Source organism: Pseudomonas sp. JV414, assembly GCF_032424305.1.
Classification (GTDB): Bacteria; Pseudomonadota; Gammaproteobacteria; order Pseudomonadales; family Pseudomonadaceae; genus Aquipseudomonas; species Aquipseudomonas lini.
Genome location: NZ_VYKC01000017.1, coordinates 1 through 55,831, shown reverse-complemented (window position 1 = coordinate 55,831; position 55,831 = coordinate 1). Strand labels below are relative to the sequence as shown.

General features: G+C 55.9%; 63 protein-coding genes, 4 tRNA genes and 2 rRNA genes (1 of these 69 cut by a window edge). 12 read left to right on the top strand and 57 right to left on the bottom strand.

Annotation, left to right across the window (positions count from 1 at the left end; all coding sequences use genetic code 11):
* Positions 1-48, top strand: partial view of a lysylphosphatidylglycerol synthase domain-containing protein gene (locus tag F6R97_RS18040; RefSeq protein WP_038981331.1) — the 3' portion only. Its footprint begins 939 nt before the window's first position; only the last 48 of its 987 coding nucleotides appear in the window; the start codon falls outside the window, past its left edge; the stop codon is at positions 46-48.
* Between the two features lie 126 nt (positions 49-174).
* Here F6R97_RS18040 and F6R97_RS18035 read toward each other — a convergent pair whose 3' ends face one another.
* The 3 genes from F6R97_RS18035 to F6R97_RS18025 form a co-directional block, all read right to left on the bottom strand.
* Positions 175-933 carry an alpha/beta hydrolase family protein gene (locus F6R97_RS18035; protein WP_038981330.1) on the bottom strand — a complete coding sequence of 253 codons (759 nt, stop codon included), beginning with the start codon at positions 931-933 and terminating at the stop codon, positions 175-177.
* A complete protein-coding gene (locus F6R97_RS18030) occupies positions 923-2,032 on the bottom strand; it encodes a DUF3182 family protein (protein ID WP_315866890.1) in 1,110 nt (369 codons plus the stop codon). The genes F6R97_RS18035 and F6R97_RS18030 overlap by 11 nt, the downstream gene beginning before the upstream one ends.
* Positions 2,033-2,338: 306 nt before the next feature.
* Complete coding sequence (locus tag F6R97_RS18025) at positions 2,339-3,334, bottom strand: GlxA family transcriptional regulator (RefSeq protein WP_038981328.1); 996 nt, start codon at positions 3,332-3,334, stop codon at positions 2,339-2,341.
* Positions 3,335-3,436: 102 nt separating this feature from the next.
* On the opposite strand from F6R97_RS18025, the gene F6R97_RS18020 reads away from it, so the two are divergent.
* From F6R97_RS18020 to F6R97_RS17975, 10 genes are all read left to right on the top strand, one after another.
* Complete coding sequence (locus F6R97_RS18020) at positions 3,437-3,985, top strand: cysteine hydrolase family protein (RefSeq protein ID WP_038981327.1); 549 nt, start codon at positions 3,437-3,439, stop codon at positions 3,983-3,985.
* A gap of 363 nt (positions 3,986-4,348) precedes the next feature.
* Complete coding sequence (locus F6R97_RS18015; RefSeq protein ID WP_088500343.1) at positions 4,349-4,930, top strand: YjfI family protein; 582 nt, start codon at positions 4,349-4,351, stop codon at positions 4,928-4,930.
* A gap of 24 nt (positions 4,931-4,954) precedes the next feature.
* Positions 4,955-5,653: a PspA/IM30 family protein gene (locus tag F6R97_RS18010; protein ID WP_007896817.1), complete on the top strand. Its 699-nt coding sequence runs from the start codon at positions 4,955-4,957 to the stop codon at positions 5,651-5,653.
* A gap of 261 nt (positions 5,654-5,914) precedes the next feature.
* Entirely contained in the window at positions 5,915-6,478 is a 564-nt protein-coding gene (locus tag F6R97_RS18005) for a rhomboid family intramembrane serine protease (RefSeq protein WP_315866889.1), read from the top strand.
* Positions 6,479-6,550: 72 nt separating this feature from the next.
* Positions 6,551-7,585: an ion channel gene (locus F6R97_RS18000; protein WP_315866888.1), complete on the top strand. Its 1,035-nt coding sequence runs from the start codon at positions 6,551-6,553 to the stop codon at positions 7,583-7,585.
* Complete coding sequence (locus F6R97_RS17995) at positions 7,572-8,246, top strand: DUF2491 family protein (RefSeq protein ID WP_048396422.1); 675 nt, start codon at positions 7,572-7,574, stop codon at positions 8,244-8,246. The genes F6R97_RS18000 and F6R97_RS17995 overlap by 14 nt, the downstream gene beginning before the upstream one ends.
* 14 nt (positions 8,247-8,260) lie before the next feature.
* The gene (locus tag F6R97_RS17990; protein ID WP_315866887.1) at positions 8,261-8,689 is read left to right on the top strand and encodes a DUF350 domain-containing protein; all 429 of its coding nucleotides are present in this window, start codon (positions 8,261-8,263) and stop codon (positions 8,687-8,689) included.
* Positions 8,690-8,708: 19 nt separating this feature from the next.
* Positions 8,709-9,434, top strand: a complete 726-nt coding sequence (locus tag F6R97_RS17985) for a DUF1190 domain-containing protein (RefSeq protein ID WP_315866886.1) — start codon at positions 8,709-8,711, stop codon at positions 9,432-9,434.
* A 12-nt stretch (positions 9,435-9,446) separates the two neighbouring features.
* Positions 9,447-10,604, top strand: coding sequence for a glutathionylspermidine synthase family protein (locus F6R97_RS17980; RefSeq protein ID WP_217858215.1), 1,158 nt, complete (start codon positions 9,447-9,449; stop codon positions 10,602-10,604).
* Between the two features lie 107 nt (positions 10,605-10,711).
* Positions 10,712-12,916 (top strand): OsmC domain/YcaO domain-containing protein, encoded by a 2,205-nt coding sequence (locus F6R97_RS17975; RefSeq protein WP_315866885.1) that lies wholly within the window; start codon positions 10,712-10,714, stop codon positions 12,914-12,916.
* A gap of 72 nt (positions 12,917-12,988) precedes the next feature.
* Here the strand turns inward: F6R97_RS17975 and F6R97_RS17970 are convergent, their stop codons facing one another.
* Entirely contained in the window at positions 12,989-13,516 is a 528-nt protein-coding gene (locus F6R97_RS17970; protein ID WP_016969466.1) for a single-stranded DNA-binding protein, read from the bottom strand.
* Between the two features lie 9 nt (positions 13,517-13,525).
* Complete coding sequence (locus F6R97_RS17965; protein ID WP_038981318.1) at positions 13,526-14,923, bottom strand: MFS transporter; 1,398 nt, start codon at positions 14,921-14,923, stop codon at positions 13,526-13,528.
* Between the two features lie 191 nt (positions 14,924-15,114).
* Here F6R97_RS17965 and uvrA point away from each other — a divergent pair, with 191 nt between their 5' ends.
* Positions 15,115-17,949 (top strand): excinuclease ABC subunit UvrA, encoded by a 2,835-nt coding sequence (gene uvrA / locus F6R97_RS17960; protein WP_315866884.1) that lies wholly within the window; start codon positions 15,115-15,117, stop codon positions 17,947-17,949.
* A 71-nt stretch (positions 17,950-18,020) separates the two neighbouring features.
* Here uvrA and bfr read toward each other — a convergent pair whose 3' ends face one another.
* From bfr to F6R97_RS17700, 52 genes are all read right to left on the bottom strand, one after another.
* Positions 18,021-18,485: a bacterioferritin gene (gene bfr, locus F6R97_RS17955; protein ID WP_123359019.1), complete on the bottom strand. Its 465-nt coding sequence runs from the start codon at positions 18,483-18,485 to the stop codon at positions 18,021-18,023.
* Positions 18,486-18,640: 155 nt separating this feature from the next.
* Positions 18,641-20,089 carry a catalase gene (locus F6R97_RS17950; protein ID WP_038981315.1) on the bottom strand — a complete coding sequence of 483 codons (1,449 nt, stop codon included), beginning with the start codon at positions 20,087-20,089 and terminating at the stop codon, positions 18,641-18,643.
* A 239-nt stretch (positions 20,090-20,328) separates the two neighbouring features.
* On the bottom strand, positions 20,329-20,715 hold the full coding sequence (rplQ, locus tag F6R97_RS17945; RefSeq protein ID WP_007896790.1) for a 50S ribosomal protein L17: 387 nt from the start codon (positions 20,713-20,715) through the stop codon (positions 20,329-20,331).
* A 42-nt stretch (positions 20,716-20,757) separates the two neighbouring features.
* Positions 20,758-21,759: a DNA-directed RNA polymerase subunit alpha gene (locus tag F6R97_RS17940; protein WP_003186012.1), complete on the bottom strand. Its 1,002-nt coding sequence runs from the start codon at positions 21,757-21,759 to the stop codon at positions 20,758-20,760.
* 22 nt (positions 21,760-21,781) lie between these two features.
* On the bottom strand, positions 21,782-22,402 hold the full coding sequence (rpsD, locus tag F6R97_RS17935) for a 30S ribosomal protein S4 (protein WP_003176404.1): 621 nt from the start codon (positions 22,400-22,402) through the stop codon (positions 21,782-21,784).
* Positions 22,403-22,420: 18 nt separating this feature from the next.
* A complete protein-coding gene (gene rpsK / locus F6R97_RS17930) occupies positions 22,421-22,810 on the bottom strand; it encodes a 30S ribosomal protein S11 (RefSeq protein WP_002555466.1) in 390 nt (129 codons plus the stop codon).
* Between the two features lie 30 nt (positions 22,811-22,840).
* Positions 22,841-23,197, bottom strand: a complete 357-nt coding sequence (rpsM, locus tag F6R97_RS17925) for a 30S ribosomal protein S13 (protein ID WP_003186020.1) — start codon at positions 23,195-23,197, stop codon at positions 22,841-22,843.
* Positions 23,198-23,327: 130 nt separating this feature from the next.
* The gene (gene rpmJ / locus F6R97_RS17920; RefSeq protein ID WP_002555468.1) at positions 23,328-23,444 is read right to left on the bottom strand and encodes a 50S ribosomal protein L36; all 117 of its coding nucleotides are present in this window, start codon (positions 23,442-23,444) and stop codon (positions 23,328-23,330) included.
* Between the two features lie 27 nt (positions 23,445-23,471).
* Positions 23,472-24,800: a preprotein translocase subunit SecY gene (secY, locus tag F6R97_RS17915; protein WP_007896784.1), complete on the bottom strand. Its 1,329-nt coding sequence runs from the start codon at positions 24,798-24,800 to the stop codon at positions 23,472-23,474.
* Positions 24,801-25,238 (bottom strand): 50S ribosomal protein L15, encoded by a 438-nt coding sequence (gene rplO, locus F6R97_RS17910; RefSeq protein ID WP_007896782.1) that lies wholly within the window; start codon positions 25,236-25,238, stop codon positions 24,801-24,803. It lies immediately after the preceding gene.
* A gap of 3 nt (positions 25,239-25,241) precedes the next feature.
* Positions 25,242-25,418, bottom strand: coding sequence for a 50S ribosomal protein L30 (gene rpmD, locus F6R97_RS17905; protein WP_003186033.1), 177 nt, complete (start codon positions 25,416-25,418; stop codon positions 25,242-25,244).
* Positions 25,419-25,420: 2 nt separating this feature from the next.
* A complete protein-coding gene (gene rpsE, locus F6R97_RS17900; protein WP_007943782.1) occupies positions 25,421-25,921 on the bottom strand; it encodes a 30S ribosomal protein S5 in 501 nt (166 codons plus the stop codon).
* A 3-nt stretch (positions 25,922-25,924) separates the two neighbouring features.
* On the bottom strand, positions 25,925-26,275 hold the full coding sequence (rplR, locus tag F6R97_RS17895; RefSeq protein WP_003186037.1) for a 50S ribosomal protein L18: 351 nt from the start codon (positions 26,273-26,275) through the stop codon (positions 25,925-25,927).
* A 10-nt stretch (positions 26,276-26,285) separates the two neighbouring features.
* Positions 26,286-26,819 carry a 50S ribosomal protein L6 gene (rplF, locus tag F6R97_RS17890; RefSeq protein WP_003176412.1) on the bottom strand — a complete coding sequence of 178 codons (534 nt, stop codon included), beginning with the start codon at positions 26,817-26,819 and terminating at the stop codon, positions 26,286-26,288.
* 12 nt (positions 26,820-26,831) lie between these two features.
* Positions 26,832-27,224: a 30S ribosomal protein S8 gene (gene rpsH, locus F6R97_RS17885; RefSeq protein WP_003186040.1), complete on the bottom strand. Its 393-nt coding sequence runs from the start codon at positions 27,222-27,224 to the stop codon at positions 26,832-26,834.
* Between the two features lie 209 nt (positions 27,225-27,433).
* The gene (gene rpsN, locus F6R97_RS17880; protein ID WP_003176414.1) at positions 27,434-27,739 is read right to left on the bottom strand and encodes a 30S ribosomal protein S14; all 306 of its coding nucleotides are present in this window, start codon (positions 27,737-27,739) and stop codon (positions 27,434-27,436) included.
* 13 nt (positions 27,740-27,752) lie between these two features.
* Positions 27,753-28,292: a 50S ribosomal protein L5 gene (rplE, locus tag F6R97_RS17875; RefSeq protein WP_003176415.1), complete on the bottom strand. Its 540-nt coding sequence runs from the start codon at positions 28,290-28,292 to the stop codon at positions 27,753-27,755.
* A gap of 20 nt (positions 28,293-28,312) precedes the next feature.
* On the bottom strand, positions 28,313-28,627 hold the full coding sequence (gene rplX, locus F6R97_RS17870) for a 50S ribosomal protein L24 (protein ID WP_003176416.1): 315 nt from the start codon (positions 28,625-28,627) through the stop codon (positions 28,313-28,315).
* 11 nt (positions 28,628-28,638) lie between these two features.
* The gene (gene rplN, locus F6R97_RS17865; protein ID WP_002555479.1) at positions 28,639-29,007 is read right to left on the bottom strand and encodes a 50S ribosomal protein L14; all 369 of its coding nucleotides are present in this window, start codon (positions 29,005-29,007) and stop codon (positions 28,639-28,641) included.
* 23 nt (positions 29,008-29,030) lie between these two features.
* Entirely contained in the window at positions 29,031-29,297 is a 267-nt protein-coding gene (gene rpsQ, locus F6R97_RS17860; protein WP_003176419.1) for a 30S ribosomal protein S17, read from the bottom strand.
* A 2-nt stretch (positions 29,298-29,299) separates the two neighbouring features.
* A complete protein-coding gene (gene rpmC / locus F6R97_RS17855; protein WP_002555481.1) occupies positions 29,300-29,491 on the bottom strand; it encodes a 50S ribosomal protein L29 in 192 nt (63 codons plus the stop codon).
* The gene (gene rplP, locus F6R97_RS17850) at positions 29,491-29,904 is read right to left on the bottom strand and encodes a 50S ribosomal protein L16 (protein ID WP_007896757.1); all 414 of its coding nucleotides are present in this window, start codon (positions 29,902-29,904) and stop codon (positions 29,491-29,493) included. The genes rpmC and rplP overlap by 1 nt, the downstream gene beginning before the upstream one ends.
* Before the next feature lie 12 nt (positions 29,905-29,916).
* Positions 29,917-30,603: a 30S ribosomal protein S3 gene (gene rpsC, locus F6R97_RS17845; protein WP_003176422.1), complete on the bottom strand. Its 687-nt coding sequence runs from the start codon at positions 30,601-30,603 to the stop codon at positions 29,917-29,919.
* A 13-nt stretch (positions 30,604-30,616) separates the two neighbouring features.
* A complete protein-coding gene (gene rplV / locus F6R97_RS17840) occupies positions 30,617-30,949 on the bottom strand; it encodes a 50S ribosomal protein L22 (RefSeq protein ID WP_003103908.1) in 333 nt (110 codons plus the stop codon).
* 13 nt (positions 30,950-30,962) lie between these two features.
* A complete protein-coding gene (rpsS, locus tag F6R97_RS17835) occupies positions 30,963-31,238 on the bottom strand; it encodes a 30S ribosomal protein S19 (RefSeq protein WP_002555486.1) in 276 nt (91 codons plus the stop codon).
* A 16-nt stretch (positions 31,239-31,254) separates the two neighbouring features.
* Positions 31,255-32,079 (bottom strand): 50S ribosomal protein L2, encoded by an 825-nt coding sequence (gene rplB, locus F6R97_RS17830; protein ID WP_003176423.1) that lies wholly within the window; start codon positions 32,077-32,079, stop codon positions 31,255-31,257.
* 14 nt (positions 32,080-32,093) lie between these two features.
* Entirely contained in the window at positions 32,094-32,393 is a 300-nt protein-coding gene (gene rplW / locus F6R97_RS17825; RefSeq protein ID WP_002555488.1) for a 50S ribosomal protein L23, read from the bottom strand.
* Positions 32,390-32,992, bottom strand: coding sequence for a 50S ribosomal protein L4 (gene rplD / locus F6R97_RS17820; protein ID WP_007896707.1), 603 nt, complete (start codon positions 32,990-32,992; stop codon positions 32,390-32,392). Before rplD ends, rplW begins: the two co-directional genes overlap by 4 nt.
* A 12-nt stretch (positions 32,993-33,004) precedes the next feature.
* The gene (gene rplC / locus F6R97_RS17815) at positions 33,005-33,640 is read right to left on the bottom strand and encodes a 50S ribosomal protein L3 (protein ID WP_003186059.1); all 636 of its coding nucleotides are present in this window, start codon (positions 33,638-33,640) and stop codon (positions 33,005-33,007) included.
* Between the two features lie 80 nt (positions 33,641-33,720).
* Positions 33,721-34,032 carry a 30S ribosomal protein S10 gene (rpsJ, locus tag F6R97_RS17810; RefSeq protein WP_003186070.1) on the bottom strand — a complete coding sequence of 104 codons (312 nt, stop codon included), beginning with the start codon at positions 34,030-34,032 and terminating at the stop codon, positions 33,721-33,723.
* A 157-nt stretch (positions 34,033-34,189) separates the two neighbouring features.
* The gene (tuf, locus tag F6R97_RS17805) at positions 34,190-35,383 is read right to left on the bottom strand and encodes an elongation factor Tu (RefSeq protein WP_007896660.1); all 1,194 of its coding nucleotides are present in this window, start codon (positions 35,381-35,383) and stop codon (positions 34,190-34,192) included.
* A 31-nt stretch (positions 35,384-35,414) separates the two neighbouring features.
* Positions 35,415-37,520: an elongation factor G gene (gene fusA, locus F6R97_RS17800; RefSeq protein ID WP_038981309.1), complete on the bottom strand. Its 2,106-nt coding sequence runs from the start codon at positions 37,518-37,520 to the stop codon at positions 35,415-35,417.
* 30 nt (positions 37,521-37,550) lie between these two features.
* The gene (gene rpsG, locus F6R97_RS17795) at positions 37,551-38,021 is read right to left on the bottom strand and encodes a 30S ribosomal protein S7 (protein WP_002555493.1); all 471 of its coding nucleotides are present in this window, start codon (positions 38,019-38,021) and stop codon (positions 37,551-37,553) included.
* A 118-nt stretch (positions 38,022-38,139) separates the two neighbouring features.
* A complete protein-coding gene (gene rpsL, locus F6R97_RS17790; RefSeq protein ID WP_002555494.1) occupies positions 38,140-38,511 on the bottom strand; it encodes a 30S ribosomal protein S12 in 372 nt (123 codons plus the stop codon).
* Between the two features lie 216 nt (positions 38,512-38,727).
* Complete coding sequence (rpoC, locus tag F6R97_RS17785; RefSeq protein WP_038981300.1) at positions 38,728-42,927, bottom strand: DNA-directed RNA polymerase subunit beta'; 4,200 nt, start codon at positions 42,925-42,927, stop codon at positions 38,728-38,730.
* Positions 42,928-42,991: 64 nt separating this feature from the next.
* On the bottom strand, positions 42,992-47,065 hold the full coding sequence (gene rpoB, locus F6R97_RS17780; RefSeq protein ID WP_038981299.1) for a DNA-directed RNA polymerase subunit beta: 4,074 nt from the start codon (positions 47,063-47,065) through the stop codon (positions 42,992-42,994).
* Positions 47,066-47,285: 220 nt separating this feature from the next.
* Positions 47,286-47,651, bottom strand: a complete 366-nt coding sequence (gene rplL / locus F6R97_RS17775) for a 50S ribosomal protein L7/L12 (protein WP_038981298.1) — start codon at positions 47,649-47,651, stop codon at positions 47,286-47,288.
* Positions 47,652-47,725: 74 nt separating this feature from the next.
* A complete protein-coding gene (gene rplJ, locus F6R97_RS17770) occupies positions 47,726-48,226 on the bottom strand; it encodes a 50S ribosomal protein L10 (RefSeq protein WP_038981297.1) in 501 nt (166 codons plus the stop codon).
* 198 nt (positions 48,227-48,424) lie between these two features.
* Positions 48,425-49,120 (bottom strand): 50S ribosomal protein L1, encoded by a 696-nt coding sequence (rplA, locus tag F6R97_RS17765; protein WP_007896626.1) that lies wholly within the window; start codon positions 49,118-49,120, stop codon positions 48,425-48,427.
* On the bottom strand, positions 49,120-49,551 hold the full coding sequence (rplK, locus tag F6R97_RS17760; RefSeq protein ID WP_008008888.1) for a 50S ribosomal protein L11: 432 nt from the start codon (positions 49,549-49,551) through the stop codon (positions 49,120-49,122). Before rplK ends, rplA begins: the two co-directional genes overlap by 1 nt.
* Positions 49,552-49,668: 117 nt before the next feature.
* Entirely contained in the window at positions 49,669-50,202 is a 534-nt protein-coding gene (gene nusG, locus F6R97_RS17755) for a transcription termination/antitermination protein NusG (protein WP_007896622.1), read from the bottom strand.
* A gap of 9 nt (positions 50,203-50,211) precedes the next feature.
* The gene (gene secE, locus F6R97_RS17750) at positions 50,212-50,580 is read right to left on the bottom strand and encodes a preprotein translocase subunit SecE (protein ID WP_007896620.1); all 369 of its coding nucleotides are present in this window, start codon (positions 50,578-50,580) and stop codon (positions 50,212-50,214) included.
* A gap of 45 nt (positions 50,581-50,625) precedes the next feature.
* A tRNA-Trp gene (locus tag F6R97_RS17745) sits at positions 50,626-50,701 on the bottom strand.
* A gap of 53 nt (positions 50,702-50,754) precedes the next feature.
* Complete coding sequence (gene tuf, locus F6R97_RS17740; protein ID WP_007896619.1) at positions 50,755-51,948, bottom strand: elongation factor Tu; 1,194 nt, start codon at positions 51,946-51,948, stop codon at positions 50,755-50,757.
* A gap of 84 nt (positions 51,949-52,032) precedes the next feature.
* Positions 52,033-52,108, bottom strand: a tRNA-Thr gene (locus tag F6R97_RS17735).
* Between the two features lie 26 nt (positions 52,109-52,134).
* Positions 52,135-52,208, bottom strand: a tRNA-Gly gene (locus F6R97_RS17730).
* Positions 52,209-52,232: 24 nt separating this feature from the next.
* Positions 52,233-52,317 (bottom strand) — tRNA-Tyr (locus tag F6R97_RS17725).
* A 142-nt stretch (positions 52,318-52,459) separates the two neighbouring features.
* Positions 52,460-52,900, bottom strand: coding sequence for a hypothetical protein (locus F6R97_RS17720; RefSeq protein WP_038981296.1), 441 nt, complete (start codon positions 52,898-52,900; stop codon positions 52,460-52,462).
* A gap of 7 nt (positions 52,901-52,907) precedes the next feature.
* Positions 52,908-53,657 (bottom strand): pantothenate kinase, encoded by a 750-nt coding sequence (locus F6R97_RS17715; RefSeq protein ID WP_038981295.1) that lies wholly within the window; start codon positions 53,655-53,657, stop codon positions 52,908-52,910.
* Positions 53,647-54,606 carry a bifunctional biotin--[acetyl-CoA-carboxylase] ligase/biotin operon repressor BirA gene (gene birA / locus F6R97_RS17710; RefSeq protein ID WP_038981294.1) on the bottom strand — a complete coding sequence of 320 codons (960 nt, stop codon included), beginning with the start codon at positions 54,604-54,606 and terminating at the stop codon, positions 53,647-53,649. The genes F6R97_RS17715 and birA overlap by 11 nt, the downstream gene beginning before the upstream one ends.
* Before the next feature lie 136 nt (positions 54,607-54,742).
* Positions 54,743-54,858 (bottom strand): 5S ribosomal RNA (gene rrf / locus F6R97_RS17705).
* Positions 54,859-55,031: 173 nt separating this feature from the next.
* A 23S ribosomal RNA gene (locus tag F6R97_RS17700) occupies positions 55,032-55,831 on the bottom strand; the annotation flags it as partial.

Here is a 55,831-nt window from a genome sequence, read left to right as displayed (position 1 = left end):
GTGGAAGCCAAGGCCAAGTCGTTGCGGATTTCGAAAAAACCGGGGTGAGTGGTGTTCGCAATGACGCCTTCGCGGGCAAGCCTCGCTCCTACATTTGATCCGCGCTGTCTGGCTGAACGCGGTCTAATGTGGGAGCGGGCTTGCTCGCGAATGATCGCAAGAACACCGCAAATCTCAACTCGACTGAATAATGCTCAACCGCTCGCCCACCACCATTTCCGTGATCCAGCCCACGAGGATCGAGGTGTACGCCTGTTGCGATACTGGCTCGCTCAAGGCGTGATCGGCACCGTCGATAATCCGGTGAGTCAGCGAGTGGGTCTGCTGACACGCCGCGCGGTAACTCATGATGGTCGCGTGGGGCACATAGGCGTCGGTCTCGGACTCCACCAGCAACACATCCCCGGTAAATTGCGAACAGGCATGCAGCGCGCGATTGCTGTCGGCGCTGACCCGCGTGCTGCGGTAATCGCGCAAATCGAGCTTGTCCAGCTCACGCTTGGGTGTGTGCCAAAAGTCGTCGCGATACAACGCCGGCACCCGCAGCGCCAACCAGCGCACCGGGCGCAAGGACGTCAGGATCGCCGCCAGATAACCGCCATAACTGGTGCCGACCACGGCGATCGCCGAGGTGTCGAGCGCCGGATGGGCGAGCAAGCGGTCGTAGGCCGCCAGCAGGTCACGCAGGTTGTCTTCGCGGGTTATCCGGGACAACGGAATACCGGTCCCGCCAGTATGGCCGCGCAAGTCGAATGTCAGGCACACGCAACCCAACCCGGCAATGCCTTTGGCGCGCTCCAGGTCGCGCTCCTGACTACCACCCCAACCGTGGACGAAAAGCACACCCGGGACTTTCGATTTGGGGCTGAGGAAGGTTCCGCTCATCTGTTCATCGTCGATGTCGATCTGAATGGTTTCGCTTCTAGCCGTCATAGGATTTGACCGTTACGTACTTGAGAAGAAAGTCACTGTGTTCCGCTGGCCCGCGGTAGACCTCAATGGCGTTGGCCGGCAGAGGTTGATCGGTATAGGTTTCGATCGACGACACGCGAATCGCGCGCAAGCCGGGGTTGTTGACGAAGCTCTGCAGCGCCGCGACTTCAGCACTGCTGGCACCGCCCAGGCGCCAGGACTGTTCGAGCACGCCGCTGCGTTGTTTGCCATCGCAATCCAGCCCTTGGGCGATGTCGTAGTTGCGCCGCGAGGCGTAGAAACCGGGGTAGGCTTCATCGGCCGCGCTGTCGAATACCTGCGCTTGCTGGATTGCCAGCCTCGTGTCGTCCGGTAGTTCCTGCGCCAGCAGGTCCTCGTAATAGCCCTGCACCACCAACAGGTTGGACCCTCCATAAACCTGCTCGCCCTGACCGTCTTCGGTCAAGTATTGATCACCGCAATAACTCAGCACCTTGTCGCCGATAAAACTCTGACCGACGCTATGGGTGACCACCTCGGTCAAGTCTTGTTCCAGCACCACACCTTCGGTGAACAATGTTTTGGCATCGGGGCGAGCGAGGATGACGTCGAACTGGTCGAGGCTTTTGATCACTTCCTGACCGCGTCCGGCGCAGGCATGAATAGGTTTCATGCGGATCGGACCGCTGTAGAGCAAGTGCTCCGCTGCCGGGCGAGCATCCTCCAGGGAGAACACACTGAGGCCATCGAGCACGACGCTGCGCACCCGTTCGGAAAACAACGACGACCAGCCTTCGGGTGCGAACGCATAGCGGTTCAACAACCCATGGCTGATGGCTTTGGTGCAGATGAAATCGTGGTCGACGTAACCGCCCCACAAATCCTCCGGCCCTTTGACGCCCAGCTGCCGGGCGGCAGCAACGCCCACCAGCGTTTGGGTCGGCAACAGATAAATATCACGGCCGCTATGCAGCTGCGGGTCGTAACTGCCGCCGTATTCGAGCCCTACGACCTGCGCCAGCCAACGGGCCAACGCGCGGTTGGTTTCGACTTCGTGCAGCGAGGCACTGGGCCGCACTGAATGGGCGAGTACCAGTTTGTTACGATGTGTTGGGGTCATGCGTTCCCCTTCAATCTGCGTTTGATAAATGTAGCTGAAGGAGGTGCAGAGATCAGGCCAATGGCGACTGGAAATAAACGGTTTTTAAATCAGCCAATTGCGAAATGCGTGATAGCACAAGGCCTGTTTTATTCTGCACGACGCCTTTCAATACTCCCGGCATTTTGCACGACTCAAAGTCTGGCATAGACCCAATGTGGGAGCGGGCTTGCTCGCGAATGCGGAGGATCAGTTAGCATCAATGTCGACTGATAGATCGCTTTCGCGAGCAAGCCCGCTCCCACATGGGTTCTGCAGTGATGCTCGCTACCGAGCCACGGCCGCGGTCGCAGACACCCCAAACCGCCCCCGATAATCACTCGGCGTCAGCCCGGTAATCTTTTTGAACGTTGCCCGAAACGCACTCGGGTCCTGGTAACCCACGGTCCAGGCAATGTGATCAATGGTGCCGTTGGTGAATTCGAGCATTTCCCGCGCTTTGCCGACCCGCAGGTGCTGGCAGTACTCGGTGGGTTTCAACCCGGTTGCCGCACGAAAACGCCGCAGGAAAGTGCGCTCTTCCAGCCCCGCCCGCTCAGCCATCGCCGCCAACGAGACATCGGTCGCCCCGGTGCTTTGCAGCCAATGCTGGACCTTGAGAATCGACACATCGCCATGGTTGAGAATCGGTGAAAAATTACTGCCGCACTCACTCGCGCTGTCGCTGTGTTCCACCACCAGAAACCGCGCCGTGCCGGTGGCAATGCTCGGCCCGAGCAAGCGGTTCACCAGCCGCAATCCCAACTCTGACCAAGCCATCAACCCGGCAGTGGTGATCAGGTCACCATCGTCGACAATCGGCGTGTCGGCCTTGAGCTTGATTGCCGGGTAACGCTCGGCGAAGGCCTTGGCCGAGGTCCAGTGGGTAGTCGCGCTACGGCCATCGAGCAGGCCGCTTTCGGCCAATAGAATAGAGCCCACGCAGACCCCGCCGAGGGTCGCACCGTTGGCGTGCTGCTGACGAATCCAGCGAATCAGCTCTTGGGGCGCCTGCCGCTCGGAAAAACCTCCGATCGAGGGCGGGATCAACACGGCGACCAATGCGCCGGCCGGGCCAGGATGGGTGTCATAGACCCGCTCGGGCACCTGATCGCCCTCGACCTGCCAATGACTGACCCGCAGCAACGGTAGCTGCGCCGCCTGATGCTCGGCGGCGATCCGGTTGGCCACGCCGAACAGGTCCGTCAGCCCATGCACCGCCGCCATCTGCGCACCGGGATAGATCAGCACCCCCAGTTCGGCGACTGCCCTTTCCACACCCATTGTCAGTTTTCCCCCTGCTATTGTCGGTGCGGCCAATCCTCGAACAGCCCGCTAAACCCAATACTTGATTCCACAACCAACACACACTTCGAGGAAACAGTCATGGCCAAGCAAGCACTCATCGTAGTCGATATCCAGAACGACTACTTCCCCCAGGGCAAGTGGCCTCTGGTGGGCGCCGACGCCGCAGCGGACAACGCCGCACGGATGATTCAGGCGTTTCGCGAGGCCGATGATCCGGTGGTGCACATCCGCCACGAGTTCACCTCCGACGACGCACCGTTCTTCACTCCGGGCTCCGACGGCGCGAAGTTGCACTCTAAAGTCCTCAACCGCGCCGACGAGCCGGTAGTGCTCAAACACTTCGTCAACGCGTTCCGTGAGACCGAACTGGAGTCCATCCTCGACCAGCAAGGCATCGAGCACCTGGTGGTGGTCGGGAGCATGAGCCACATGTGCATCGACGGCATCACCCGTGCCGCCGCCGACCTGGGCTATACCGTTACCGTCGTCCACGATGCCTGCGCCACCCGTGATCTTGAGTTCAACGGCGTCACCGTCCCGGCTGCCCACGTTCACGCAGCCTTCATGTCGGCCCTGGGTTTTGCTTATGCCCACGTGGTGTCCACTGACGACTTTCTGGCTGATTAAGATAAGGACCTGTGGGAGCGGGCTTGCCCGCGATGAGGCCATCACATCCAACATCTTTGTTGACTGTTACATCGCTATCGCGGGCAAGCCCGCTCCCACAGGATTGCGCTTAACTGACTGGCATTGAGTGATAGACCTTCTTTTGTCATACACCTGTGCAACAGTCGAAAAAATCTCACGCGTGAGCTATTGATGGTCGTAAAAATTGCCTGTAGTGTTTCTCACGCGTGAGTTTTTCACAACGGGGTCAGCATCATGAACAGCAGCTCTCCATCAGATCCGCCTACCGGGTCTGTTACCGATTCAGCGAGCCAAAAGGGAGAGCGCTCGAAACCGTCCGCGAAAAAACCATCCAGCTTCTACATGAAGCAGATGCGCGCGGGCCTGGGTGCCGCCGGGTATGTGAAACACGAGACTTGGGTGCTTCCCGAAAACCGAAGCCTGCTCAAGCAGATGGAGAAACAGCTACGCCAACCGATTCTGGCTGGCTCATTCATGTCGGAGAATTACATGAGCGCAGGTAATAACTGGAACATCGATCGCCTCTACAGCGCCCTTCAGGCCCTCGACGAAGTGGTTTCGAACGACATCACCCTCTCCCTCGTTCAAGGCTCCGAGTCCAGCATCAAGCTGGAAATGAACGATTTCGGTGGCTTGCCGATTTACATCGCCGTGGTTGGCGATCAGGTCATCGTGGACACCGTTCTGGTCGATGTCGAGTCCATCAACGACGTACCGGCATTCAATGATGCCGTTCTGCGCAGCCGGGAAATGTTCCCGCTGTCCTCGATCGGTATCGAGTCCATGCCCAACGGGCAGATCGTTTACAACATGTTCGGCGCCCTGAGCTCCGACTCCAGCCTGACCAACGTCGTGACCGAGGTCAAAACCCTCGTCGACAATGTCCAGCGCGCCAGCGAAGCCTTTGAACGTTTCTTCATCTAATTTTTCGGGAACAGGAAATATCCAATGACTCAGTCCATCTGGAGCAAATTGTTCACCGCGCTGCGTGGCGGTGCCAACGAAGTCGGCGAATCGATCGTCGACCAACAGGCCCTGCGCATCCTCGACCAGGAAATTCGTGATGCTGACAGCGCGCTGGCCAACGCCAAGCGTGAACTGGTCACCATCATGGCCAAGCACAAACTGTCGGCTGATCGCGTCAGCGAGTACAACGCCAAGATCAAGGATCTGGAATCCAAGGCCCTGGCCGCGATCCAGGCCAACCGCGAAGACCTGGCACTGGAAGTGGCCGAAGCCATTTCGACCCTGACCAATGAACTGGATGTCGAGCAAAAGCAGGCCACCGAATTCGGCGGTTACGCGGACAACATGCGTAAAGACATCACCAAGGCCGAAAACCGCATCAAAAGCCTGCGTCAGCAAGTGGACATGGCCAAGGCGCGTGAAAGCGTACAGAAAGCCCAGGTCAGCGCTTCGATCGCCAGTGGCGGCGCCAACGGCAAGCTGGAAACCGCCGTCGGTACGCTGAACCGCCTGCAGGCCAAGCAGCAGCAACGCGCCGCTGAACTGGAAGCCCAGGACCAACTGGCCGATGCATCGACCGGCACCGACCTGGAGCGCAAGCTGCGCGAAGCCGGCATCACGCCGAACGAAGGCAGCGCCAATGCGATTCTGGAACGCCTGAAGAAAAAATCGGCTGAGTAAGCAACACCGCAGCAGGAAGGGCATTTAATGCCGAGCTGCGGAACCTGTGGGAGCGGGCTTATGTGGCGAGGGGGCTTGCCCCCGTTGGGGCGCGAAGCGCACCTGAAACCAGTCACCACGATCTTGAATTAGAACGCGGTGGCTGGTTTTACGACTGCTTCGCAGTCGAACGGGGGCAAGCCCCCTCGCCACATAAGCCCGCTCCCACATGGGTTGCGCTTAAGTAACGGGCATTCACTGCCCTTCGAGTCGAGGTCACGGATGGATGCCCTTAAGGGTTTCAAGACAATCGCAGGCGTGGCCCTCTTCATGGTCGCGCTGCAACTGCTCAATGTAGTGACCGGCTACAGCCTTATTGCCTTCGGCCTGGTGCCGAGAACTCTGCACGGACTGGTCGGCATCATCACCTCGCCTTTCTTGCACGGGTCCTTTGCGCACCTGAGCACCAACCTGATTGCCTTTTTGATTCTCGGTACCCTGGTCATCGTCGAAGGGCTCAACCGGTTCATGGCCGTCAGCGCCATCATTATCCTGTTGGGCGGTACGCTGGTCTGGCTGTTCGGTTTTGCAGGTGTACACATCGGTGCCAGCGGATGGGTATTCGGGCTGTGGGCGTACCTCCTGTCGCGCGCCTGGTTCCAGAGGAGCTGGAGCAACCTGATAACAGCCAGTGTCGTGGTTCTGCTCTATGGCGGTTTGATTTTTGGCTTCTTTCCTCGCCAGGGCATGTCCTTCGAAGGGCATATCTTTGGTGCGATCGCCGGATTTATTGCAACCAAGGTACTGTTATCTACGCCGCGCAGCAGGTTTAATGCCGTCCGGTAACCGCACTTGAGCACTCAGACGCCAGAGCGATTACGTCGCCAGGAATGAGCCCCCCATGGAGTCAGGGATGTAATGTCGATTTTCCTTTTATTGCGCACGTACGCCTCGTCCTTCTTCCATCGGTTCGGCTGGGCAGGCCTGGCCATTGCGTTGGGCATACACCTGAGCACGGCCTATATCGGCCTGGTGCTTCTGGGCGAACAACACCTCACCGCCCCCGCCACGTTTACCTACTTCTATCTCACCACCACGCTCACCGTCGGCTATGGCGATCTCGCGCCACAGACATCGGCGGGACGAATTTTCGTGGCTACCTGGGTCATGCTCGGGGGCATTGCGCTGCTGACGGCAGCCATCGGCAAAACCACCAGCAGCGTCATCGATGTTTGGAGAAAAGGCATGAAGGGCAAAGGCGATTTCACCGGCAAGGTCGGCCACACCGTTCTCATCGGCTGGGAAGGCGCGTCCAGCGAGCGGGTCATTGAATTGTTACTGCAGGACGAAACGTCCAATGACAACCTGATTGTCATCTGCGATTGCGACCTCGAAGAAAATCCCATGCCGGGCAAAGCGGACTTTATCAAAGGCGAAAGCCTGTCCTCTGCCGCGCTTTTGCTGCGGGCCGGCGTTCCCGGTGCCGAGCGCGTCCTGGTGCGTACCCATTCAGACGATCTGACCCTGGCCACCGTGCTGGCGATCAATCAACTGAGCCCTGTCGGGCATGTGGTCGCCCACTTCAATGAAAGTGAAATTGCCGCCCTTGCCAGCGCCTACGCGCCCAGCCTGGAATGCACCTCGAGCATGGCCATCGAGATGTTGGTGCGTGCCTCTCAGGATCCGGGCTCGTCAGTGGTCATCAATGAATTGCTGTGCGTGGGTCAAGGCGCCACCCAATACCTGATGAGACTGCCCGAGACTTTTGAAGCAACGTTCGGCGATCTGTACACACAGATGAAAGAGCGCCACAACGCGACCCTGATCGGCTACCGCGCCAAAGGCGCCCGACAGCCTTCGATCAACCCGCCCGGCGCCACTCGCGTTGAGGGCGGCGAACTCTTCTACATCGCCTCCACTCGCCTCAAGGAAATCACCAATGGGATGGTTTAAACAGTTGATGGGGCTTGAGGCCCCGAAAGCGAATACGGAATCGAAATGGACAGCCAACGAAACCCTGCCCGCCACCGGTCCGCTGGGCCTGGCATTGGGCAAGGGCGTGATGTTCGACACGACCCTGAAATTGTTGCTCGACGGCAACACCGCTGTGGTCATTCCTGGCTCCCAGCAGATCTGGAGCTCCGGCACCATCGAGCTCGGGCAGTCGGCCTGGCTGTCGCGCTATTACATGAACGACGAAGACCACTGGCTGCAAGTCCACACCAGCGGCGACATAGCCGGACAAGTCGAATCAGTGATCCTGTTCAATTACCTCAGTTACGTCACCATAAACAGTGAATCGGAGTTGCGTCGGCTGGCCGGTCCTGAAAGCTTGATCGGCCTGCCGACTTACAACCACAACGGTGTCGAATACACCCGCGAATGGGGCACCGAGAGCGGCCAGACAGAACTGGTGGCGCTGAGCGAACACCTGAAAAACCCGGATGAGTCCTACAGCATCGAGCACCGTTCGATGCTGTATGCCCGTGAAACCGGCCTGACCGATCGCCGGGAATTCCTGCTGTTTTCCGTCGAGGAAGACGCCGAAGGCACTATCAGCTTGAGCACTTCGCTGGGCATTTCGCTGTACACCACTGACCTGAACACTTTTTAAAAAGGAAGAAGTCCATGCTTGAAGCGCTCTCCATCTCCCTGAACAAAGCCGCCGTGCTCGGGTTTGTTTTGTACATCCTCGGCGCCGCCGTGCTGTTCGCGCTGTTCCAGTTCATCTACACCCGAATCACCCCGCACAAAGAGTTCGAACTGATCCGCTCGGGCAACGTTGCGGCCGCGATCGCGCTGGGTGGCGCCATGATCGGTTTCGCCATTCCGGCCAGCAATGTGATTGCTTACTCGATCAGCATTCTGGACTTCGTCGTCTGGGCAGTGATTGCCGCTTTCGTACAACTGCTGGCGTTTCTGGTGACCAGCCTGGTGCTTAAAGGCGCCTCTGAACGGATTAAAAAAGGCGAAATCGCTGCGGGTATCTATATCGCGGCAGTGGCCATCAGCGTCGGCATGTTGAACGCCGCGTGCATGACCCCTTCCTCGAACTGATTGCGCCACGGAGATCCCGATGAAACGAAGCAAGTACGTTCAGCTCTCGCTGGCAGCGTCGGTCGCCATGGCGATATCAGGTTGCGGGCAGGAAGAAAAAACCTACCCGGTGCAGAAGAAGTACAACTTCCAGTCTGTTCAGCAGTGCGCCGATGAAAAGCTCCCGGTGGACGTCTGCTCTGACGCCTACATGACCGCCATGGCTGAGCATCGCCGTGTCGCGCCGGTGTACGACAACCAGGCCGATTGCGATGCCGACTTTGTCGCCGACTGGTGCCAACAGGATTCCGCCGGCAAGTTCATCCCCAAGCTGGGTGGTTTCGAACTGACCGCCGATGGCGAGGTGACGCAATCCCAAGTGGACGCGGCCAAGGCTCAATTGCCAGCCTCGGAAGCGAACAGTGGAGGCTCCGGGTTCTCCGGCACCAGCCTGCTGACCGGCCTGCTGATCGGCAATATGCTGAGCAGCAATCGCAACAGCTACTTCTCCGAGCCGGTCTACCGCTACCGCGATGATCGCGGCAACTACGGCTCCTCGACGCTCAACCAGCGGATTTCCAAAGGCTCAACCTTTACCAAGTCCAATCAGGCAAGGTACGGCAGCAGCAGCTACACCGACTCAATCCGTTCGGGCGCCAAGCCGATATCCGTTGCCTCATCCACGTCTCGTGGCGGCTTCGGCAGCAAAGCCAGCGCCCGCAGCGGTTGGGGCGGTTCGAGCAGCGCTGGCCGATCGAGCAGTTAAGGAACGAGCGCCATGAAGAAGATCCTCTGCGCAGAGCGTCATGACTGGAAACAGACGGCCGAAAGTCTTGGCTTTCTGTTCCATACCATCGACGACGAACCCTATTGGGATGAGAGCGCGTATTACCAGTTCACGCTCAAACAGATCGAGAACGATCTCGAAGACCCGACCACCGAGATTCATGAGATGTGTATGGACCTGGTGGCCCGCGTGGTTCAGAGCGAGGAGTTGCTGGAGCGCCTGAGCATTCCAGCGCCATTCTTCGACATGGTTCGCACTTCATGGCTCGAAGGCCACCCGCACCTGTATGGACGCATGGATTTTTCCTACGACGGCAGCGGGCCGGCCAAGTTGCTGGAACTCAACTACGACACGCCGACCAGCCTGTATGAGGCGGCGGCGTTTCAGTGGGGCTGGCTGGAGCAATGCATCGAACGCGGCTTGCTGCCCAAGCATGCCGACCAGTTCAACAGCATCGACACCAAGCTGCATCAGGCCTTTGCCCAGCTGCAGCTCAAACAGCCCTTCTATTTCGCCTCGATGAAAGACTCGGTCGAAGACAAAGGCACCACCGACTACTTGCGCCTGATCGCGGAAAAGGTCGGCATCGAATCGCGGCACATCGACATCGAAGACATCGGCCTCACCCATGAAGGACGTTTCGTCGACTTAGAAGATCGCTGGATTCCTCATCTGTTCAAGCTGCATGCCTGGGAGTTCATCTTCCACGAACCCTTCGGCTCGGCGATTGCCCAGAGTGACACACAGTTTTTCGAGCCCGCCTGGAAATCGATCATTTCCAACAAGGGTATCCTGCCACTGCTGTGGGAGTTCAACAAAGGTCACCCGAACCTGCTCGCCGCGCACCTGGATCCAGACCCAAGCAAAGCAGTGCCCAAAGGCTGGGTGCGCAAGCCGTTCTTCTCCCGGGAAGGTGCCAACATCGAGCTGCAAACCGCTGACGGTCTGATCGTGAAAGAGGACGGGCCCTACACCGACGCGCCGTTTATCCTTCAGGAATTCGCCCCGCTGCCGAAGTTTGGCGACAGCTTTACGCTGGTTGGCTCCTGGGTGATCGGCGATCAGGCGGCCGGTATTGGCGTGCGGGAAGACAACAGTTTGATCACCAAGGATTCAAGCCGTTTCTTGCCGCACCTGATACTCGACTGACCCATCCATCGCCGGTGTGGACATAAATAAGATGCCCGCAAGACTTACGGCTGAAATACCGGATAATGGCGGCCAAATCGTCTAGCCCGTTATTCTGGTAATCCCCCATGGAAATAAAGGTCAACTTTCTCGACAACCTTCGACTTGAAGCCAAGTTCGATGACTTCACGGTGGTGGCCGATCAACCTATCCGCTACAAGGGCGATGGCTCGGCACCTGGCCCATTCGACTACTTCCTGGCTTCGTCGGCGTTGTGTGCGGCTTATTTCGTGAAGTTGTACTGCGACACCCGCAGTATTCCCACGGATAACATCCGCCTGTCGCAGAACAACATTGTTGATCCGGAAAACCGCTACAACCAGATTTTCAAGATCCAGGTCGAGTTGCCGGCGGACATCTCCGACAAGGACCGCCAGGGCATCCTGCGTTCCATCGACCGTTGCACCGTGAAAAAAGTGGTGCAAGCCGGACCTGAGTTTGTGATCGAAGAAGTCGAAAACCTCGACGCCGATGCCCAGGCGTTGCTAATGCCTGCGTCTAGCTCAGAGGCGAGCACTTATATCGCGGGCAAGGATCTGCCTCTGGAGCAAACCATCGCCAATATGTCGGCCATTCTGGCGGACCTTGGGATGAAGATTGAAATCGCCTCGTGGCGCAATATCGTGCCCAATGTGTGGTCGCTGCATATCCGCGATGCGCACTCGCCGATGTGCTTTACCAACGGCAAGGGTGCGACCAAGGAAGGCGCGTTGGCGTCGGCGTTGGGCGAGTTTATCGAGCGACTCAACTGCAACTTCTTCTACAACGACCAGTTCTGGGGCGAAGAGATCGCCAACGCGCCGTTTGTGCATTACCCGGACGAACGCTGGTTCAAGCCTGGCCGTAAAGATGAACTGCCGGCCGAAATCCTCGACGCGTACTGCCTGAAGATTTACAACCGCGACGGCGAGTTGCGTGGCTCCCACCTGATCGACACCAACTCGGGCAATGAAGAGCGCGGCATCTGCTCGCTGCCATACGTGCGCCAGTCGGACGGCGAAGTGGTGTATTTCCCGTCCAACCTGATTGAAAACCTGTTCCTGAGCAACGGCATGAGTGCCGGCAACACGCTGGCCGAAGCCCAGGTGCAATGCCTGTCGGAGATCTTCGAGCGTGCGGTAAAACGCGAAATCATCGAAGGTGAATTTGCACTGCCGGATGTGCCGGCCGATGTGCTGGCGAAGTACCCCGGGATACTGGCCGGTATTCAGGCGCTGGAAGAGCAAGGGTTCCCCGTATTGGTGAAGGATGCATCCCTGGGCGGTGAATTCCCGGTGATGTGCGTCACGTTGATGAACCCGCGTACCGGCGGTGTGTTCGCCTCGTTCGGCGCGCACCCGAGCCTGGAAGTGGCGCTGGAGCGCAGCCTGACCGAATTGCTTCAGGGCCGCAGCTTCGAAGGCCTCAACGACTTGCCCCAGCCGACGTTTGAAGGCCATGCAGTGACCGAGCCGAATAACTTCGTCGAGCACTTTATCGACTCCAGCGGCGTGGTGTCGTGGCGCTTCTTCAGTGCCAAATCGGATTACGAATTCGTGGAGTGGGACTTCTCCGGCCAGGGTGAAAACTCGAATGCCGAGGAAGCCGCGACCTTGTTCGGCATTCTCGAAGGCATGGGCAAAGAAGTGTACATGGCGGTCTACGAGCATATCGGCGCGAAGGCGTGCCGCATCCTGGTACCGAACTATTCGGAAATCTATCCCGCGGACGATCTGATCTGGGATAACACCAACAAAGCACTGTTTTTCCGTGCCGATATCCTGAACCTGCATCGCCTGGACGAAGACGAACTGCAAGCGCTGGTTGAGCGCCTGGTGGAAAGTGAGCTGGACGACTACACCGACATCACCTCCCTGATCGGTATCGAATTTGACGACAATACGGCTTGGGGTCAGCTGACGATCCTGGAGTTGAAGCTGCTGATTTATCTCGCCTTGCAGCAATTTGAAGAGGCGAAAGAGGCAGTGGAAATGTTCCTGCAGTACAACGACAACACGGTTGAGCGTGGTTTGTTCTACCAGGCCGTCAATGTGGTGCTGGAGATGAAGCTGGACGAAGATCTGGAACTGGAAGACTACGAGGCCAATTTCCGCCGGATGTTTGGCAACGAGCGGACAACTGCAGCAATCGGGTCGGTGGACGGCAGCGTGCGTTTCCATGGCTTGACGCCGACCAGCATGAAACTGGAGGGGCTCGACAGGCACCTGCGGTTGATCGAAAGCTACAAGAAACTGCACTCGGCACGGGCCAATGTGGCCACTTTGTTCAGTTAACAGCGCCCACAAAAAAGCGAAGCCAGATTACTGGCTTCGCTTTTTTTTATTACTTACTGGATAGCAGCTTTTTTAGAACGGGATATCGTCATCAAAGCTGTCGAAATCCGGAGCCGGCTGCGGAGCGGCCTGCTGTGGAGCTGGTGCCTGGCGCGACTGTTGCGGTGCCGACTGCTGTGGACGCGGAGCCTGTTGGCGTGGGGCCGGGGCGGACTGCTGGTAGTTATTGCCCCCGCCTTGTTGGTCGCCCTGCTGTGGACGGCCGCCCAGCAGTTGCATGGTGCCTTGCATGTCGACCACGATTTCAGTGGTGTAACGCTTGATACCGTCTTTTTCCCACTCGCGGGTCTGCAGCTTGCCTTCGATGTACACCTGCGAACCTTTACGCAGGTATTCACCGGCAATTTCGGCAACCTTGCCGAACATCGAAACACGGTGCCATTCGGTCTTCTCGACCTTCTGACCGGTTTGCTTGTCGGTCCACTGTTCGCTGGTCGCCAGACTCAGGTTGGTCACGGCGTTACCGTTAGGCAAGTAGCGAACTTCGGGATCCTGGCCGCAAGTGCCGACCAATATGACTTTGTTAACCCCACGGGCCATAACGTTCTCCTAGGCTACGCACGCTGCCCCGGCCGGGTTGTTCACCAGGCGCTCAAGGGTGGTGCGATCCAATAGTTCTGTGTCCAATTTGATGTAAATCGCCGCTTCATCTTCGACGATCACTGCATCTGTTACCCCTACGACGGCCTTCAGGCGCTCGACCAGACCTGCTTCGCGGATCGCCTCGGGCGACAACGGCAAGCGCAGGCTCGTGACGTAAGGTGGTTCGCGCATGGTAACAGCAAAGGCCAGCCAGAGGGCAGCCAGGCCGGCGCATCCGAGGAATACAACCGACAAACCGCCGTGCTGGAACATCCAGCCACCGAGGATCCCGCCCAGCGCCGAACCGAGGAACTGACTGGTGGAATAAACCCCCATTGCCGTGCCCTTGCCGCCCGCCGGTGAAACCTTGCTGATCAGCGATGGCAAGGAGGCTTCCAGCAGATTGAACGCGGTGAAGAACACCACCGTACCAATCACCAGAGCCCGCAAGCTATCGCCAAACTGCCAGAAGAATAGCTCAGTGAACATCAGCGTCACGACGGCGCCGAGCAAAACTCGTTTCATTTTGCGTCTCTTCTCGCCGTAGATGATGAACGGGATCATGGCGAAGAAGGAGATCAGCAGCGCGGTCAGGTAGACCCACCAGTGCTGCTCTTTGGGCAGCCCGGCTTTTTCGACCAGGGCCAGGGGCAATGCAACGAAGCTCGACATCAACATCGCGTGCAACACAAAAATGCCCAGGTCCAGGCGCAGCAGGTCCGGATGCTTGAGCGTCGGTATCAGCGCCTGGCGTGCGACGCCGGACTCGCGGTGCTGCAACGGCCCGGTTGCGCGCGGCACCATGAACATCACAATGACGATGCCGACCAGCGCCATGCCTCCGGTGGCGAAGAACAACCCGGACAGACCGAAGACACGGGTCAGCAATGGTCCTACAACCATGGCGACAGCGAACGACAGACCAATCGTCATGCCGATCATGGCCATGGCTTTGGTCCGATGCTGTTCCCGGGTCAGGTCTGACAGCAACGCCATGACCGCCGCGGAAATCGCTCCGGCGCCTTGCAGGATGCGCCCGGCGATGACGCCCCAGATCGAATCGGCATTGGCCGCCAGCACACTCCCCAGGGCGAAGATGATCAGCCCCAGGTAAATCACCGGACGACGACCGATGCGGTCGGAAATGAAGCCAAAAGGAATCTGAAAGATCGCCTGGGTCAGGCCGTAAGCGCCAATCGCCAACCCGATGAGGGCCGGGGTCGCTCCTGCCAGGTCCATCCCATAGGTCGCCAGAACCGGCAACACCATGAACATGCCAAGCATACGGAAGGCGAACACCAGGGCCAGACCGCTTGCTGCGCGGGTCTCACTGCCACTCATGCGTTCGCTGTGGGGATCGTGCATGGAAAAACCTCATGTGAACCGGCGGCGATTCTACCAGTCCCATCGATTGACGGGGTATATCGCGACGCTATGACGCGCACAGATGACGCAGTCTTCATGCAAGGCTGCGCGCCCCGCATTTGATAGTGTGCATCCATCCAGTATTTGGCCGTATACTCCTACGTTTTCGACGCCCGCCGAGCGAGGCCACTTTGGACAAGATCCTGATTCGTGGGGCCCGAACCCACAACCTGAAGAACATCGACCTGACCCTGCCACGGGACAAACTGATCGTTATCACCGGCCTGTCCGGATCCGGCAAGTCGTCCCTGGCCTTTGACACGCTGTACGCCGAAGGCCAGCGCCGTTATGTCGAGTCGCTGTCGGCCTACGCCCGGCAGTTTCTGTCGATGATGGAAAAACCTGACGTCGACACCATTGAAGGTCTGTCGCCAGCGATCTCCATCGAACAGAAGTCAACCTCGCACAACCCGCGCTCGACGGTTGGCACCATTACCGAAATCTACGACTACCTGCGCCTGCTCTACGCTCGCGTCGGTATTCCGCGCTGCCCGGACCACGACATTCCGCTGGAAGCCCAGACCGTCAGTCAGATGGTCGACCTGGTGCTGGCACAACCGGAGGGTAGCAAACTGATGCTGCTGGCCCCGGTGATCCGCGAGCGTAAGGGCGAGCACCTCTCGGTCTTTGAAGAACTGCGCGCCCAGGGTTTTGTACGTGCCCGCGTCAACGGCAGGCTCTGCGAGCTGGACGAGTTGCCGAAGCTGGATAAACAGAAGAAGCACTCGATCGATGTCGTGGTCGACCGCTTCAAGGTTCGTGCCGATCTGCAACAGCGTTTGGCTGAGTCGTTCGAGACTGCGTTGAAACTGGCGGACGGCATTGCACTGATCGCGCCGATGGACGACGAGCCCGGCGAAGAAATCATCTTCTCCGCGCGCTTCGCCTGCCCGATCTGTGGCCACGCCATCAGCGAGCTGGAACCCAAGCTGTTCTCCTTCAACAACCCGGCCGGCGCCTGCCCGACCTGCGATGGTCTGGGGGTTAAACAGTTCTTCGACACCAAACGACTGGTGAACGGTGAACTGACTCTAGCCGAAGGTGCAATTCGCGGCTGGGACCGGCGCAACGTCTATTACTTCCAGATGCTTGGGTCGCTGGCCTCGCACTACAAGTTCAGCCTCGAAGTGCCGTTCAACGACCTGCCGGCCGATCAGCAGAAATTCATCCTGCATGGCAGTGGCTCGCAGAACGTCGACTTCAAATACCTGAACGACCGTGGCGACATCGTCAAACGTTCGCACCCGTTCGAAGGCATCGTGCCGAACCTGGAACGCCGCTATCGCGAAACCGAATCGGCTTCGGTGCGTGAAGAGCTGGCCAAGTTCCTCAGCACCCAACCCTGCCCGGATTGCCGCGGTACCCGTCTGCGTCGCGAGGCGCGGCACGTATGGGTTGGCGAGAAGACCTTGCCGGCGGTGACCAATCTGCCGATCGGTGATGCCTGTGAATATTTCGGCGTGCTGAAACTGACCGGCCGCCGTGGCGAGATCGCCGACAAGATTCTCAAGGAAATCCGCGAGCGCCTGCAGTTTCTGGTCAACGTTGGCCTAGACTATCTGTCACTGGATCGCAGTGCCGATACGCTGTCCGGCGGCGAAGCCCAGCGAATTCGTCTGGCCAGTCAGATTGGCGCCGGCCTGGTGGGGGTTCTGTACATCCTCGATGAGCCGTCGATTGGTCTGCATCAACGGGACAACGACCGGTTGCTGGGCACCCTCAAGCACCTGCGCGACATCGGCAACACGGTGATCGTGGTCGAGCACGACGAAGACGCGATTCGTTTGGCTGACTATGTAGTGGATATTGGCCCGGGCGCAGGTGTGCACGGTGGACATATCGTCGCCGAAGGTACCCCGGCCGAGGTTATGGCTCACCCTGATTCGCTGACCGGCAAGTACCTTTCGGGTCGGGTAAAGATCGCAGTTCCAGCCAAACGCACGCCGCGTAACAAGAAGCTGTCGTTGGCCCTCAAAGGCGCTCGCGGCAACAATTTGCGCAATGTCGATCTGGAGATTCCGATCGGCCTGTTGACCTGCGTGACTGGTGTATCCGGCTCGGGCAAGTCGACATTGATCAACAACACACTGTTTCCTTTGAGCGCTACTGCACTCAATGGGGCAACGACCCTGGAGGCGGCTGCTCACGAGAGCATCAAAGGTCTGGAGCATCTGGATAAAGTCGTCGACATTGACCAGAGCCCGATCGGTCGCACGCCGCGCTCCAACCCGGCTACCTACACCGGGCTGTTCACGCCGATTCGCGAGTTGTTCGCCGGTGTGCCGGAATCCCGCTCCCGCGGTTACGGGCCGGGGCGTTTCTCCTTCAACGTGAAGGGCGGACGCTGCGAAGCCTGTCAGGGCGATGGCCTGATCAAGGTGGAAATGCACTTCCTGCCGGACATCTATGTCCCGTGCGACGTCTGCAAGAGCAAGCGTTACAACCGCGAGACGCTGGAGATCAAGTACAAGGGCAAGAGCATCCACGAAACACTCGAGATGACCATCGAGGAAGCCCGGGTGTTCTTCGACGCGGTTCCAGCCTTGGCGCGCAAGCTTCAGACGCTGATGGATGTAGGCCTTTCCTACATCAAGCTGGGGCAATCGGCGACCACGCTGTCCGGCGGTGAAGCCCAGCGGGTGAAACTGTCTCGCGAGCTGTCCAAGCGTGATACTGGCAAGACCCTGTACATCCTCGATGAGCCGACCACAGGCCTGCACTTTGCGGATATCCAGCAACTGCTCGACGTGTTGCATCGACTGCGCGACCACGGCAATACCGTGGTGGTGATCGAGCACAACCTGGATGTGATCAAGACTGCCGACTGGTTGGTGGACCTGGGGCCGGAAGGTGGTTCCAAAGGCGGCCAGATCATTGCCGTCGGTACGCCAGAGGAAGTGTCGGAGATGAAGCAGTCTCATACTGGCTTCTATCTCAAACCATTGCTGGCTCGCGACAGAGCCTGAATCAGGGCCACGAAAAAGCCCCTGTCACTTCATTGGTGACAGGGGCTTTTTTGTACGCGCCTACAACAGCATCAGAACTGCGATTGCAGGTAATTTTCCAGGCCAATCAGTTTGATCAGACCCAGCTGCTTCTCGAGCCAGTAGGTGTGGTCTTCTTCGGTATCGGCCAGCTGAATGCGCAGGATCTCGCGGCTGACGTAATCCTTGTGCAGCTCGCAAAGCTCAATGCCCTTGCAGAGAGCTGCGCGAACTTTGTATTCCAGACGCAGGTCAGCGGCGAGCATGTCAGGCACGGTGGTGCCGACATCCAGATCGTCCGGACGCATACGCGGGGTGCCTTCGAGCATGAGGATCCGACGCATCAGGGCGTCAGCGTGTTGCGCCTCTTCTTCCATCTCGTGGTTGATACGTTCGTAGAGCTCGGTGAAACCCCAGTCCTCGTACATCCGCGAATGGATGAAATATTGATCACGGGCTGCCAGTTCGCCTGTCAGCAACGTGTTGAGGTAATCGATTACGTCTGGGTGACCTTGCATCGCCCTACATCTCCCTGCTTTAAAGTCTGTAGTTTGAACCAACCTGACCGGAAGGTCACTCGTTCGACGCTATAAAAGCCAAGATATTCTGAGAAAAGCGGTTTAAATAACGCAAAAACCGCCCAAATGAGGGCGGTTCTGCTTATCGTTTAGACTTAGTTAAGCTGTACGTTGAGCGCCTTTGCGATTGCTTCTCCATACGCGGGGTCGGCTTTGAAGAAATGCTGCAATTGGCGATCAACCACATCGCTGGAAACCCCAGCCATTGCACCGGCAATGTTGTTGATCAGCAGAGTTTTCTGCTCATCGCTCATCAGGCGGAACAGCGCACCAGCGTGGCTGTAGTAGTCGGTATCTTCGCGATGATCGTAACGATCAGCCGCGCCACTCAAGGCCAAAGCAGGTTCAGCGTAACGCGGCGCCTGTTTCGGTGATTCTACGTAGCTGTTCGGCTCGTAGTTCGGTGCTGCACCACCATTGGTACCAAATGCCATGGAGCCATCGCGCTGGTAAGTGTTGACCGGGCTGCGAGGCGCATTCACCGGCAGCTGCTGGTGATTGGTTCCCACACGGTAGCGGTGAGCATCAGCGTAAGCGAACACGCGACCTTGCAGCATGCGGTCAGGCGACAGCCCGACACCCGGGACCATATTGCTCGGACCGAACGCCGCCTGCTCGACTTCAGCGAAGTAGTTCAGCGGATTACGGTTGAGCTCTAACTCACCCACTTCGATCAGCGGAAACTCTTTCTGCGACCAGGTTTTGGTCACATCAAACGGGTTCTCGTAATGAGCCTCGGCTTGGGCCTCGGTCATGATCTGGATATTGACACTCCATTTCGGGAAGTCACCGCGCTCAATGGCGCCGAACAGGTCGCGTTGTGCGTAATCCGGATCGGTACCCGCCAGGCGCGCCGCTTCTGCCGGAGTGAGGTTCTTGATCCCTTGCCTGGTTTTGTAGTGCCACTTCACCCAGTGACGCTCGCCATTGGCGTTGATCAGGCTGTAGGTGTGGCTGCCGAAGCCATGCATGTGGCGATAGCCGTCAGGGATGCCGCGGTCCGAGAACAAAATGGTGACCTGGTGCAACGCCTCAGGCGAGTGCGACCAGAAATCCCACATCATCTGCGCGCTTTTCAGATTGCTTTGCGGCAGGCGTTTCTGGGTGTGAATAAAGTCAGGGAATTTCAGCGGATCACGGATGAAAAACACCGGTGTATTGTTACCGACGATGTCCCAGTTGCCTTCTTCAGTGTAGAACTTCAGGGCAAAACCGCGTGGATCACGCTCGGTGTCCGCAGAACCGCGTTCGCCGCCCACGGTGGAGAATCGCAGAAAGGTCGGGGTTTGTTTGCCGACGGACTCAAACAGCTTGGCACTGGTGTACTGAGTGATATCGCGAGTTACGGTGAACGTACCGTAGGCACCCGAACCTTTGGCGTGTACACGACGCTCAGGGATGTTTTCACGGTTGAAGTGCGCAAGCTTCTCGATCAGGTGGAAATCGTCGAGCAGCAAAGGGCCACGAGGGCCGGCGGAGCGGGAATTCTGGTTGTCGGCGACAGGAGCGCCACTGGCGGTCGTAAGCGTTTTGTTTTGGCTCATGCGATCTCATCCTCTGTCAGTTTTGGAACTGCCGGCTAATCGGCGTGGGAGGGAGTATTGACCATCAAACATGGCACCTACAAATTCATTAATTTGCAGACATCAATAGAAAAATACTACCAACAATCCCGCTCATATACTGAAGGTATGAACCGCAAGGAAGCTTGTACAAACAGCGCGTTTCTTACACGCACAAAAAACCGGGCACTAGGCCCGGTTCTTTGTTTCAGACTGACGTCTTACTCAGCGGATACAGCTTCACCGCCGACAGGACGATCAACCAACTCGACGTACGCCATAGGCGCGTTGTCGCCAGTGCGGAAGCCGCACTTGAGGATGCGCAGGTAGCCACCCTCACGGGTAGCGTAACGCTTGCCCAGGTCGTTGAAGAGCTTACCAACGATAGCTTTCGAACGAGTACGGTCGAAAGCCAGACGGCGGTTAGCCAGGCTGTCTGTCTTGGCCAAAGTGATCAGCGGCTCAGCAACGCGGCGCAGTTCTTTGGCTTTTGGCAGTGTAGTTTTGATCAGCTCGTGCTCGAACAGCGACACCGCCATGTTTTGAAACATGGCCTTGCGGTGCGAGCTGGTGCGGCTCAGGTGACGACCACTTTTACGATGACGCATGGTTCATTCCTTACCAAACACAACGTTCGGTGATTACGACGATCAGGCAGTCGCCTTGTCGTCCTTCTTAAGACTTGCAGGCGGCCAGTTGTCGAGGCGCATGCCGAGGGACAGACCGCGGGAGGCCAGAACGTCCTTGATTTCAGTCAAGGATTTCTTGCCAAGGTTCGGAGTCTTCAACAGCTCTACTTCGGTACGCTGAATCAGGTCACCGATGTAGTAGATGTTTTCCGCCTTAAGGCAGTTAGCCGAACGTACAGTCAGTTCCAGATCGTCAACCGGGCGAAGCAGGATCGGATCGATCTCGTCTTCCTGCTCGACAACCACTGGCTCACTGTCACCTTTGAGATCGACGAACGCAGCCAACTGCTGTTGCAGAATGGTTGCAGCACGGCGGATAGCCTCTTCAGGATCCAGGGTACCGTTGGTTTCCAGATCAATAACCAGCTTGTCCAGGTTAGTACGCTGTTCGACACGGGCGTTTTCCACCACGTATGCGATACGGCGAACCGGGCTGAACGAAGAGTCAAGCTGCAAGCGACCGATGCTGCGGCTTTCGTCTTCATCGCTCTGACGCGAGTCTGCCGGTTCATAACCACGACCACGAGCTACGGTGAGCTTCATGTTCAGGGCGCCGTTAGACGCCAGGTTAGCGATTACGTGATCGGGGTTAACGATCTCGACATCATGATCCAGCTGAATATCGGCAGCGGTAACCACCCCCGAACCCTTCTTCGACAAGGTCAGCGTAACTTCGTCTCGACCGTGCAGCTTGATAGCCAGACCTTTAAGGTTCAACAGGATTTCAATTACGTCTTCCTGTACACCTTCGATGGCGCTGTACTCATGGAGCACACCGTCAATCTCGGCCTCGACTACTGCACAGCCGGGCATTGAGGACAACAGGATGCGGCGCAGCGCGTTGCCCAGGGTGTGGCCGAAACCACGCTCGAGAGGCTCGAGAGTGATCTTGGCGCGGGTTGGACTGACAACCTGCACATCAATATGGCGGGGTGTCAGGAACTCATTTACCGAAATCTGCATGGATGCACCTATTTTCTAGCCCTTACTTGGAGTAGAGCTCGACAATCAGGCTTTCGTTGATGTCGGCGGACAGATCACTGCGAGCTGGAACGTTCTTGAAAACGCCCGACTTCTTCTCAGTGTCTACTTCTACCCATTCTACGCGGCCACGTTGGGCACACAGATCGAGAGCTTGGACAATGCGAAGTTGGTTCTTTGCTTTCTCGCGAACTGCGACCACGTCACCAGCACGAACCTGGTAGGACGGAACGTTTACGGTCTGACCGTTAACGCTGATCGACTTGTGCGATACCAGCTGACGGGATTCGGCACGAGTAGAGCCAAAACCCATACGGTATACAACGTTGTCCAGACGGCATTCGAGCAGCTGCAACAGGTTTTCGCCAGTTGCGCCTTTCTTGCCAGCAGCTTCTTTGTAGTAGCCGCTGAATTGACGCTCGAGAACGCCGTAGATACGACGGACCTTCTGCTTTTCACGCAGTTGGGTGCCGTAATCGGACTGGCGACCGCGGCGTTGGCCGTGGATACCAGGTGCTGCTTCGATGTTGCACTTCGATTCGATCGCGCGCACGCCGCTCTTCAGAAAGAGATCGGTGCCTTCGCGACGAGCGAGTTTGCATTTTGGACCAATGTAACGAGCCATTCTTTACAATCTCCTGGATTACACGCGGCGCTTCTTCGGCGGACGGCACCCGTTGTGCGGGATTGGCGTCACGTCGGTGATGCTGGCGATCTTGTAGCCACAGCCGTTCAAAGCGCGGACTGCGGATTCACGACCTGGGCCTGGACCTTTGACGTTAACGTCGAGGTTTTTCAGGCCGTATTCCAGCGCAGCTTGACCAGCACGTTCAGCAGCTACTTGAGCAGCAAACGGGGTGGACTTGCGGGAACCGCGGAAACCCGAACCACCGGAGGTAGCCCAGGAAAGAGCGTTGCCTTGACGGTCGGTGATGGTCACGATTGTGTTGTTAAAAGAAGCATGGATGTGGGCAATGCCATCAACCACTGTCTTTTTAACTTTTTTACGAGGACGAGCAGCAGGTTTAGCCATGATTAATTTCCTGTCGATTCGCTGGGGCGATTACTTGCGGATCGGCTTACGCGGACCTTTACGGGTACGCGCGTTAGTCTTGGTACGCTGACCGCGCACTGGAAGACCACGACGATGACGCAGACCGCGATAGCAACCGAGGTCCATCAAACGCTTGATTTTCATGTTGATTTCGCGACGCAGGTCACCTTCAGTGGTGAACTTCGCCACTTCGCCACGCAGCTGTTCAATCTGCTCGTCGCTCAGATCTTTGATCTTTGCGGCTGGGTTTACCCCAGTCACTGCACAAATTTTCTGTGCAGTAGTGCGACCAACACCATAGATGTAGGTCAGCGAGATAACAGTATGCTTGTTATCTGGAATGTTAACGCCTGCAATACGGGCCATTCAGTGGGACTCCAATTGACAGCTACCTACGCCCCGGAAGCCAAGAAATAGGGCGCGAGATAATATCGCTGTAATAACAAATAATCAACCCGGCAGCGCACTAGCTGCCGGGCTTGAAGCACAATCACACTCAGCCTTGGCGCTGTTTGTGACGCGGTTCCGCGCTGCAAATTACTCGAACAACACCTTCGCGGCGAATAATCTTGCAGTTACGGCACAGCTTTTTCACCGATGCACGAACTTTCATCACCAACTCCTCGAACCTTATGGGTACTCAGCGCAACATGCCGCTGCCGTAACCCTTCAGGTTGGCTTTCTTCATCAGGGATTCGTACTGGTGCGAAACGAGGTGCGATTGTACTTGAGACATGAAGTCCATCACAACCACGACCACGATCAGCAACGAGGTCCCGCCAAGGTAGAACGGAACGTTTGCTGCAACCACCAGGAACTGGGGCAACAGGCACACGGCCGTCATATATAGAGCACCGAACAGGGTCAAACGAGTCAGAACGCCATCAATGTAGCGCGCAGACTGCTCACCTGGACGGATGCCCGGAATAAAGGCACCGGACTTCTTCAGGTTTTCCGCTACGTCTTTCGGATTGAACATCAACGCCGTATAGAAGAAGCAGAAGAAAATAATCCCTGCACTAAACAGCAGAATATTCAACGGCTGACCAGGAGCGATCGACTGCGAGATATCCTGCAGCCAGCCCATACCTTCAGACTGACCAAACCAGGTACCCAACGAAGCCGGGAACAGCAAAATGCTGCTCGCGAAAATGGCCGGAATAACACCGGCCATGTTCACCTTCAACGGCAAGTGGCTGGTCTGCGCAGCAAAGACCTTACGGCCCTGCTGACGCTTGGCGTAGTGAACAGCAATACGACGCTGACCACGCTCAATGAACACCACAAAACCGATAATCGCTACTGCCAGCAAACCGATGGCAACCAGGGCGAAAATGTTGATATCACCCTGACGCGCAGACTCGAAAGACTGCCCGATCGCTCTCGGAAGACCGGCGACGATACCTGCGAAAATCAACATCGAGATACCGTTGCCAACACCACGCTCAGTAATCTGCTCACCCAGCCACATCATGAACATCGCACCAGCCACAAACGTGGATACCGCGACGAAATGGAAGCCAAAGTCACCAGTGAACGCAACGCCCTGCCCTGCCAGACCAATGGACATGCCAATTGCCTGAACGAGAGCGAGGACGACAGTGCCGTAGCGGGTGTACTGAGCAATCTTGCGACGCCCAGCTTCACCTTCCTTCTTCAACTGCTCCAGCTGCGGACTGACGGCGGTCATCAGCTGCATGATGATCGATGCCGAAATGTACGGCATGATCCCCAGTGCAAAGATACTCATCCGTTCCAGCGCACCACCGGAAAACATGTTGAACAAGCTAAGAATGGTCCCCTCATTCTGTCGAAACAGGTCCGCGAGTCGGTCCGGGTTGATACCTGGAACCGGGATGTGTGCGCCTATTCGGTAGACGATAATCGCCAAGAATAGAAAACGCAGACGAGCCCAGAGTTCAGACATACCGCCTTTGCCGAGCGCAGAGAGAGCACCTTGCTTAGCCATTTATTCCTCGAACTTGCCGCCAGCTGCTTCGATAGCCGCACGCGCACCTTTGGTGGCGCCGATTCCCTTTCCGATGGTAACAGCGCGAGTAACTTCGCCGGACAGCATGATTTTCACACGCTGTACGTTGACGTTGATCACGTTGGCATCTTTCAGGGACTGCACGGTGACGATGTCGCCTTCCACTTTAGCCAGCTCGGACAAACGCACTTCTGCGCGATCCATGGCTTTCAGGGAAACGAAACCGAATTTCGGCAGGCGACGATGCAGCGGCTGTTGACCGCCTTCAAAGCCTGGAGCAATGGTGCCACCGGAGCGGGAGGACTGACCTTTGTGGCCACGACCACCAGTCTTGCCCAAACCACTACCGATACCACGGCCCGGACGATGCTTTTCGCGACGGGAACCCGGCGCTGGACTCAGATCATTGAGTTTCATCGATTAACCCTCGACACGCAGCATGTAGTAAGCCTTGTTGATCATCCCGCGATTCTCGGGAGTATCAAGTACCTCTACAGTGTGACCGATGCGACGCAGACCCAGACCCTTAACGCACAGTTTGTGGTTAGGGATGCGGCCGGTCATGCTTTTGATCAGCGTAACTTTAACGGTAGCCATGATCAGAAGATCTCCTTGACGCTTTTGCCACGCTTGGCGGCAATGGATTCAGGAGACTGCATAGCCTTCAAACCTTTGAAAGTGGCGTGAACCACGTTTACCGGGTTAGTCGAGCCGTAGCACTTGGCCAGAACGTTCTGAACACCAGCAACTTCGAGGACAGCACGCATAGCGCCGCCAGCGATGATACCGGTACCTTCAGAAGCAGGCTGCATGTACACCTTCGAAGCGCCGTGACCGGACTTCATTGCGTACTGCAGAGTGGTGCCGTTCAGATCAACTTGGATCATGTTGCGACGAGCAGCTTCCATTGCCTTCTGGATCGCAGCAGGCACTTCACGTGACTTGCCACGGCCGAAGCCAACACGCCCTTTACCGTCACCAACCACGGTCAACGCGGTGAAAGTGAAGATACGGCCGCCTTTAACGGTTTTGGCTACGCGGTTAACTTGAACCAGCTTCTCGATGTAGCCTTCGTCGCGCTTTTGGTCGTTATTTGACATAACTTAGAACTCCAGCCCAGCTTCACGAGCAGCATCAGCCAGCGCCTTGACGCGGCCGTGATACTTGAAGCCAGAGCGGTCGAAAGCCACCTGCGAGACGCCAGCGGCTTTAGCACGCGTAGCGACCAGCTGGCCAACCTTAGTGGCCGCGTCGATGTTGCCAGTGGCGCCATCACGCAGTTCTTTATCCAAAGTCGAGGCACTTGCCAGGACTTTGTTGCCGTCGGCCGAAATGACCTGGGCGTAGATGTGCTGCGACGAGCGGAACACGCAGAGACGCACGACTTCGAGTTCGTGCATTTTCAGGCGTGCTTTGCGAGCGCGACGCAGTCGAGTAACTTTTTTGTCGGTCATTTGCTATGCCCTACTTCTTCTTGGCTTCTTTACGACGGACGACTTCGTCCGCGTAGCGCACACCTTTGCCTTTGTACGGCTCTGGTGGACGGAAGTCGCGGATCTCGGCGGCCACTTGACCTACCAGCTGCTTATCGATGCCCTTGATCAGGATATCGGTCTGGCTAGGAGTCTCAGCGGTGATGCCTTCCGGCAGTTCATAATCCACTGGGTGCGAGAAGCCAAGAGCCAGGTTCAGCACTGTGCCTTTTGCTTGCGCTTTGTAACCAACACCGACCAGCTGGAGCTTGCGCTCGAAGCCTTGGCTTACGCCTTGGACCATGTTGTTAACCAACGCACGAGTGGTACCAGCCATTGCGCGAGTCTGTTGATCGCCATTGCGAGCAGCAAAACGCAGCTCACCAGCTTCTTCAACAATTTCAACGGACGAATGGATGTTCAGTTCGAGAGTACCCTTGGCACCCTTCACCGAAAGCTGTTGGCCTGCGAATTTGACTTCGACACCGGCTGGCAGCTTAACGGGGTTCTTAGCGACGCGTGACATGCTTATCCCCCCTTAGAACACAGTGCAAAGAACTTCGCCGCCGACACCGGCAGCGCGCGCAGCACGATCCGTCATCACACCTTTGTTGGTGGAGACGATAGACACACCGAGACCGCCACGAACTTTTGGCAGATCATCGACGGACTTGTACTGACGCAGGCCTGGACGGCTAACGCGCTTCACTTCCTCGATGACCGGACGGCCTTCGAAGTACTTCAGCTCGATGGACAGCAGTGGTTTGATTTCGCTGCTGATCTGATAACCCGCAATGTAACCTTCGTCCTTCAGGACTTTGGCAACAGCTACCTTCAAAGTAGAAGATGGCATGCTTACGACGGACTTTTCAGCCATCTGGGCATTACGGATTCGAGTTAGCATGTCCGCTAACGGGTCCTGCATACTCATGGGCTAGACGCTCCTAATACAAAAAAATTAGCCTTGCGGCTACTACTTGTCGCCGAGGACATCCATGCAAAAAAAGCACGGGCTCAGGCGAGCCGGGTATTCTAGACACACCCCACAAATGAATCAAGCCCCAATAGGGGCTTGATTCAAGTTCAAGGTCACCGATGGTCAGGATCTTGCGATCCCGAACACCGAGACTTTGACAGTGCTTACCAGCTGGCTTTAACCAGACCAGGTACGTCACCACGCATTGCAGCTTCACGCAGTTTGTTACGGCCGAGGCCGAACTTGCGGTAAACGCCGTGTGGACGACCGGTCAGGCGGCAGCGGTTACGCATGCGCGAAGCGCTTGCGTCACGTGGCTGCTTCTGCAGAGCTACTGTAGCTTCCCAACGCGCTTCTGGACTTGCGTTCAGATCAACGATGATAGCTTTCAGTGCTGCACGCTTTTTGGCGTACTTGGCAACCGTGAGCTGACGCTTCAGCTCGCGGTTTTTCATGCTCATCTTGGCCATTTTCCTACTCCAATCAGTTGCGGAACGGGAATTTGAAAGCGCGCAGCAGAGCGCGACCTTCATCATCGTTCTTGGCAGTGGTGGTCAGGGTAATGTCCAGACCGCGGAGAGCATCGATCTTGTCGTAGTCGATTTCCGGGAAGATGATCTGCTCTTTAACGCCCATGCTGTAGTTACCACGACCATCGAAGGACTTGGCATTCAGGCCGCGGAAGTCGCGAACCCGAGGCAGGGAGATCGACAGCAGACGATCCAGGAATTCGTACATACGCTCACGGCGCAGAGTCACTTTGACGCCGATCGGCCAACCTTCACGGACTTTAAAGCCAGCGATGGATTTCCGAGCGTAAGTCACAACGACTTTCTGACCGGTGATCTTTTCCAGGTCGGCAACAGCGTGCTCGATGACTTTTTTGTCACCGACCGCTTCGCCCAGACCCATGTTCAGGGTGATTTTGGTAACGCGTGGAACTTCCATCACGTTCGAAAGCTTAAGTTCTTCCTTAAGCTTCGGTGCGATTTCCTTCCAGTAAATCTCTTTTAGTCGTGCCATGGTCTTCTACCTAGCAGTGTTCAAGCATCAACCGCTTTTTGGGTCGACTTGAAGACACGAATTTTCTTGCCGTCTTCTACTTTAAAACCAACGCGGTCAGCCTTGTTGGTTTCGCCGTTGAAAATGGCGACGTTAGAAGCATCCAGCGGAGCTTCTTTTTCGACGATACCGCCCTGCACGCCCGACATCGGGTTAGGCTTGGTATGACGCTTAACCAGGTTCAGACCGCCAATAACCAAACGGTTGTTAGCGAGAACCTTAAGCACCTTACCGCGCTTACCTTTGTCTTTGCCGGCGATCACGATGATCTCGTCGTCACGACGAATCTTTTGCATGTCGGATCTCCTTACAGCACTTCTGGGGCGAGCGAGACGATCTTCATGAACTTCTCAGTACGAAGTTCACGGGTCACTGGCCCAAAGATACGGGTGCCGATCGGCTCTTGCTTGTTGTTCAGAAGAACAGCAGCGTTGCCATCAAAGCGGATAATGGAGCCATCAGCACGACGTACGCCGTGACGAGTGCGGACTACAACAGCAGTCATCACTTGGCCTTTTTTCACTTTACCGCGAGGAATTGCTTCCTTCACGGTAACCTTGATGATGTCACCGATACCAGCGTAACGACGATGGGAGCCACCCAGCACCTTGATGCACATAACACGGCGAGCGCCGCTGTTATCGGCCACATCGAGCATGGATTGAGTCTGAATCATATAATTTCTCCGACCCCTAGTCCTTAGACTTCCACAGCGCGTTCGAGAACATCAACCAGCGCCCAAGACTTGGTCTTGGCCAAAGGACGAGTTTCACGAATAGTGACTTTGTCGCCGATGTGGCACTGATTGGTTTCGTCGTGCGCGTGCAGCTTAGTCGAACGCTTAACGTATTTACCGTAGATCGGGTGCTTAACGCGACGCTCGATCAGAACGGTGATGGTTTTGTCCATCTTGTCGCTGACAACACGGCCAGTCAGCGTACGGACAGTTTTTTCGGCTTCAGCCATGATTACTTACCTGCCTGCTGGTTGAGCACAGTCTTCACGCGAGCGATGTCACGCTTAACTTGCGAGAGCAGATGAGACTGCCCCAACTGGCCAGTTGCTTTCTGCATACGCAGATTGAACTGGTCGCGCAGCAAGCCGAGCAGTTGCTCGTTCAGCTGCTGTGCGGATTTTTCACGAAGTTCATTCGCTTTCATCACATCACCGTCCGTTTAACAAAGGCGGTGGCGAGCGGCAGCTTTGCAGCAGCCAGGGCAAAAGCCTCACGCGCCAGCTCTTCAGAAACACCCTCGATTTCATACAGGACTTTGCCTGGCTGAATCTGGGCAACCCAGTACTCCACACTACCCTTACCTTTACCCATCCGAACTTCGAGTGGCTTTTTGGAAATAGGCTTGTCCGGGAATACACGGATCCAGATCTTGCCGCCACGCTTAACGTGACGGGTCAGAGCACGACGCGCTGACTCGATCTGACGAGCGGTGAGACGACCACGAGCTACAGACTTCAGCGCGAACTCGCCGAAGCTGACTTTGCTACCGCGCTGAGCCAGACCACGGTTGTGGCCTGTCATCTGCTTGCGGAACTTCGTACGCTTTGGTTGCAACATTTGGCGTACCCCTTACTTAGCAGCTTTTTTACGAGGCGCTGGTGCTTGTGGTTTCAGTTCTTCTTGGCGACCACCAATTACTTCGCCCTTGAAGATCCAAACCTTTACACCGATCACACCGTAAGTGGTGTGAGCTTCGTAGTTGGCATAGTCGATGTCGGCACGCAGGGTGTGCAGTGGCACACGACCTTCGCGATACCATTCAGTACGTGCGATTTCAGCACCGCCGAGACGACCGCTCACTTGGATTTTGATGCCTTTGGCACCAATGCGCATGGCGTTCTGAACAGCGCGCTTCATAGCGCGACGGAACATTACACGACGCTCCAGCTGCTGAGCTACGCTCTGCGCAACCAGCATACCGTCGAGCTCCGGCTTGCGGATCTCTTCGATATTGATGTGCACAGGCACACCCATTTGCTTGGTCAGGTCCTGACGCAGTTTCTCAACATCTTCACCCTTCTTCCCGATAACGATACCTGGACGAGCGGTGTGGATGGTGATACGTGCAGTCTGAGCCGGACGATGGATATCGATACGGCTTACGGACGCGCTTTTTAGTTTGTCTTGGAGATACTCACGCACCTTCAGATCAGCGAACAAATAGTCCGCATAAGTCCGACCGTCTGCGTACCAGACGGAGGTGTGCTCCTTGACGATTCCCAGGCGAATGCCAATGGGATGTACTTTCTGACCCATCTCTTCGACTCCGTTACTTGTCAGCAACCTTGACAGTGATATGGCAAGACCGCTTGACGATGCGATCAGCACGGCCTTTGGCACGTGGCATGATTCGCTTCAGCGAACGCCCTTCGTTGACGAAAACGGTGCTGACCTTCAGGTCATCAACGTCTGCGCCTTCGTTATGCTCGGCGTTGGCTACGGCCGACTCCAGCACTTTCTTCATGATCTCGGCGGCTTTCTTACTGCTGAAAGCCAACAGGTTGAGCGCTTCGCCCACCTTCTTCCCGCGGATCTGGTCGGCGACCAAGCGGGCTTTCTGGGCGGAGATTCGAGCGCCCGACAACTTAGCGGCTACTTCCATCGTTCCTTACCCCTTAACGCTTGGCTTTCTTGTCTGCCACGTGCCCACGATATGTGCGGGTACCGGCAAACTCGCCCAGTTTGTGGCCGACCATGTCTTCGTTCACGAGAACTGGAACATGTTGACGACCGTTATGCACTGCAATGGTCAGACCGACCATTTGTGGCAGGATCATCGAACGACGCGACCAGGTTTTAACTGGTTTGCGATCGTTCTTTTCCGCCGCCACTTCGATCTTCTTCAGTAGGTGAAGATCAATAAAAGGACCTTTTTTCAGAGAACGTGGCACTGTCGTATCCCTCTATTTACTTGCGACGACGGACGATCATTTTGTCGGTACGCTTATTACCACGAGTCTTCGCGCCCTTAGTCGGGAAGCCCCATGGCGATACCGGATGACGACCACCAGAGGTACGACCTTCACCACCACCATGTGGGTGGTCAACCGGGTTCATGGCAACACCACGAACGGTTGGGCGAACGCCACGCCAGCGTTTGGCACCAGCTTTACCCAGCGAACGCAGGCTGTGCTCGGAGTTCGAGACTTCACCCAGGGTCGCGCGGCATTCAGCCAGCACTTTACGCATCTCACCAGAACGCAGACGCAGGGTCACGTAGACACCTTCACGAGCGATCAGCTGAGCCGAAGCACCAGCGGAACGAGCGATTTGCGCGCCTTTACCTGGCTTCAATTCGATGCCGTGTACGGTGCTACCAACTGGAATGTTACGCAGTTGCAGAGCGTTGCCCGGCTTGATCGGCGCCAAAGCACCTGCGATCAGCTGGTCACCAGCACTCACGCCTTTAGGGGCGATGATGTAGCGACGCTCGCCATCTGCGTACAGCAGCAGAGCGATGTGAGCAGTACGGTTTGGATCGTATTCAATACGCTCGACAGTGGCAGAGATGCCATCTTTGTCGTTGCGACGGAAATCGACCAGACGATAATGCTGCTTATGGCCACCACCGATGTGACGAGTGGTAATACGACCATTGTTGTTACGACCACCAGTCTTCGATTTTTTCTCGAGCAGCGGTGCGTGAGGAGCGCCTTTATGCAGCTCCTGGTTGACCACCTTGACCACAAAACGGCGGCCAGGGGAAGTCGGTTTGCATTTAACGATTGCCATGATGCACCCCTTCCTTACTCAGCACTGCTGCTGAAATCGAGATCTTGGCCTGGCTGAAGGGAGATAACTGCCTTCTTCCAGTCATTACGCTTGCCCAGACCGCGAGCAGTGCGCTTGCTCTTACCCAAAACATTCAGGGTAGTAACACGCTCTACTTTCACGCTGAACAGGCTTTCGACGGCCTTCTTGATTTCCAGCTTGGTTGCGTCAGTTGCAACCTTGAAAACGAACTGGCCTTTCTTGTCAGCCAGAACCGTAGCCTTCTCGGAAACGTGCGGGCCAAGCAGAACTTTAAATACGCGTTCCTGGTTCATCCCAGCAGCTCCTCGAATTTCTTCACGGCCGACACGGTGATCAACACCTTGTCGTATGCGATCAGACTAACTGGATCGGAACCTTGCACGTCACGTACATCAACGTGTGGCAGGTTGCGAGCAGCCAGGTACAGGTTCTGATCAACCACTTCAGACACGATCAAGACGTCAGTCAGGCCCATGCCGGTCAGTTTGTTCAGCAGATCTTTGGTCTTCGGTGCATCAACAGCGAAGTCCTGAACCACAACCAGACGATCAGTACGCACCAGCTCAGCAAGGATGGAACGCATTGCTGCGCGATACATCTTCTTGTTCAGCTTCTGGGTGTGATCCTGAGGACGAGCTGCGAAAGTGGTACCGCCGCCACGCCAGATTGGGCTACGGATAGTACCGGCACGAGCACGGCCAGTACCTTTCTGACGCCATGGGCGCTTACCGCCACCACGAACGTCGGAACGGGTCTTTTGCTGCTTGCTACCTTGACGGCCGCCGGCCATGTAGGCCACGACTGCTTGGTGAACCAGCGTCTCGTTGAATTCGCCGCCAAATGTCAGTTCGGAAACTTCGATCGCTTGAGCGTCATTTACATTTAATTGCATGTCAGCTTCCCCTTAACCGCGAGCCTTGGCTGCTGGACGTACAACCAAGTTGCCGCCAGTAGCGCCAGGAACAGCACCCTTGACCAACAACAGATTGCGTTCAGCGTCCACGCGCACTACTTCGAGGGACTGCACGGTCACGCGCTCAGCGCCCATATGACCGGACATTTTTTTGCCCTTGAATACACGACCAGGAGTCTGGCACTGGCCGATAGAGCCTGGAACGCGGTGGGACACGGAGTTACCGTGGGTATTATCTTGCCCGCGGAAGTTCCAACGCTTGATCGTACCCTGGAAGCCTTTACCTTTGGACTGACCGGTTACATCAACCAGTTGACCAGCAGCGAAGATTTCAGCGTTGATCAGATCGCCGGCCTGGTACTCGCCTTCTTCAAGGCGGAATTCCATTACGGTACGACCAGCGGCAACGTTCGCTTTAGCGAAGTGGCCAGCCTGAGCAGCTGTAACACGCGAAGCACGACGCTCGCCTACAGTGACTTGCACTGCACGATAGCCATCGGTCTCTTCAGTTTTGAACTGGGTGACGCGATTCGGCTCGATCTCAATGACCGTGACCGGAATGGAGACACCTTCTTCGGTGAAAATACGGGTCATACCGCATTTACGACCGACTACACCAATAGTCATGTTGTAAACCTCATGAGTGTACGGGGCTTTCACCCGCTATGGCCGCCCATTTCAGAGCGTTACACGACTAAGACCGAGTCTTAGCCGAGGCTGATCTGCACTTCCACACCGGCCGCAAGATCAAGCTTCATAAGTGCATCAACGGTTTTATCCGTTGGCTGGACGATGTCCAGAACGCGCTTATGAGTACGGATCTCGTACTGGTCACGCGCGTCTTTGTTGACGTGCGGGGAGACCAGAACGGTGAACCGCTCTTTACGGGTAGGCAGTGGAATTGGACCACGCACTTGAGCACCAGTACGTTTCGCGGTTTCCACGATTTCCTGGGTGGATTGGTCGATCAGGCGATGGTCAAAAGCCTTCAACCTGATACGGATTTGCTGATTTTGCATTGGATTTCAGACTCCGGCTGCTATTCCCACCGAGCGCAATACGCCCGTTAAAAGGAGGCGCAATTCTATAGACGCCCCATATAGGTGTCAACCCAATAAAAAAGCCCCCGCTAAGCGGGGGCTTTTTCAACTCATCAAAGCTTACTCAAAAAAGAGCTTACTCGATGATTTTGGCTACGACGCCAGCGCCGACGGTACGACCGCCTTCACGGATAGCGAAACGCAGGCCGTCTTCCATTGCGATGGTCTTGATCAGGGTGACAACCATTTTGATGTTGTCGCCTGGCATTACCATTTCAACGCCTTCCGGCAGTTCGCAGTTACCAGTCACGTCAGTAGTACGGAAGTAGAACTGTGGACGGTAGCCTTTGAAGAACGGAGTGTGACGACCGCCTTCTTCTTTGCTCAGAACGTAGACTTCAGCTTCGAACTTGGTGTGCGGCTTAACCGAACCTGGCTTAACCAGAACCTGGCCACGCTCAACGTCGTCACGCTTGGTACCACGCAGCAGAACGCCGCAGTTCTCGCCAGCACGACCTTCGTCGAGCAGCTTACGGAACATTTCAACACCGGTGCAGGTGGTGACGGTAGTGTCACGCAGACCAACGATTTCCAGTGGATCCTGAACCTTGACGATACCGCGCTCGATACGGCCAGTTACAACAGTACCGCGACCGGAGATCGAGAATACGTCTTCGATTGGCATCAGGAACGGCTTGTCGATAACACGGACTGGATCTGGGATGTAGCTGTCCAGAGTCTCAACCAGTTTACGAACGGCAGTGGTGCCCATTTCGTTGTCGTCTTGGCCGTTCAGAGCCATCAGAGCCGAACCGATGATGATCGGAGTGTCGTCACCTGGGAAGTCGTAAGTGCTCAGCAGATCGCGCACTTCCATCTCAACCAGTTCCAGCAGCTCAGCGTCGTCAACCATGTCAGCCTTGTTCAGGAAGACAACGATGTACGGAACGCCAACCTGACGGGACAGCAGGATGTGCTCACGGGTTTGTGGCATCGGACCATCAGCGGCCGAGCAAACCAGGATAGCGCCGTCCATCTGAGCAGCACCGGTGATCATGTTCTTCACATAGTCAGCGTGACCTGGGCAGTCAACGTGAGCGTAGTGACGGATCAGCGAGTTGTATTCAACGTGCGCGGTGTTGATGGTAATACCACGAGCCTTTTCTTCCGGAGCGCTGTCGATTTTGTCGAAAGCAACAACGGCCGAACCGAAAACTTCGGAGCAGACGCGAGTCAGAGCAGCGGTCAGCGTGGTTTTACCGTGGTCGACGTGACCGATGGTGCCAACGTTGACGTGCGGGAGGGTACGGTCAAATTTTTCTTTAGCCACGACAATTAACTCCTAGCCTAAAGGGGCTGAATCAGCCTTGTTTTTTGGTAACAGTTTCGACGATATGCGACGGAGCTGTATTGTATTTTTTGAATTCCATAGAGTAGCTTGCGCGACCTTGGGACATGGAACGGACGTCGGTCGCATAACCGAACATCTCACCCAGCGGAACTTCGGCGCGAATCACCTTGCCGGAGACCGTGTCTTCCATACCCAGGATCATGCCGCGACGACGGTTAAGGTCGCCCATCACGTCACCCATATAGTCTTCAGGCGTAACAACCTCTACCGCCATGATCGGCTCAAGCAACTCACCACCGCCCTTCTGGGCCAGTTGCTTGGTTGCCATGGAAGCAGCCACTTTAAACGCCATCTCGTTGGAGTCGACGTCGTGGTAGGAACCATCAAACACGGTAGCCTTCAGGCCGATCAGCGGATAGCCGGCAACAACGCCGTTCTTCATCTGCTCTTCGATACCCTTCTGGATAGCCGGGATGTATTCCTTAGGAACCACACCACCCACTACTTCGTTCACGAATTGCAGACCTTCCTGACCTTCATCAGCCGGCGCAAAACGAATCCAGCAGTGACCAAACTGGCCACGACCGCCGGATTGACGAACGAACTTACCTTCGATTTCACAGTTCTTCGTGATGCGCTCACGATAGGAAACCTGAGGCTTACCGATGTTGGCTTCGACGTTGAACTCACGGCGCATCCGGTCAACCAGGATGTCCAGGTGCAACTCGCCCATGCCGGAGATGATCGTTTGACCAGTCTCTTCATCAGTCTTGACGCGGAAAGACGGGTCTTCCTGAGCAAGCTTGCCCAGAGCGATACCCATTTTTTCCTGGTCGTCCTTGGTCTTAGGCTCTACGGCAACCGAAATAACCGGCTCCGGGAAGTCCATGCGAACCAGGATGATTGGCTTGTCAGCGTTGCACAAAGTTTCACCAGTGGTGACGTCCTTCATGCCGATCAAGGCCGCGATGTCACCAGCGCGCACTTCCTTGATTTCTTCACGGGCGTTTGCGTGCATTTGCACCATACGACCCACGCGCTCTTTCTTGCCTTTAACCGAGTTGATCACGCCGTCGCCGGAGGCCAACACGCCCGAGTAAACTCGAACGAAGGTCAAGGTACCCACGAATGGGTCGGTAGCGATCTTGAACGCCAGAGCCGAGAACGGCTCGCTGTCGTCTGCGTGACGCTCCATTTCCTTGGTCTCGTCATCCGGGTCAGTACCCTTGATGGCAGGAATGTCGGTAGGAGCAGGCAGGTAGTCGATAACGGCGTCGAGAACCAGGGGAACACCCTTGTTCTTGAAGGAAGAACCGCAAACAGCCAGAACGATCTCACCAGCGATAGTACGCTGACGCAGAGCGGCCTTGATTTCCGCGTTGGTGAGTTCTTCACCTTCGAGGTACTTGTTCATCAGCTCTTCGCTGGCTTCGGCCGCAGCCTCAACCATATTGCCGCGCCACTCGTCAGCCAGTTCCTGCAGTTCAGCAGGGATAGGCTTGCGAACTGGAACCATGCCTTTGTCAGAGTCATTCCAGTAAACAGCTTCCATGGCCATCAGATCGATCTGACCCTGGAAGTTGTCTTCGGAACCGATGGCCAACTGGATTGGCACCGGAGTGTGACCCAGACGCTGCTTGATCTGACCGATCACGCGCAGGAAGTTGGCACCAGCACGGTCCATCTTGTTTACGTAAACAAGACGTGGAACGCCGTATTTGTTGGCTTGACGCCATACGGTTTCCGACTGAGGCTCAACACCCGAGGTGCCGCAGAACACAACGACCGCGCCGTCGAGAACACGCAGGGAACGCTCAACTTCAATAGTGAAGTCAACGTGGCCCGGGGTGTCGATGACGTTGAAGCGGTACTGGTCCTTGTGCTGCTTCTCGGAACCCTGCCAGAAGGCGGTAATAGCAGCAGAAGTAATGGTAATACCACGCTCCTGCTCCTGCACCATCCAGTCTGTGGTCGCGGCGCCGTCATGCACCTCGCCCATTTTGTGACTTTTGCCAGTGTAAAAAAGGACGCGCTCGGTGGTGGTGGTTTTACCAGCATCCACGTGAGCAACGATACCAATGTTACGGTAGCGGTTAATCGGTGTAGTACGAGCCATAAAGCCCTCGCAAAATTAGTGACGCTAAAATTAGAAGCGGTAGTGCGAGAAAGCCTTGTTGGCTTCAGCCATACGGTGCACGTCTTCACGCTTCTTAACTGCAGCACCTTTGCCTTCGGCAGCGTCCAACAGTTCGCCAGCCAAACGCAGAGCCATAGACTTCTCGCCGCGCTTACGGGCGAAGTCTACCAACCAGCGCATTGCCAGAGCGTTACGACGGGACGGACGAACTTCGACCGGAACCTGGTAAGTAGCACCGCCTACACGGCGCGACTTTACTTCGACCAGCGGAGCGATGGCGTCGAGAGCTTTCTCGAAGATTTCCAGGGGATCGCTGTTCTTGCGTTCTTTAACCTTTTCCAGCGCGCCATAAACGATACGCTCGGCAACGGCTTTCTTGCCGCTTTCCATTACGTGGTTCATGAACTTGGCCAGGATCTGGCTGCCGTATTTTGGATCGTCAAGCACTTCGCGCTTGGCTGCTACGCGTCTTCTTGGCATGGATAAGCCCTCAAACGGTCTTCAGGTTCGCTCGGAATCGGTGCCCTTTCGGGACGCCTCCGACCTTACTCTTATCGACTCAGAAAAATAGAAAATCAGTTTTTACAAAAAGCCACTACTACTTAGGCTTCTTGGTACCGTACTTCGAACGACCCTGGTTACGACCTTTAACGCCGGAAGTATCCAAAGAACCGCGTACGGTGTGGTAACGAACACCTGGCAAGTCTTTTACACGACCGCCGCGGATCAGTACCACGCTGTGCTCTTGCAGGTTGTGGCCTTCACCGCCGATGTACGAGGAAACCTCGAAACCGTTGGTCAGACGCACACGGCATACTTTACGCAGTGCCGAGTTAGGTTTTTTCGGCGTGGTGGTATACACACGGGTGCATACGCCACGACGTTGCGGGCAGTTCTGCAGCGCAGGCACGTCGGATTTCTCGACGATACGCTTACGCGGCTGACGTACCAGCTGGTTGATAGTTGCCATCTACTAGCTCCACTGTTGTCTTGCGACGCTATTGTCTTGCAAGAAAAGCAAAATGGCAGGAACGAATTCCCGCCAAATTTAGGGGTACAAGAGTCTAAAGAGGATCTTGCCCCCAGTCAAGGAAAGGCCCCGACCTCTCCGCTCATCCAACCTCGACAAATTGTCTCGATTCGATGAACGGAACGGCCAGGGCCTTACGCTCATTTACCGCAGAACTCAGTTACCGCTCGAGTTCAGTGCTTCGGTCAGTGCAGCTTCCACTTCACTGGCGCTTACGCGCAACGGTTTGTCAGCTTCACGGCGGCGCTTGCGCTCGCTGTGATAAGCCAGACCGGTACCCGCCGGGATCAAACGACCCACGACTACGTTTTCTTTCAGGCCGCGCAGGTAATCGCGCTTGCCGGTTACCGCCGCTTCGGTCAGCACGCGAGTGGTTTCCTGGAAGGAAGCCGCCGAGATGAACGATTCGGTGGACAACGACGCCTTGGTGATACCCAGCAGTACGCGAGTGAACTTGGAAACGAATTTCTCGTCGCCAGCCAGACGCTCGTTCTCTACCAGAACGTGAGTCAATTCCATCTGGTCGCCCTTGATGAAACTGGAATCGCCGGATTCAGCGATTTCAACTTTACGCAGCATCTGACGCAGGATGGTCTCGATGTGCTTATCGTTGATCTTCACGCCTTGCAGACGGTAAACGTCCTGGATCTCGTTCACGATGTACTTGGCCAGCGCACTCACACCCAGCAGACGCAGGATGTCGTGTGGATCGCTCGGACCGTCGGAGATAACTTCGCCGCGGTTTACCTGTTCGCCTTCGAAGACGTTCAGGTGACGCCACTTCGGAATCAGCTCTTCGTACGGATCGCTACCGTCGTTCGGGGTGATAACCAGACGGCGCTTGCCTTTGGTCTCTTTACCGAACGCGATGGTGCCGCTGACTTCAGCCAGAATCGAGGCTTCTTTCGGACGACGGGCTTCGAACAAGTCGGCAACACGCGGCAGACCACCGGTGATGTCACGAGTCTTCGAAGTCTCTTGCGGAATACGAGCGATAACATCACCGATCGCGATTTTCGCACCGTCCGCTACACCGACCAGGGCGTTAGCAGGCAGGAAGTACTGAGCAATTACGTCTGTACCCGGCAACAAGAGATCCTTGCCGTTGTCATCAACCATCTTCACAGCAGGACGGATATCTTTACCGGCAGCTGGACGGTCTTTGGCGTCGAGTACTTCAATGTTGGTCATACCGGTCAATTCGTCAGTCTGACGCTTGATCGTGATGCCTTCTTCCATGCCCACGTAGGTCACGGTACCTTTCATTTCGGTAACGATTGGGTGAGTGTGCGGATCCCACTTGGCCACGATTGCGCCAGCGTCGACCTTGTCACCTTCTTTAACCGAAATCACAGCACCGTACGGCAGCTTGTAACGCTCGCGCTCACGACCGAAGTCATCAGCGATCGCCAGCTCACCGGAACGGGACACAGCAACCAGGCAACCATCCACTCGCTCAACGTGCTTCAGGTTATGCAGACGGACGGTGCCGCCATTCTTCACCTGAACGCTGTCGGCTGCGGAGGTCCGGCTTGCCGCACCACCGATGTGGAACGTACGCATGGTCAGCTGGGTACCCGGCTCACCGATGGACTGGGCAGCGATAACGCCGACCGCTTCACCGATGTTCACCTGGTGACCACGAGCCAAGTCACGGCCGTAGCACTTGGCGCAAATGCCGTAGCGGGTTTCGCAGCTGATCGGCGAACGCACGATCACTTCGTCGATGCTGTTCAGCTCGATGAACTCGACCCACTTCTCGTCTACCAGCGTGCCGGCAGGAACGATGATTTCCTCGGTACCCGGCTTGAATACGTCACGGGCAATGACACGACCCAATACGCGCTCACCCAACGGCTCAACAACGTCACCGCCTTCAATGTGCGGAGTCATTACCAGGCCATGTTCGGTGCCGCAATCGATCTCGGTCACAACCAGATCCTGCGCCACGTCTACCAGACGACGAGTCAGGTAACCGGAGTTCGCAGTTTTCAACGCGGTATCCGCCAAACCTTTACGAGCACCGTGAGTGGAGATGAAGTACTGAAGTACGCTCAAACCTTCACGGAAGTTCGCGGTAATCGGCGTTTCGATGATGGAACCGTCCGGCTTGGCCATCAGGCCACGCATACCGGCGAGCTGACGGATCTGCGCAGCAGAACCCCGTGCGCCCGAGTCGGCCATCATGTACATCGAGTTGAAAGACTCTTGGTCGACTTCGACGCCATGACGGTCGATGACTTTCTCTTTCGAGAGGTTGGCCATCATCGCCTTGGAAACTTCGTCGTTCGCCTTGGACCAAAGGTCGATTACTTTGTTGTACTTCTCGCCCTGGGTTACCAGGCCGGAGGCGTACTGACTTTCGATCTCTTTCACTTCGTCGGTGGCTGCACCGATGATGCGGGCTTTTTCATCCGGGATAACGAAGTCGTTAACACCGATGGAAACGCCGGAGATGGTCGAATAAGCAAAACCGGTGTACATCAACTGGTCAGCGAAGATCACGGTCTCTTTCAAACCAACCACGCGGTAGCACTGGTTGATCAGCTTGGAGATCGCCTTTTTCTTCATCGGCTGGTTGACGACGTCGTACGACAGTCCAGGTGGAACAACCTGGAACAACAGCGCACGGCCGACAGTGGTGTCGACAATACGGGTGTTCTTGACGCTGCCACCATCACGATCGTTGACGGTTTCGTTGATCCGCACTTTGACCTTGGCGTGCAGTGCGGCTTCGCCGGCACGGAACACACGGTCAACTTCCTGCAGATCCGCGAACACACGACCTTCGCCCTTGGCGTTGATCGCTTCACGAGTCATGTAGTACAGGCCCAATACAACGTCCTGCGACGGAACGATGATTGGCTCACCGTTGGCTGGCGACAGAATGTTGTTGGTCGACATCATCAACGCACGCGCTTCCAACTGGGCTTCCAGTGTCAGCGGTACGTGCACGGCCATTTGGTCGCCGTCGAAGTCGGCGTTGTACGCAGCACAGACCAGAGGGTGCAGCTGGATAGCCTTACCTTCGATCAGTACCGGTTCAAACGCCTGGATACCCAGACGGTGAAGGGTCGGTGCACGGTTGAGGAGAACCGGGTGTTCGCGAATCACTTCAGCGAGAACGTCCCAAACCTCTGGCAGCTCGCGCTCGACCATCTTCTTGGCAGCTTTGATGGTGGTAGCAAGACCACGCATTTCCAGCTTGCCGAAAATGAACGGCTTGAACAGCTCGAGAGCCATCTTCTTCGGCAGACCGCACTGGTGCAGACGCAGGGTCGGGCCAACGGTAATTACCGAACGACCGGAGTAGTCAACACGCTTACCGAGCAAGTTCTGACGGAAACGACCCTGCTTACCCTTGATCATGTCAGCCAGGGATTTCAGAGGACGCTTGTTGGAACCGGTGATAGCGCGGCCACGACGACCGTTGTCGAGCAGTGCGTCGACAGCTTCCTGCAACATACGCTTTTCGTTGCGCACGATGATGTCCGGAGCGGACAGATCGAGCAGACGCTTCAAGCGGTTGTTACGGTTGATCACTCGACGATACAGATCGTTGAGGTCGGAAGTCGCGAAGCGACCGCCATCCAGCGGGACCAGTGGACGCAGATCTGGCGGCAGAACCGGCAGAACGGTCAGCACCATCCACTCTGGCAGGTTGCCGGAACCCTGGAAGGCTTCCATCAACTTCAGACGCTTGGACAGCTTCTTGATCTTGGTTTCGGAGTTGGTTTGCGGAATTTCTTCACGCAGGCGGCCAATCTCGTGCTCCAGGTCGATAGCGTGCAGCAGTTCACGGACAGCTTCGGCACCCATGCGGGCATCGAAATCGTCGCCGAACTCTTCCAGCGCTTCGAAGTACTGCTCGTCGTTGAGCAGCTGACCTTTTTCAAGGGTGGTCATGCCTGGATCGATAACGACATAGCTCTCGAAGTAGAGAACGCGTTCGATATCACGCAGGGTCATGTCCATCAGCAAGCCGATACGGGACGGCAGCGATTTCAGGAACCAGATGTGGGCAACTGGCGAGGCCAGTTCGATGTGCGCCATGCGCTCACGACGAACTTTTGCCAGCGCGACTTCAACGCCGCACTTCTCGCAGATCACACCACGGTGCTTCAAGCGCTTGTACTTACCGCACAGGCACTCGTAATCCTTTACCGGGCCAAAGATCTTGGCGCAGAACAGGCCGTCACGCTCAGGTTTGAACGTACGGTAGTTGATGGTTTCCGGCTTTTTAACTTCACCGAACGACCACGAACGGATCATCTCAGGCGATGCCAATCCAATACGGATGGCGTCGAACTCTTCGACTTGACCCTGGTTTTTCAGCAAATTCAGTAGGTCTTTCAAGGCCTTTCCTCCTGGCGGAGCAGAGAGCGGGCAATCCTGCCCCGCTCTCGATTCGCGTCACGTGTTATTCGGTTTCCAGATCGATATCGATGCCGAGGGAACGAATTTCTTTGATCAACACGTTGAAGGACTCGGGCATGCCCGGCTCCATACGGTGATCGCCGTCCACGATGTTTTTGTACATCTTGGTCCGACCGTTCACATCGTCCGACTTCACTGTGAGCATTTCTTGCAGAGTGTAAGCAGCACCGTATGCTTCCAGTGCCCAGACCTCCATCTCCCCGAAACGCTGACCACCGAACTGTGCCTTACCACCCAGCGGCTGCTGGGTAACCAGGCTGTACGAACCGGTAGAACGAGCGTGCATCTTGTCGTCTACCAAGTGGTTCAGCTTCAGCATGTACATGTAGCCAACAGTAACCGGGCGCTCGAACTTGTTGCCGGTACGGCCGTCGGTCAGCTGCATCTGGCCGCTTTCTGGCAGGTCTGCCAGTTTCAGCATGGCCTTGATTTCGCTTTCCTTGGCGCCGTCGAACACTGGAGTGGCCATTGGTACGCCGCCGCGCAGGTTCTTCGCCAGATCCAGGATTTCCTGGTCGGAGAAGCTATCCAGATCTTCGTTACGACCGCCGATCTGGTTGTAGATCTCGTCCAGGAAGGTGCGAAGTTCGGCAACTTTACGCTGCTCTTCGACCATCCGGTTGATCTTCTCGCCCAGACCTTTGGCCGCGAGGCCCAGGTGGGTTTCAAGGATCTGACCAACGTTCATACGCGAAGGTACGCCCAACGGGTTGAGGACGACGTCGACCGGGGTGCCATTGGCATCGTGCGGCATGTCTTCAACCGGCATGATCACGGAGACCACACCTTTGTTACCGTGACGACCGGCCATCTTGTCGCCCGGCTGGATGCGACGACGGATTGCCAGGTAAACCTTGACGATTTTCAGCACGCCTGGAGCCAGGTCATCGCCCTGCTGCAGTTTGCGCTTCTTGTCTTCGAACTTGTCGTCCAGCAGACGGCGGCGATCAACGATGTAGGCCTGAGCCTTCTCGAGTTGCTCGTTCAGAGCATCTTCAGCCATGCGCAGTTTGAACCACTGACCATGCTCAAGACCGTCGAGAACTTCGTCGGTGATTTCCTGACCTTTCTTCAGACCGGCGCCGCCTTCGGCTTTGTGGCCGACCAGAGCGGAACGCAGACGTTCGAAAGTGGCGCCTTCAACGATACGGAACTCTTCGTTCAGATCCTTGCGGATCTCGTCGAGTTGAGTCTTCTCGATCGACAGTGCACGAGCATCACGCTCAACGCCGTCGCGGGTGAAGACCTGTACGTCGATGACGGTACCCTTGGTGCCGGTAGGCACACGCAGGGAGGTGTCTTTAACGTCGCTGGCTTTTTCACCGAAGATGGCACGCAGCAGTTTTTCTTCCGGAGTCAGTTGGGTCTCGCCTTTCGGAGTGACCTTACCAACCAGGATGTCGCCTGCGCCAACTTCAGCACCTACGTAAACGATACCGGCTTCGTCCAGTTTGTTCAGTGCAGCTTCACCCACGTTCGGGATGTCTGCAGTGATTTCCTCTGGCCCAAGCTTGGTGTCACGCGCCACACAGGTCAGTTCCTGAATGTGGATCGTGGTGAAACGGTCTTCCTGAACAACACGCTCGGACAGGCAGATGGAGTCTTCGAAGTTGAAGCCGTTCCATGCCATGAACGCGATGCGCATGTTCTGACCCAGAGCCAATTCACCCATATCGGTGGACGGACCGTCGGCCATGATGTCGCTGCGCTGAACCCGATCACCCTTGCTCACCAGCGGACGCTGGTTGATGCAGGTGTTCTGGTTGGAGCGGGTGTACTTGGTCAGGTTGTAGATGTCGACACCAGCTTCACCGGTTTCAACTTCATCATCAGCAACACGAACCACAATACGGCTGGCATCAACGGAATCGATCACGCCGCCACGACGAGCCACGACGCAAACGCCGGAGTCACGGGCTACGTTACGCTCCATGCCGGTACCGACCAGCGGCTTGTCAGCGCGCAGGGTTGGTACAGCTTGACGCTGCATGTTCGAACCCATCAACGCACGGTTGGCGTCGTCGTGCTCGAGGAACGGGATCAGCGACGCTGCAACCGAAACTACCTGCTTCGGCGATACGTCCATCAAGGTGACGTCTTCCGGCGCCTTGACGGTGAACTCGTTCAAGTGACGAACAGCTACCAGCTCGTCGATCAGGACTTTCTTGTCGTTCATCGTGGCCGAAGCCTGAGCGATCACGTGATCAGCTTCTTCGATGGCGGACAGGAACACGATCTCGTCGGTGACCAGAGCGTCTTTCACCACACGGTACGGGCTCTCGAGGAAGCCGTACTGGTTGGTGCGCGCATAGGCAGCCAGGGAGTTGATCAGACCGATGTTCGGACCTTCCGGCGTTTCAATCGGGCATACACGACCGTAGTGAGTCGGGTGTACGTCACGCACTTCAAAGCCAGCACGCTCACGAGTCAAACCGCCAGGGCCGAGTGCAGAAACACGACGCTTGTGGGTGATCTCGGACAGCGGGTTGTTCTGGTCCATGAACTGGGAAAGCTGGCTGGAACCGAAGAACTCTTTCACCGCCGCAGCCACTGGCTTGGCGTTGATCAGGTCTTGCGGCATCAGGCCTTCGCTTTCAGCCATCGACAGACGCTCTTTGACCGCACGCTCAACACGTACCAGGCCAACGCGGAACTGGTTCTCGGCCATTTCGCCTACGCAGCGAACACGACGGTTACCCAGGTGGTCGATGTCATCGACGATGCCTTTACCGTTACGGATGTCGACCAGAGTCTTCAGTACCGCGACGATGTCTTCTTTGCACAACACGCCCGAACCTTCGATCTCGGTACGACCGATACGACGGTTGAACTTCATCCGGCCGACCGCAGACAGGTCATAGCGCTCAGGGCTGAAGAACAGGTTGTTGAACAGAGTTTCGGCAGCGTCTTTGGTTGGCGGCTCGCCAGGACGCATCATGCGATAGATCTCGACCAGCGCTTCCAATTGGTTGCTGGTGGAGTCGATCTTCAGAGTGTCGGAGACGAACGGACCGCAGTCGATATCGTTGGTGTACAGAGTTTCGATACGAACAACCTGAGACTTGGCGATTTTGGCCAGGATTTCGGTGTTCAGCTCGGTGTTGCACTCCGCCAGGATTTCGCCGGTTGCCGGATGCACGATGACCTTGGCGGTAGTGCGACCCAGGACGTAGTCCAGAGGCACTTGCAGCTCTTTGATCCCTGCTTTTTCCAGCTGGTTGATGTGGCGAGCGGTGATACGACGACCTTGCTCGACAATAACCTTGCCTTTGTCATCCAGGATATCCAGGACAGCAATTTCACCACGCAGGCGCTGAGGCACCAGTTCCAGGCTGAGGTTTTCACCTTGCACGTGGAAGACGTTGGTGGTGTAGAACGCGTCCAGCACTTCTTCAGTGGTATAGCCCAGCGCGCGCAGCAGTACCGATGCAGGCAGCTTGCGACGACGGTCGATACGCACGAACACGCAGTCTTTCGGGTCGAACTCGAAGTCCAGCCACGAACCGCGGTAAGGAATGATGCGCGCGGAGTACAGCAGTTTGCCGGAGCTGTGCGTCTTGCCACGGTCGTGGTCGAAGAACACGCCCGGGGAACGGTGCAGCTGGGAAACGATTACACGCTCGGTACCGTTGATTACGAAGGTACCGTTTTCAGTCATCAGGGGGATTTCACCCATGTAGACTTCTTGCTCTTTGATGTCCTTGATCGCTTTGTTCGACGATTCTTTGTCGAAAATGATCAGGCGCACTTTTACCCGCAAAGGTACGGCGTAAGTTACACCGCGCAATACGCATTCTTTGACATCAAATGCCGGTTCGCCCAAGCGATAACCGACGTACTCCAGCGCAGCATTGCCGGAGTAGCTGATGATCGGGAAAACGGATTTGAAGGCCGCATGCAGGCCCACGTCGCGGAACTGATCTTTAGTCGCTCCCGCTTGCAAGAATTCACGATACGAATCCAGCTGGATGGCCAGGAGGTACGGCACATCCATGACGTCCGGCAACTTGCTAAAGTCCTTGCGGATACGTTTTTTCTCAGTATATGAGTAAGCCATCAGCGTTCCCCAGCTTGGTCACCTGCTTGTTTGGCCCCTCCCGACGGGAGCAGCCAGAAAATCGTGCAAACCCCATGGTTTGCGCCACCGCATCGGGTGGTTACAGCTCGTTACCAGCACCGACCCAGTCGGCTGCCAATAACGGAAAAAGGCCGGTGGCAAGAGCCACCAGCCATCAGCCTTTCGCTTAACGCTCGGGCTGGAGGTGCAAAGTCGATGCTTACTTCAGCTCGACTTTAGCGCCTGCTTCTTCCAGAGTGGCTTTTGCTTTGTCAGCTGCGTCTTTCGAAACAGCTTCCAGAACGATGCCAGGAGCGCCGTCAACTACAGCCTTGGCTTCTTTCAGGCCCAGACCGGTCAGTTCACGTACTGCCTTGATCACGTTAACTTTCTTCTCGCCAGCTTCGGTCAGCATGACGTTGAATTCAGTTTGTTCTTCAACAACAGCGGCAGCAGCAGCTGGACCAGCCGATGCAGCAGCAGCGGTAACACCGAAGGTTTCTTCCATCGATTTGATCAGCTCAACGATTTCCACTACGGATTTCTGGCCGATTGCTTCGATGATTTGTTCGTTAGTCAGAGACATGACTCAATTCCTGAATTGGGGGACGGCCTACGCGACCATCGAAATAAACAAAAAACGCGAGAAGTTGACGAGCCTTAGGCTGCAGCAGCTTCTTTCTGGTCGCGAATTGCCGCCAGAGTACGAGCCAATTTGCTGGTAGCGCCTTGAATCACGCTCATCAGCTGGGAAATTGCTTCGTCACGGGTCGGCAGAGTTGCCAGTACGTCGATCTGATTAGCTGCGAGGAACTTGCCCTCGAACGCAGCTGCCTTGATCTCGAACTTGTCCTGACCCTTGGCAAACTCTTTGAAGATACGGGCAGCAGCGCCCGGATGTTCGTTCGAGAATGCAATCAGGGTCGGGCCGGTGAACACGTCGTTGAGAACACTGTATTCAGTGTCAGCAACAGCGCGCTTGAGCAGGGTGTTACGTACAACACGTACGTAAACGCCAGCTTCACGAGCCTCTTTACGGAGTCCGGTCATTGCGCCTACTGTTACGCCACGGGCATCAACCACGACAGCGGACAGAGCGACTTTGGCAGCCTCGTTGACTTCAGCGACGATGGCCTTCTTGTCTTCGAGTTTAATTGCCACGGGTTTAACTCCTGCTTGTTACCGTTTCATCCAACCGAAGCCGGATGTCGTTTTGGTGTCTGATTCGGTAAGGAACCGGGAGCACCATCTGCGTAGGCTTGTGGTTTAAGACTTGCGCCGCCTACGGTCTTGGATAGCCCCCGCCAGGCAGGGACCCCAATCTTTCAATTGGCGCAATCGCTTGCACCAACCTGTGTCTTACGCGTCGAGCGAGCCTTGGTCGATGACCAGACCTGGACCCATGGTGGTGCTCAGGGTAACGCGCTTGACGTAAATACCTTTCGAGGAAGCTGGCTTGATACGCTTCAGATCAGCGATCAGGGCTTCAACGTTTTCCTTCAGCTTGACGGCATCGAAGCCGACTTTGCCAACGGAGGTGTGGATGATGCCGTTTTTGTCGGTGCGATAACGAACCTGACCAGCTTTGGCGTTTTTAACCGCGGTAGCTACGTCTGGAGTTACAGTGCCGACTTTAGGGTTAGGCATCAGGCCGCGTGGGCCCAGAATCTGACCCAACTGACCAACAACGCGCATGGCATCCGGGGATGCGATAACTACGTCATAGTTCAGGTCGCCGCCTTTCATTTCGGCAGCCAGGTCGTCCATACCTACACGGTCAGCGCCGGCAGCCAGAGCAGCCTCGGCAGCTGGACCCTGGGTGAACACAGCAACGCGAACAGTCTTGCCAGTGCCGTGCGGCAGCACGGTAGCGCTACGAACGACCTGGTCGGATTTACGCGGATCAACACCCAGGTTCACAGCAACGTCGAACGACTCGCTGAACTTGACAGTCGACAGCTCAGCCAGCAGAGCAGCAGCGTCTACAAAGTTGTAGGACTTGCCTGCTTCGATTTTGCCGGCGATAGCCTTTTGACGCTTGGTCAACTTAGCCATTACACACCCTCCACGTTAAGGCCCATGCTACGAGCAGAACCGGCGATAGTACGCACGGCTGCTTCCATATCAGCTGCAGTCAGATCCGCGTTTTTGGTTTTCGCGATTTCTTCCAGCTGAGCACGGGTCACGGTGCCAACCTTAACGGTGTTCGGACGAGCGGAACCGCTAGTCAGACCAGCAGCCTTCTTCAGCAGAACCGAAGCAGGTGTGGATTTTGTTTCGAAAGTGAAGCTACGGTCGCTGTAGACAGTGATGATCACTGGAGTCGGCAGGCCTGGCTCAATACCCTGAGTACGGGCGTTGAAAGCCTTGCAGAATTCCATGATGTTCACGCCGTGCTGACCCAGAGCAGGACCAACAGGTGGGCTTGGGTTAGCCTGAGCGGCCTTCACTTGCAGCTTGATGTAAGCGGTAATCTTCTTGGCCATGAGGCACTCCAATTACGGGTTCGAACGCCTCGAAAGGCTCCCCGGTTACTTGCGCGTTTATCCCAGTGACGACAAAACCCCACAGCCTGGGGCTGCGGGGTTGGGATGCTTGCTCAGCTAGACCTTTTCGACCTGGCTGAACTCTAGCTCTACCGGAGTAGAGCGACCGAAAATGAGCACTGCCACTTGGATCCGGCTCTTCTCGTAGTTAACTTCTTCAACCGTGCCAGTAAAATCAGCAAACGGTCCATCATTGACACGCACCGACTCGCCTGGCTCGAACAACGTCTTCGGCTTCGGCTTGTCGCTACCATCAGCAACGCGACGCAGAATCGCTTCTGCCTCTTTATCAGTGATCGGCGCAGGCTTATCAGCAGTACCGCCGATGAAACCCATCACCCGAGGAGTATCCTTGACCAAGTGCCAAGTACCCTCGTTCATGTCCATCTGGACCAGCACATAACCTGGGAAGAACTTGCGCTCGCTTTTGCGTTTCTGGCCATTACGCATTTCAACCACTTCTTCAGTGGGAACCAGAATTTCGCCAAAGCCATCTTCCATGCCAGCCAGCTTTACGCGCTCTACCAACGAGCGCATGACATGCTTCTCGTAACCGGAGTAAGCATGCACAACGTACCAACGCTTAGCCACGGGACACCCTTAGCCGACAATCAAGGAAACAAGCCAGCCGAGCAGGGAATCAAGCCCCCACAACAGCAACGCCATAACCAGAACAACAGCCACAACAATCAGCGTGGTCTGCGTGGTTTCTTGGCGAGTTGGCCATACGACTTTACGAATCTCGGTGCGAGCTTCCTTAACCAGTACAAAGAAAGACTTGCCCTTGACTGTCTGCAGGCCTACAAAGGCAGCTACAGCAGCAATGACAAGCAAAGCAAGTACGCGGTACAGGATCGGCGAAGCAGAGTAATACTGATTGCCAACAACGCCAACAACCACCAAAGCGACTACTACTAGCCACTTGAGCAGATCGAAGCGAGAGCCTTGAGCTTCAGCTTTAGGAGTCATCTATGAAGATCCTGTGAAAAGAAAGCCAGACACACCAAGTGAATCTGGCAGGTCAGGAGGGAATCGAACCCCCAACCTACGGTTTTGGAGACCGTCGCTCTGCCAATTGAGCTACTGACCTAAAACAAAATCAGGCCGACCATTATGCCGGCCCGAAAAAGACATTACAACAACTTACTCGATGACTTTTGCTACGACACCAGCGCCGACGGTACGACCGCCCTCACGGATAGCGAAACGCAGACCATCTTCCATCGCGATGGTTTTGATCAGGGTAACGGTCATTTGAACGTTGTCACCTGGCATCACCATTTCAACCCCTTCTGGCAGCTCGCAGTTACCAGTCACGTCAGTTGTACGGAAGTAGAACTGTGGACGGTAACCCTTGAAGAATGGCGTATGACGACCACCCTCTTCCTTGCTCAGAACGTAAACCTCAGCAGTGAACTTGGTATGCGGCTTGACAGTGCCAGGCTTGACCAGAACCTGGCCACGCTCAACATCATCACGCTTGGTACCACGCAGCAGAACGCCGCAGTTCTCACCTGCACGACCTTCGTCGAGCAGCTTGCGGAACATTTCAACACCAGTGCAAGTAGTTTTGACAGTGTCACGAAGACCAACAATCTCGACTTCTTCCTGAATGCGGACAATGCCACGCTCAACACGACCAGTCACAACAGTACCGCGACCAGAGATCGAGAACACATCCTCGATCGGCATCAGGAACGGCTTATCGATAGCACGCTCAGGCTGCGGAATATAGCTATCCAGAGTCTCAACCAACTTCTTGACGGCGGTAGTACCCATCTCGTTGTCGTCTTGACCATTCAGCGCCATCAGCGCCGAACCAATGATGATCGGCGTGTCATCACCTGGGAAATCGTAAGTGCTCAGCAGATCACGCACTTCCATCTCAACCAGTTCCAGCAACTCAGCGTCGTCAACCATGTCAGCCTTGTTCAGGAAGACAACAATGTACGGAACGCCAACCTGACGGGACAACAGGATGTGCTCACGGGTTTGCGGCATCGGACCATCAGCGGCCGAGCAAACCAGAATCGCACCATCCATCTGCGCAGCACCGGTAATCATGTTTTTTACGTAGTCGGCGTGACCTGGACAGTCAACGTGTGCGTAGTGACGCACAGCCGAATCGTACTCAACGTGAGCAGTGTTAATGGTGATACCACGAGCTTTTTCTTCTGGGGCGCTATCGATCTTGTCGAAGTCAACCTTTGCCGAACCGAACACTTCGGAGCAGACACGGGTCAAAGCGGCGGTCAGAGTCGTCTTGCCATGGTCTACGTGACCGATGGTTCCAACGTTGACGTGCGGCTTGTTACGTTCGAACTTTTCCTTAGCCATCGAAATCACCCCTAGCAGAAGAATTAAGCAAGTACTATCAGCCATTAAAACAAAGGCAGATATTTTCATATCTGCCTTGTTATATGGAGCTCTTGAGCGGATTTGAACCGCTGACCTCACCCTTACCAAGGGTGTGCTCTACCAACTGAGCTACAAGAGCGTAACACTTTGCAGGACCTGCAAACTTGGAGCGGGTAGCGGGAATCGAACCCGCATCATCAGCTTGGAAGGCTGAGGTTCTACCACTAAACTATACCCGCGGAGCTTGCAGCTCTCGCTAAAAATGGTGGAGGGGGAAGGATTCGAACCTTCGAAGTCGTAGACGTCAGATTTACAGTCTGATCCCTTTGGCCGCTCGGGAACCCCTCCTAAGCGAGCCGGCATTCTATATCATGCCAGCCTTCTGTCAAGCATTTTCTCATTAAAAACCTGAGGTTAGCTGCGTTGACCTCGCTTCACACTGCTGACCGTTAAAGGTCTTCACTGCGAAGCGGGCGCCATTCTATGCAAACTATTCGACGGGTGCAACCCCTTCGCACGGCATTATTTTATGTTTTAACTCATTGAATTCTTTAGAAAGGTTTTGCAACTGCGAATCACCCAGCAAACGCCGGCTTTCTGGTGCCACACGCACCCAGTAACCATCAGACTCGGCGGGAGCCCTCAGCAAGGTCTCGAACTTGATTTCCATGCCACTCAATCGCCGCTCGACCGCCTGAGCCGCTTCCTGACGAGCAAAACCGCCAAGATAGAGGCATCCATCGCCTGCCTGGGCAGGCTTTCCTTTATCACGAGCCGCGTCAGTCGTTTCACTCAACAAGCGAATGTCCTGCTGCGCCCCCCGATACAAACTCAAAGGGGTTACATCCTTTGCGCGCAGAGGAGCCTCTTGTTGATGCCAGATGTAATAGAACACATTAAGAACAAGCAGCAGCAGAAACAACCAACGCATAAAAACCTCAGGACAAGGGACACGCCATCGCCAAACCTACAAATACCAGGTCTGGAACCACCCTGGCTTCGGGCACAATCTCGGAGACCAGATCAGCATCCCCGCCAGTCAGAAAGACTGCGAAATCATCCCCCCAATAACTGCGCGCCAACTCTAGCTGAGTCAGGACAAATCCTCTCAACATCAGCAAACAACCTCGCTCGACCGCCTCGACGGTTGTGCGCCCAGGAACAAGACTCTCCAAAGCGCGCTCGGCAGCAAGATCTCCATAGCGAATTCTACGGGTATGGGTACGCAGCTGGTTGCGCATCAAAGGCATCCCCGGACAGATAAATCCTCCGAGATGCTCACCATCCCCTGCAATAAAGTCAGCGGTAACAGCCGTACCAAAGTCGAGCACCAGACAAGCACCCGCAGCCAGATGAAAGCCTCCGAGCATTGCAAGCCAGCGATCAAGCCCTAGCCGCTCGAACTCCTCATAGCCATTTCGAACCCCGGACATCTCGCGAGCCGGTGCCGCGCACACTACAGAAACGCCGAAAGCCTCGGCCAACAGAGAAATCAATGCACTGGTTTCTTCGGCGGTTCTGACACTGACTAAGCGACAATGCTTGAGAGCGAGCCCCTTGAGCCCTTTCAAGCTCTCCAGCAAGGCGAGATCCGAATCAACGACCCCTTCGCCAACCACCCGCCGAACATCCTCGCCGAGCACACGCCACTTGATGAAACTATTTCCGCAATCGAGCTCAAGAATCATCACGCAACCTCAGGCTGAGCTCGCCACCACTAAAGACCTTCTCCACACCATTCACCTTCAAGCGCAAGGCACCTTGAACATCGATACCCAGCACCTCTCCATCTATCTGACTCACACCGGCAATCAACGACACCGCCCGCCCCTGCCATAGATGATTTTGCTCCCACTCCGCCTGAATAGCCGGAAATCCGCCGGCCTGGTGGCGATTTAAATAGGTCTGAAGCATCAACCCTAACTCAGCAACCAGATGATTGCGATCAACAGCCTTACCCGACTCGAGACGCATGGACGTCCATTGCTGATCAACCTCATCGGTCATCTGCATGTTCACATTTATTCCGACACCGATCACCACGTGACACACATCAGCAGGATCCCCCACTAATTCGAGCAGTATTCCCGCAATCTTTTGCTGACCCACCAGAACATCATTCGGCCACTTCAAGCCCACACCTGAAATGCCAAGCCCTCGCAAGGCTTGCATTACGGCAAGCCCGACAACAAGACTCAAGCCTTCCAGCTGCCGCATCCCACCATCAATGCGCAGTACCAGACTGTAATAGATGTTTTCCGCGAACGGGCTCACCCATTTGCGTCCACGCCGTCCACGACCAGCCGTCTGCCGCTCAGCGAGCACCAGAAATGGCGCAGACTGACCACGCTCGATAGCGCGCAAGGCTTCAGCGTTGGTAGAGTCAATTGAATTGAAGACTAGAATGGGCCACTCACAAGAAGGCGCCCGCGCGCTTATTTCCGCAGGATCAAGCAGTGTCAACGGCGCAGCCAGTTGATAGCCGCGACCGCGCACTTTATGAATGGATAAACCGAGCTCAGCCTCCAAGTGCTGAAGCTGCTTCCATACAGCGCTACGACTGACGCCCAAGGCAGCACCCAGGGCTTGGCCCGAATGGAATCGACCATCCTTAAGAAGCTTTAACAACGTCAGCATGCAAGTCTCGCCTCACAATGAGGCCCGCATTCTAGCCATGCCCCGGGCTGTTGCATAGAAACCCTACAAGCGAGATTTTCCTGCGGACAAAACAAAACCCCTACCTGCATACGCAGATAGGGGTTTCGGAATTTAATCTTGACGATGACCTACTCTCACATGGGGAAACCCCACACTACCATCGGCGATGCATCGTTTCACTGCTGAGTTCGGGATGGGATCAGGTGGTTCCAATGCTCTATGGTCGTCAAGAAATTCGGTAGCCAGCTCGTTTGCCTTACGGCTCACGCTCCAGCGAATGGGTATGTGATAGATCTGGTGTTTCGTGAGTGTCACAAACTTTCGGTTCGTTTCGTCTTCACACACCGCAATCTGGCGTCCCTTTTTATTTATAAAGAAGGGTCAGCAAATTGCTTGGGTGTTATATGGTCAAGCCTCACGGGCAATTAGTATTGGTTAGCTCAACGCCTCACAGCGCTTACACACCCAACCTATCAACGTCGTAGTCTTCGACGGCCCTTCAGGGGACTCAAGGTCCCAGTGAGATCTCATCTTGAGGCTAGTTTCCCGCTTAGATGCTTTCAGCGGTTATCTATTCCGAACATAGCTACCCGGCAATGCCACTGGCGTGACAACCGGAACACCAGAGGTTCGTCCACTCCGGTCCTCTCGTACTAGGAGCAGCCCCTCTCAAATCTCAAACGTCCACGGCAGATAGGGACCGAACTGTCTCACGACGTTCTAAACCCAGCTCGCGTACCACTTTAAATGGCGAACAGCCATACCCTTGGGACCGGCTTCAGCCCCAGGATGTGATGAGCCGACATCGAGGTGCCAAACACCGCCGTCGATATGAACTCTTGGGCGGTATCAGCCTGTTATCCCCGGAGTACCTTTTATCCGTTGAGCGATGGCCCTTCCATACAGAACCACCGGATCACTAAGACCTACTTTCGTACCTGCTCGACGTGTCTGTCTCGCAGTCAAGCGCGCTTTTGCCTTTATACTCTACGACCGATTTCCGACCGGTCTGAGCGCACCTTCGTACTCCTCCGTTACTCTTTAGGAGGAGACCGCCCCAGTCAAACTACCCACCATACACTGTCCTCGATCCGGATAACGGACCTGAGTTAGAACCTCAAAGTTGCCAGGGTGGTATTTCAAGGTTGGCTCTACGCGAACTGGCGTCCACGCTTCAAAGCCTCCCACCTATCCTACACAAGCA

Bases quoted from the DNA above. Each gene is read 5' to 3' on its own strand.
- rpsC (WP_003176422.1), bottom strand. From the start codon at position 30,603: ATGGGTCAGAAAGTACATCCCATTGGCATTCGCCTGGGAATCGTCAAG.
- birA (WP_038981294.1), bottom strand. From the start codon at position 54,606: ATGCTGACGTTGTTAAAGCTTCTTAAGGATGGTCGATTCCATTCGGGC.
- rplD (WP_007896707.1), bottom strand. From the start codon at position 32,992: ATGCAATTAAATGTAAATGACGCTCAAGCGATCGAAGTTTCCGAACTG.
- rplQ (WP_007896790.1), bottom strand. From the start codon at position 20,715: ATGCGTCATCGTAAAAGTGGTCGTCACCTGAGCCGCACCAGCTCGCAC.
- F6R97_RS17990 (WP_315866887.1), top strand. From the start codon at position 8,261: ATGCTTGAAGCGCTCTCCATCTCCCTGAACAAAGCCGCCGTGCTCGGG.
- rplN (WP_002555479.1), bottom strand. From the start codon at position 29,007: ATGATTCAGACTCAATCCATGCTCGATGTGGCCGATAACAGCGGCGCT.
- rplW (WP_002555488.1), bottom strand. From the start codon at position 32,393: ATGAACCAGGAACGCGTATTTAAAGTTCTGCTTGGCCCGCACGTTTCC.
- rpmJ (WP_002555468.1), bottom strand. From the start codon at position 23,444: ATGAAAGTTCGTGCATCGGTGAAAAAGCTGTGCCGTAACTGCAAGATT.
- tuf (WP_007896619.1), bottom strand. From the start codon at position 51,948: ATGGCTAAGGAAAAGTTCGAACGTAACAAGCCGCACGTCAACGTTGGA.
- rpsM (WP_003186020.1), bottom strand. From the start codon at position 23,197: ATGGCCCGTATTGCAGGCGTTAACATTCCAGATAACAAGCATACTGTT.
- rplV (WP_003103908.1), bottom strand. From the start codon at position 30,949: ATGGAAGTAGCCGCTAAGTTGTCGGGCGCTCGAATCTCCGCCCAGAAA.
- F6R97_RS18035 (WP_038981330.1), bottom strand. From the start codon at position 933: ATGACGGCTAGAAGCGAAACCATTCAGATCGACATCGACGATGAACAG.
- rpmC (WP_002555481.1), bottom strand. From the start codon at position 29,491: ATGAAAGCGAATGAACTTCGTGAAAAATCCGCACAGCAGCTGAACGAG.
- rplC (WP_003186059.1), bottom strand. From the start codon at position 33,640: ATGACTATTGGTGTAGTCGGTCGTAAATGCGGTATGACCCGTATTTTC.
- F6R97_RS18020 (WP_038981327.1), top strand. From the start codon at position 3,437: ATGGCCAAGCAAGCACTCATCGTAGTCGATATCCAGAACGACTACTTC.
- rplF (WP_003176412.1), bottom strand. From the start codon at position 26,819: ATGTCACGCGTCGCTAAGAACCCCGTTAAGCTGCCAGCCGGTGTCGAA.
- rpsE (WP_007943782.1), bottom strand. From the start codon at position 25,921: ATGTCAAATAACGACCAAAAGCGCGACGAAGGCTACATCGAGAAGCTG.
- F6R97_RS17950 (WP_038981315.1), bottom strand. From the start codon at position 20,089: ATGAGCCAAAACAAAACGCTTACGACCGCCAGTGGCGCTCCTGTCGCC.
- F6R97_RS17995 (WP_048396422.1), top strand. From the start codon at position 7,572: ATGGGATGGTTTAAACAGTTGATGGGGCTTGAGGCCCCGAAAGCGAAT.
- secE (WP_007896620.1), bottom strand. From the start codon at position 50,580: ATGACTCCTAAAGCTGAAGCTCAAGGCTCTCGCTTCGATCTGCTCAAG.
- rplO (WP_007896782.1), bottom strand. From the start codon at position 25,238: ATGAAACTCAATGATCTGAGTCCAGCGCCGGGTTCCCGTCGCGAAAAG.
- rpsK (WP_002555466.1), bottom strand. From the start codon at position 22,810: ATGGCTAAACCTGCTGCTCGTCCTCGTAAAAAAGTTAAAAAGACAGTG.
- F6R97_RS17715 (WP_038981295.1), bottom strand. From the start codon at position 53,657: ATGATTCTTGAGCTCGATTGCGGAAATAGTTTCATCAAGTGGCGTGTG.
- F6R97_RS17985 (WP_315866886.1), top strand. From the start codon at position 8,709: ATGAAACGAAGCAAGTACGTTCAGCTCTCGCTGGCAGCGTCGGTCGCC.
- rplE (WP_003176415.1), bottom strand. From the start codon at position 28,292: ATGGCACGACTAAAAGAGATTTACTGGAAGGAAATCGCACCGAAGCTT.
- rplK (WP_008008888.1), bottom strand. From the start codon at position 49,551: ATGGCCAAGAAGATTACCGCTTACATCAAGCTGCAAGTGAAGGCCGCT.
- F6R97_RS18030 (WP_315866890.1), bottom strand. From the start codon at position 2,032: ATGACCCCAACACATCGTAACAAACTGGTACTCGCCCATTCAGTGCGG.
- F6R97_RS17975 (WP_315866885.1), top strand. From the start codon at position 10,712: ATGGAAATAAAGGTCAACTTTCTCGACAACCTTCGACTTGAAGCCAAG.
- rplA (WP_007896626.1), bottom strand. From the start codon at position 49,120: ATGGCTAAGTTGACCAAGCGTCAAAAGGCTATCGCCGGCAAAATCGAA.
- rplB (WP_003176423.1), bottom strand. From the start codon at position 32,079: ATGGCAATCGTTAAATGCAAACCGACTTCCCCTGGCCGCCGTTTTGTG.
- rpsD (WP_003176404.1), bottom strand. From the start codon at position 22,402: ATGGCTCGTTACATTGGTCCAAAATGCAAACTCGCTCGTCGCGAAGGC.
- rpsL (WP_002555494.1), bottom strand. From the start codon at position 38,511: ATGGCAACTATCAACCAGCTGGTACGTCAGCCGCGTAAGCGTATCGTC.
- rplR (WP_003186037.1), bottom strand. From the start codon at position 26,275: ATGACCGACAAAAAAGTTACTCGACTGCGTCGCGCTCGCAAAGCACGC.
- rplP (WP_007896757.1), bottom strand. From the start codon at position 29,904: ATGTTGCAACCAAAGCGTACGAAGTTCCGCAAGCAGATGACAGGCCAC.
- bfr (WP_123359019.1), bottom strand. From the start codon at position 18,485: ATGCAAGGTCACCCAGACGTAATCGATTACCTCAACACGTTGCTGACA.
- F6R97_RS18025 (WP_038981328.1), bottom strand. From the start codon at position 3,334: ATGGGTGTGGAAAGGGCAGTCGCCGAACTGGGGGTGCTGATCTATCCC.
- rpsH (WP_003186040.1), bottom strand. From the start codon at position 27,224: ATGAGTATGCAGGACCCGTTAGCGGACATGCTAACTCGAATCCGTAAT.
- rplL (WP_038981298.1), bottom strand. From the start codon at position 47,651: ATGTCTCTGACTAACGAACAAATCATCGAAGCAATCGGCCAGAAATCC.
- rpsQ (WP_003176419.1), bottom strand. From the start codon at position 29,297: ATGGCTGAAGCCGAAAAAACTGTCCGTACGCTGACTGGCCGTGTTGTC.
- F6R97_RS17965 (WP_038981318.1), bottom strand. From the start codon at position 14,923: ATGCACGATCCCCACAGCGAACGCATGAGTGGCAGTGAGACCCGCGCA.
- F6R97_RS17980 (WP_217858215.1), top strand. From the start codon at position 9,447: ATGAAGAAGATCCTCTGCGCAGAGCGTCATGACTGGAAACAGACGGCC.
- F6R97_RS18000 (WP_315866888.1), top strand. From the start codon at position 6,551: ATGTCGATTTTCCTTTTATTGCGCACGTACGCCTCGTCCTTCTTCCAT.
- F6R97_RS17940 (WP_003186012.1), bottom strand. From the start codon at position 21,759: ATGCAGATTTCGGTAAATGAGTTCCTGACACCCCGCCATATTGATGTG.
- F6R97_RS17970 (WP_016969466.1), bottom strand. From the start codon at position 13,516: ATGGCCCGTGGGGTTAACAAAGTCATATTGGTCGGCACTTGCGGCCAG.
- F6R97_RS17720 (WP_038981296.1), bottom strand. From the start codon at position 52,900: ATGCGTTGGTTGTTTCTGCTGCTGCTTGTTCTTAATGTGTTCTATTAC.
- F6R97_RS18005 (WP_315866889.1), top strand. From the start codon at position 5,915: ATGGATGCCCTTAAGGGTTTCAAGACAATCGCAGGCGTGGCCCTCTTC.
- rpsJ (WP_003186070.1), bottom strand. From the start codon at position 34,032: ATGCAAAATCAGCAAATCCGTATCAGGTTGAAGGCTTTTGACCATCGC.
- secY (WP_007896784.1), bottom strand. From the start codon at position 24,800: ATGGCTAAGCAAGGTGCTCTCTCTGCGCTCGGCAAAGGCGGTATGTCT.
- rpsG (WP_002555493.1), bottom strand. From the start codon at position 38,021: ATGCCAAGAAGACGCGTAGCAGCCAAGCGCGAAGTGCTTGACGATCCA.
- F6R97_RS18015 (WP_088500343.1), top strand. From the start codon at position 4,349: ATGAAGCAGATGCGCGCGGGCCTGGGTGCCGCCGGGTATGTGAAACAC.
- F6R97_RS18010 (WP_007896817.1), top strand. From the start codon at position 4,955: ATGACTCAGTCCATCTGGAGCAAATTGTTCACCGCGCTGCGTGGCGGT.
- rpsN (WP_003176414.1), bottom strand. From the start codon at position 27,739: ATGGCCAAGATGAGCATGAAAAACCGCGAGCTGAAGCGTCAGCTCACG.
- fusA (WP_038981309.1), bottom strand. From the start codon at position 37,520: ATGGCTCGTACTACACCGATTAACCGCTACCGTAACATTGGTATCGTT.
- rpoB (WP_038981299.1), bottom strand. From the start codon at position 47,065: ATGGCTTACTCATATACTGAGAAAAAACGTATCCGCAAGGACTTTAGC.
- rplX (WP_003176416.1), bottom strand. From the start codon at position 28,627: ATGCAAAAGATTCGTCGTGACGACGAGATCATCGTGATCGCCGGCAAA.
- rpmD (WP_003186033.1), bottom strand. From the start codon at position 25,418: ATGGCTACCGTTAAAGTTACGCTGATCAAAAGCATGACCGGCCGCATC.